This is a genomic window from Paractinoplanes rhizophilus, from assembly GCF_042664765.1.
GTDB classification, from domain to species: domain Bacteria; phylum Actinomycetota; class Actinomycetes; order Mycobacteriales; family Micromonosporaceae; genus Actinoplanes; species Actinoplanes rhizophilus.
Genome location: NZ_JBHTBJ010000003.1, coordinates 57224 through 112614, shown reverse-complemented (window position 1 = coordinate 112614; position 55391 = coordinate 57224). Strand labels below are relative to the sequence as shown.

At 72.4% G+C, this 55391-nt stretch carries 52 protein-coding genes and 1 pseudogene (1 of these 53 cut by a window edge); 12 read left to right on the top strand and 41 right to left on the bottom strand.

Annotated elements, in window-relative coordinates:
- Nucleotides 1–44: 44 nt before the first annotated feature.
- From ACFQS1_RS06310 to htpX, 7 genes are all read right to left on the bottom strand, one after another.
- Complete coding sequence (locus tag ACFQS1_RS06310; protein ID WP_378965163.1) at nt 45–2540, bottom strand: tetratricopeptide repeat protein; 2496 nt, start codon at nt 2538–2540, stop codon at nt 45–47.
- Nucleotides 2541–2552: 12 nt separating this feature from the next.
- The gene (locus ACFQS1_RS06305; RefSeq protein WP_378965421.1) at nt 2553–3149 is read right to left on the bottom strand and encodes an MOSC domain-containing protein; all 597 of its coding nucleotides are present in this window, start codon (nt 3147–3149) and stop codon (nt 2553–2555) included.
- Nucleotides 3150–3214: 65 nt separating this feature from the next.
- On the bottom strand, nt 3215–4045 hold the full coding sequence (locus ACFQS1_RS06300; protein WP_378965161.1) for a GNAT family N-acetyltransferase: 831 nt from the start codon (nt 4043–4045) through the stop codon (nt 3215–3217).
- A 39-nt stretch (nt 4046–4084) separates the two neighbouring features.
- The gene (locus ACFQS1_RS06295) at nt 4085–5092 is read right to left on the bottom strand and encodes an LLM class flavin-dependent oxidoreductase (protein ID WP_378965160.1); all 1008 of its coding nucleotides are present in this window, start codon (nt 5090–5092) and stop codon (nt 4085–4087) included.
- A gap of 9 nt (nt 5093–5101) precedes the next feature.
- Complete coding sequence (locus tag ACFQS1_RS06290; protein ID WP_378965159.1) at nt 5102–5548, bottom strand: DUF1707 SHOCT-like domain-containing protein; 447 nt, start codon at nt 5546–5548, stop codon at nt 5102–5104.
- A gap of 49 nt (nt 5549–5597) precedes the next feature.
- Nucleotides 5598–6824, bottom strand: coding sequence for an MFS transporter (locus ACFQS1_RS06285; protein ID WP_378965419.1), 1227 nt, complete (start codon nt 6822–6824; stop codon nt 5598–5600).
- 92 nt (nt 6825–6916) lie between these two features.
- The gene (gene htpX, locus ACFQS1_RS06280; RefSeq protein WP_378965156.1) at nt 6917–7786 is read right to left on the bottom strand and encodes a zinc metalloprotease HtpX; all 870 of its coding nucleotides are present in this window, start codon (nt 7784–7786) and stop codon (nt 6917–6919) included.
- A gap of 116 nt (nt 7787–7902) precedes the next feature.
- On the opposite strand from htpX, the gene ACFQS1_RS06275 reads away from it, so the two are divergent.
- Together ACFQS1_RS06275 and ACFQS1_RS06270 are read left to right on the top strand one after the other, a co-directional pair.
- Nucleotides 7903–8379, top strand: a complete 477-nt coding sequence (locus ACFQS1_RS06275) for a GNAT family N-acetyltransferase (protein ID WP_378965155.1) — start codon at nt 7903–7905, stop codon at nt 8377–8379.
- Between the two features lie 37 nt (nt 8380–8416).
- Nucleotides 8417–8935 (top strand): GNAT family N-acetyltransferase, encoded by a 519-nt coding sequence (locus tag ACFQS1_RS06270; RefSeq protein ID WP_378965154.1) that lies wholly within the window; start codon nt 8417–8419, stop codon nt 8933–8935.
- A gap of 246 nt (nt 8936–9181) precedes the next feature.
- Here the strand turns inward: ACFQS1_RS06270 and ACFQS1_RS06265 are convergent, their stop codons facing one another.
- The 7 genes and pseudogenes from ACFQS1_RS06265 to ACFQS1_RS06235 all read right to left on the bottom strand — a co-directional run bounded on the left by ACFQS1_RS06265 (nt 9182) and on the right by ACFQS1_RS06235 (nt 16165).
- Complete coding sequence (locus ACFQS1_RS06265) at nt 9182–9352, bottom strand: hypothetical protein (protein ID WP_378965152.1); 171 nt, start codon at nt 9350–9352, stop codon at nt 9182–9184.
- A 56-nt stretch (nt 9353–9408) separates the two neighbouring features.
- A complete protein-coding gene (locus tag ACFQS1_RS06260) occupies nt 9409–10857 on the bottom strand; it encodes an NADH-quinone oxidoreductase subunit N (protein WP_378965151.1) in 1449 nt (482 codons plus the stop codon).
- A complete protein-coding gene (locus ACFQS1_RS06255; protein WP_378965418.1) occupies nt 10854–12314 on the bottom strand; it encodes a complex I subunit 4 family protein in 1461 nt (486 codons plus the stop codon). Before ACFQS1_RS06255 ends, ACFQS1_RS06260 begins: the two co-directional genes overlap by 4 nt.
- A 14-nt stretch (nt 12315–12328) precedes the next feature.
- The gene (locus ACFQS1_RS06250) at nt 12329–14230 is read right to left on the bottom strand and encodes an NADH-quinone oxidoreductase subunit 5 family protein (protein ID WP_378965150.1); all 1902 of its coding nucleotides are present in this window, start codon (nt 14228–14230) and stop codon (nt 12329–12331) included.
- Entirely contained in the window at nt 14227–14598 is a 372-nt protein-coding gene (gene nuoK, locus ACFQS1_RS06245) for an NADH-quinone oxidoreductase subunit NuoK (protein ID WP_378965149.1), read from the bottom strand. Before nuoK ends, ACFQS1_RS06250 begins: the two co-directional genes overlap by 4 nt.
- 329 nt (nt 14599–14927) lie before the next feature.
- Nucleotides 14928–15491: pseudogene (locus ACFQS1_RS06240) on the bottom strand (NADH-quinone oxidoreductase subunit J family protein); the annotation flags it as partial.
- Entirely contained in the window at nt 15488–16165 is a 678-nt protein-coding gene (locus ACFQS1_RS06235) for a NuoI/complex I 23 kDa subunit family protein (RefSeq protein ID WP_378965148.1), read from the bottom strand. The pseudogene ACFQS1_RS06240 and the gene ACFQS1_RS06235, both read right to left, overlap by 4 nt.
- Nucleotides 16166–16284: 119 nt before the next feature.
- Between ACFQS1_RS06235 and ACFQS1_RS06230 the strand changes: the two genes are divergently transcribed.
- Nucleotides 16285–16842, top strand: a complete 558-nt coding sequence (locus tag ACFQS1_RS06230; RefSeq protein ID WP_378965146.1) for a Uma2 family endonuclease — start codon at nt 16285–16287, stop codon at nt 16840–16842.
- Here the strand turns inward: ACFQS1_RS06230 and ACFQS1_RS06225 are convergent, their stop codons facing one another.
- The 6 genes from ACFQS1_RS06225 to ACFQS1_RS06200 form a co-directional block, all read right to left on the bottom strand.
- On the bottom strand, nt 16843–17802 hold the full coding sequence (locus ACFQS1_RS06225) for a complex I subunit 1/NuoH family protein (RefSeq protein ID WP_378965145.1): 960 nt from the start codon (nt 17800–17802) through the stop codon (nt 16843–16845). It abuts the gene before it with no gap.
- Complete coding sequence (locus ACFQS1_RS06220; RefSeq protein WP_378965144.1) at nt 17802–18401, bottom strand: NADH-quinone oxidoreductase subunit C; 600 nt, start codon at nt 18399–18401, stop codon at nt 17802–17804. Before ACFQS1_RS06220 ends, ACFQS1_RS06225 begins: the two co-directional genes overlap by 1 nt.
- A gap of 73 nt (nt 18402–18474) precedes the next feature.
- Nucleotides 18475–19776 carry a DUF2252 domain-containing protein gene (locus ACFQS1_RS06215; RefSeq protein ID WP_378965143.1) on the bottom strand — a complete coding sequence of 434 codons (1302 nt, stop codon included), beginning with the start codon at nt 19774–19776 and terminating at the stop codon, nt 18475–18477.
- Between the two features lie 10 nt (nt 19777–19786).
- A complete protein-coding gene (locus ACFQS1_RS06210) occupies nt 19787–20350 on the bottom strand; it encodes an NADH-quinone oxidoreductase subunit B (protein WP_378965141.1) in 564 nt (187 codons plus the stop codon).
- Between the two features lie 9 nt (nt 20351–20359).
- Nucleotides 20360–21808: a pyridoxal phosphate-dependent decarboxylase family protein gene (locus ACFQS1_RS06205; RefSeq protein WP_378965140.1), complete on the bottom strand. Its 1449-nt coding sequence runs from the start codon at nt 21806–21808 to the stop codon at nt 20360–20362.
- Between the two features lie 9 nt (nt 21809–21817).
- Nucleotides 21818–23146 (bottom strand): MFS transporter, encoded by a 1329-nt coding sequence (locus ACFQS1_RS06200; protein ID WP_378965139.1) that lies wholly within the window; start codon nt 23144–23146, stop codon nt 21818–21820.
- A gap of 49 nt (nt 23147–23195) precedes the next feature.
- Here ACFQS1_RS06200 and ACFQS1_RS06195 point away from each other — a divergent pair, with 49 nt between their 5' ends.
- Nucleotides 23196–24587, top strand: a complete 1392-nt coding sequence (locus ACFQS1_RS06195; RefSeq protein WP_378965137.1) for a gamma-glutamyltransferase — start codon at nt 23196–23198, stop codon at nt 24585–24587.
- A gap of 18 nt (nt 24588–24605) precedes the next feature.
- On the opposite strand, the gene ACFQS1_RS06190 is transcribed toward ACFQS1_RS06195, so the two are convergent.
- Nucleotides 24606–25538 (bottom strand): NAD(P)H-binding protein, encoded by a 933-nt coding sequence (locus tag ACFQS1_RS06190; protein WP_378965136.1) that lies wholly within the window; start codon nt 25536–25538, stop codon nt 24606–24608.
- A 102-nt stretch (nt 25539–25640) separates the two neighbouring features.
- On the opposite strand from ACFQS1_RS06190, the gene ACFQS1_RS06185 reads away from it, so the two are divergent.
- Entirely contained in the window at nt 25641–26327 is a 687-nt protein-coding gene (locus ACFQS1_RS06185; protein ID WP_378965135.1) for a TetR/AcrR family transcriptional regulator, read from the top strand.
- On the opposite strand, the gene ACFQS1_RS06180 is transcribed toward ACFQS1_RS06185, so the two are convergent.
- Both ACFQS1_RS06180 and ACFQS1_RS06175 read right to left on the bottom strand, forming a co-directional pair.
- Nucleotides 26320–27123, bottom strand: a complete 804-nt coding sequence (locus ACFQS1_RS06180) for a class I SAM-dependent methyltransferase (RefSeq protein ID WP_378965134.1) — start codon at nt 27121–27123, stop codon at nt 26320–26322. The two genes, ACFQS1_RS06185 and ACFQS1_RS06180, sit on opposite strands and share 8 nt — an antisense overlap.
- Complete coding sequence (locus ACFQS1_RS06175; protein WP_378965132.1) at nt 27123–27425, bottom strand: MGMT family protein; 303 nt, start codon at nt 27423–27425, stop codon at nt 27123–27125. The genes ACFQS1_RS06180 and ACFQS1_RS06175 overlap by 1 nt, the downstream gene beginning before the upstream one ends.
- Before the next feature lie 52 nt (nt 27426–27477).
- Between ACFQS1_RS06175 and proB the strand changes: the two genes are divergently transcribed.
- Nucleotides 27478–28596, top strand: a complete 1119-nt coding sequence (proB, locus tag ACFQS1_RS06170) for a glutamate 5-kinase (protein ID WP_378965131.1) — start codon at nt 27478–27480, stop codon at nt 28594–28596.
- Between the two features lie 10 nt (nt 28597–28606).
- On the top strand, nt 28607–29896 hold the full coding sequence (locus ACFQS1_RS06165) for a glutamate-5-semialdehyde dehydrogenase (RefSeq protein ID WP_378965130.1): 1290 nt from the start codon (nt 28607–28609) through the stop codon (nt 29894–29896).
- 45 nt (nt 29897–29941) lie between these two features.
- Here ACFQS1_RS06165 and ACFQS1_RS06160 read toward each other — a convergent pair whose 3' ends face one another.
- The 6 genes from ACFQS1_RS06160 to ACFQS1_RS06135 all read right to left on the bottom strand — a co-directional run bounded on the left by ACFQS1_RS06160 (nt 29942) and on the right by ACFQS1_RS06135 (nt 36748).
- Entirely contained in the window at nt 29942–30748 is an 807-nt protein-coding gene (locus tag ACFQS1_RS06160; protein ID WP_378965128.1) for a prenyltransferase/squalene oxidase repeat-containing protein, read from the bottom strand.
- Nucleotides 30749–30857: 109 nt separating this feature from the next.
- A complete protein-coding gene (moeZ, locus tag ACFQS1_RS06155; RefSeq protein WP_378965127.1) occupies nt 30858–32039 on the bottom strand; it encodes an adenylyltransferase/sulfurtransferase MoeZ in 1182 nt (393 codons plus the stop codon).
- 110 nt (nt 32040–32149) lie between these two features.
- Nucleotides 32150–33016 (bottom strand): DUF3152 domain-containing protein, encoded by an 867-nt coding sequence (locus ACFQS1_RS06150; RefSeq protein WP_378965126.1) that lies wholly within the window; start codon nt 33014–33016, stop codon nt 32150–32152.
- 52 nt (nt 33017–33068) lie between these two features.
- Nucleotides 33069–33917 carry a DUF3152 domain-containing protein gene (locus ACFQS1_RS06145; protein ID WP_378965125.1) on the bottom strand — a complete coding sequence of 283 codons (849 nt, stop codon included), beginning with the start codon at nt 33915–33917 and terminating at the stop codon, nt 33069–33071.
- 66 nt (nt 33918–33983) lie between these two features.
- Nucleotides 33984–34931, bottom strand: a complete 948-nt coding sequence (locus ACFQS1_RS06140) for an alpha/beta fold hydrolase (protein ID WP_378965123.1) — start codon at nt 34929–34931, stop codon at nt 33984–33986.
- Nucleotides 34928–36748, bottom strand: coding sequence for a DNA polymerase III subunit gamma/tau domain-containing protein (locus ACFQS1_RS06135; RefSeq protein WP_465263197.1), 1821 nt, complete (start codon nt 36746–36748; stop codon nt 34928–34930). Before ACFQS1_RS06135 ends, ACFQS1_RS06140 begins: the two co-directional genes overlap by 4 nt.
- 812 nt (nt 36749–37560) lie before the next feature.
- Between ACFQS1_RS06135 and ACFQS1_RS06130 the strand changes: the two genes are divergently transcribed.
- The 3 genes from ACFQS1_RS06130 (at nt 37561) to ACFQS1_RS06120 (ending at nt 40725) form a co-directional block, all read left to right on the top strand.
- On the top strand, nt 37561–38220 hold the full coding sequence (locus tag ACFQS1_RS06130) for a TetR/AcrR family transcriptional regulator (RefSeq protein ID WP_378965121.1): 660 nt from the start codon (nt 37561–37563) through the stop codon (nt 38218–38220).
- Nucleotides 38221–38256: 36 nt separating this feature from the next.
- Entirely contained in the window at nt 38257–38481 is a 225-nt protein-coding gene (locus tag ACFQS1_RS06125; protein WP_378965120.1) for a DUF3107 domain-containing protein, read from the top strand.
- A 276-nt stretch (nt 38482–38757) separates the two neighbouring features.
- Nucleotides 38758–40725, top strand: a complete 1968-nt coding sequence (locus ACFQS1_RS06120; RefSeq protein ID WP_378965118.1) for a DEAD/DEAH box helicase — start codon at nt 38758–38760, stop codon at nt 40723–40725.
- A 213-nt stretch (nt 40726–40938) separates the two neighbouring features.
- Here the strand turns inward: ACFQS1_RS06120 and ACFQS1_RS06115 are convergent, their stop codons facing one another.
- Nucleotides 40939–41595: a biliverdin-producing heme oxygenase gene (locus tag ACFQS1_RS06115; protein WP_378965117.1), complete on the bottom strand. Its 657-nt coding sequence runs from the start codon at nt 41593–41595 to the stop codon at nt 40939–40941.
- A gap of 137 nt (nt 41596–41732) precedes the next feature.
- Here ACFQS1_RS06115 and ACFQS1_RS06110 point away from each other — a divergent pair, with 137 nt between their 5' ends.
- On the top strand, nt 41733–42869 hold the full coding sequence (locus ACFQS1_RS06110; protein WP_378965116.1) for a class I SAM-dependent methyltransferase: 1137 nt from the start codon (nt 41733–41735) through the stop codon (nt 42867–42869).
- Here ACFQS1_RS06110 and ACFQS1_RS06105 read toward each other — a convergent pair.
- The 4 genes from ACFQS1_RS06105 to ACFQS1_RS06090 form a co-directional block, all read right to left on the bottom strand.
- Entirely contained in the window at nt 42862–44025 is a 1164-nt protein-coding gene (locus ACFQS1_RS06105) for a hypothetical protein (RefSeq protein WP_378965115.1), read from the bottom strand. The genes ACFQS1_RS06110 and ACFQS1_RS06105 overlap by 8 nt on opposite strands.
- A 121-nt stretch (nt 44026–44146) precedes the next feature.
- Complete coding sequence (locus tag ACFQS1_RS06100; protein WP_378965114.1) at nt 44147–44359, bottom strand: heavy-metal-associated domain-containing protein; 213 nt, start codon at nt 44357–44359, stop codon at nt 44147–44149.
- Between the two features lie 24 nt (nt 44360–44383).
- Entirely contained in the window at nt 44384–44689 is a 306-nt protein-coding gene (locus tag ACFQS1_RS06095) for a metal-sensitive transcriptional regulator (protein WP_378965112.1), read from the bottom strand.
- A gap of 350 nt (nt 44690–45039) precedes the next feature.
- Nucleotides 45040–47187, bottom strand: a complete 2148-nt coding sequence (locus ACFQS1_RS06090; RefSeq protein ID WP_378965417.1) for a RecQ family ATP-dependent DNA helicase — start codon at nt 47185–47187, stop codon at nt 45040–45042.
- A gap of 244 nt (nt 47188–47431) precedes the next feature.
- Between ACFQS1_RS06090 and ACFQS1_RS06085 the strand changes: the two genes are divergently transcribed.
- Nucleotides 47432–47830: a hypothetical protein gene (locus tag ACFQS1_RS06085; RefSeq protein WP_378965111.1), complete on the top strand. Its 399-nt coding sequence runs from the start codon at nt 47432–47434 to the stop codon at nt 47828–47830.
- A 151-nt stretch (nt 47831–47981) separates the two neighbouring features.
- Here ACFQS1_RS06085 and ACFQS1_RS06080 read toward each other — a convergent pair whose 3' ends face one another.
- From ACFQS1_RS06080 to ACFQS1_RS06050, 7 genes are all read right to left on the bottom strand, one after another.
- A complete protein-coding gene (locus ACFQS1_RS06080; RefSeq protein ID WP_378965110.1) occupies nt 47982–48707 on the bottom strand; it encodes an SDR family NAD(P)-dependent oxidoreductase in 726 nt (241 codons plus the stop codon).
- Between the two features lie 114 nt (nt 48708–48821).
- Nucleotides 48822–50942, bottom strand: coding sequence for a serine/threonine-protein kinase (locus ACFQS1_RS06075; RefSeq protein ID WP_378965108.1), 2121 nt, complete (start codon nt 50940–50942; stop codon nt 48822–48824).
- A 59-nt stretch (nt 50943–51001) separates the two neighbouring features.
- Nucleotides 51002–52477: a fused MFS/spermidine synthase gene (locus ACFQS1_RS06070; RefSeq protein WP_378965107.1), complete on the bottom strand. Its 1476-nt coding sequence runs from the start codon at nt 52475–52477 to the stop codon at nt 51002–51004.
- Nucleotides 52474–53427, bottom strand: a complete 954-nt coding sequence (locus ACFQS1_RS06065) for a coiled-coil domain-containing protein (protein ID WP_465263196.1) — start codon at nt 53425–53427, stop codon at nt 52474–52476. The genes ACFQS1_RS06070 and ACFQS1_RS06065 overlap by 4 nt, the downstream gene beginning before the upstream one ends.
- Nucleotides 53428–53537: 110 nt before the next feature.
- Nucleotides 53538–54308: an SDR family NAD(P)-dependent oxidoreductase gene (locus ACFQS1_RS06060; RefSeq protein ID WP_378965104.1), complete on the bottom strand. Its 771-nt coding sequence runs from the start codon at nt 54306–54308 to the stop codon at nt 53538–53540.
- 8 nt (nt 54309–54316) lie between these two features.
- Entirely contained in the window at nt 54317–55126 is an 810-nt protein-coding gene (locus ACFQS1_RS06055) for an inositol monophosphatase family protein (protein WP_378965103.1), read from the bottom strand.
- Nucleotides 55119–55391, bottom strand: the 3' portion of a protein-coding gene (locus ACFQS1_RS06050; protein ID WP_378965415.1) for a response regulator. The gene runs 108 nt beyond the window's last position; 273 of the gene's 381 nt are visible here — the last part of the coding sequence; its start codon lies beyond the right edge, outside the window — the gene reads right to left on this strand; the stop codon is at nt 55119–55121. The genes ACFQS1_RS06055 and ACFQS1_RS06050 overlap by 8 nt, the downstream gene beginning before the upstream one ends.

Genomic DNA, 55391 nt, shown 5'->3' with positions numbered 1-55391 from the left:
CCCTGATCGCGCTTGACGCCGGTCAGGGGCCTTTCTCGTTGGTCTCACTCGTCAGCGTTGAGGCCGCTCCCGCCGGCCTTCGGCGTCCTGAGCCGCCGCACCAATTCCTCGGCCTCCGCCCGGCGGCCCTGCCTGTCGACGATCGCGGCGAGGTGGAGCAGCCGGCGGCTGATCTCGGGGTGCGCCGGGTCGCGGGTCGCCTCCGCGATGGCCAAGGCGCGTCGCTGCAGCGCCTCGGCCTCGGCGAAGCGCTGCATCGTGGCCAGCGTCAGCGCGAGGTTGCTGACCAGACGCCCGACGGCGGGATGGTTGGCGCCGTGCCGCGCCTCCAGGATCGCCAGGGCCCGTTGCTGAAGCGGCACGGCCTCGGCCGGGCGCCCGAGCGCCTCCAGCGCGGCCGCCAGGTTGGCCAGCCCGGTGGCGGTCTCGGGATGATCGGGGCCGAACGCCGCCTCGCCGGTCGCGAGGGCCGTGCGGAGCAGCGGCTCCGCTTCCTCGGGACGGTTGAGCCGGAGCAGGACGATGCCCAGGCTGCCCATCGTGATCGCGACGTGCGGATGTTCCGGGCCGTACGTCGCCTCCATGATGCGGACCGCCCGGCGCAACAGCGGCTCCGAGTCGGCGGGCCGGTCCAGCGCGTCCAGGCAGGAAGCGAGGTTGGTCAGGCGAAGCGCGACGTTCGGGTGATCGGGGCCGAGCGCGTTCTCCGTTGTTGACAGCGCCCGCCGCTGCAGCAGTTCGGCCTCCGCCGGCCGGCCGAGCTCGGTGAGCGTGATGGCCAGGTTGCCGAGGCGGGTGGCAACGGCCGGGTGGCCGGCGCCGAGGGTGCTCTCGGTGACGGCGAGGGCCCGCCGTTGCAGCGGCTCGGCCTCCGCCGGCCGGCCCAGGTCGATCAGCGTGAGGGCCAGGTTGTTGAGCCGGATGGCGACGTCCGGATGGTCGGGGCCGAAGGCTCGCTCGGTGATCGCGAGGGATCGGCGTTGCAGCGGCTCGGCGTCGGCCGGGTACCCGAGGGCGACCACCGTGTTGGCCAGATTGTTGAGCCGCACGGCGACGAAGGGATGGTCCGGGCCGAACTCCGCCTCCTCGATCCGCAGGGCGCGGGCCTCGGCCTCGAACTTCGCCCGGTACCGGCCCTGGGACTGGTCGAACAGGGCGTGCTCGCCGAGGAGCGCGGCGAGATCGGCGCCGCCGACGTCGTCGGGGCAGGCGCGGGCGAGGGCGTTGATGTGCGGGCTCAGCGTGGCCCAGCGCGGCCAGGTCTCCGGTCGCACGCTCGCGTCGCCGCCCGGCCGGGTCTCGGTCAGCGCCCGCATCGCGGCGCGCAGCGTCTCGGGCCGGTCGTCTCGCTGCCCGGCGGCGACGACCGACTGCACCAGGCGGTGGACCGCCACGGTGGTGCCGGTCAAGGTGATCATGTGGTACGACGCCAGCACGCCGAGCGCCCGATCGACGCGCGGGCGGGCCTCGCCGAGGTGGTGCAGCACGTCCCGGGGCAGGTCGTCGGGGGCGAGACAGGACAGCACGGCCAGCAGCCGGATCGCGAGCGGCTCCAGCTCGGTGATCCGGGTCAGCGTCATCGACCACACCCGGGCCACCGCCCGTTCCGCGGCGTCGCCGGCCGCGACAGCCTCGAGCGTGCCCGCAGGGTCGGTCCGCAGATCCGCCAGATAGGTGGCGAGGCCGGTCCGGGTCTCGCGGAGGTAGGCGCCGGCCTGCCGCAGCGCCAGCGGCAGGTAGCCAAGCTCCGCCGCCAGCACCTCGGCGACCACCGCGTCCTCCGGGCGTCCCGGCGTCGGCGACGGGTCGGCCGCGGCCGCCGGAGAGAGGGCTGCGTCCTCCGGGCGGCCCGGCGTCGGCCACGGATCGACTGCGGCCGGCGGAGAGAGGACCGCGTCCTCCGGACGTCCCAGCGTCAACAGCAGGTCGGCCGCGGCCGGCGGGGAGAGGACGTCGAGGCGCAGGGTCTCGTCGGTGATCTCGTCCCAGCCGACGTCGCGGCGGGTCGTGACGATGATGCTTCCCGCGGTGAGCCCGCCCAGAAGCGGCTCGACGTCGGCGCGACGCTCCACATTGTCCAGCACCAGCAGCCAGCCCGGGTGGGTCTGCAGCCAGGTCATCGCCCAGCCGGCCGCCTCCCGGTCGGTGGCGACGATCCGCCCGTCCGGGTGCAGCCGGTAGGTCAGCTCGGCCAGTCCCGATTCGATCGCCGCCGGCTCGTCCGCGGTGACCCACCAGATCAGCGAATACCGGTCCCGCCGCGCGTACGCGAACTGCAGCGCCAGCTCGCTCTTGCCGACGCCACCGAGCCCGTGCACCGTGACCGTCGCTCCGGACAGCGCCGCCAGCTCGCGCTCGCGGCCGACGAACGTCCGAACCGGACGCCTCGGCAACCCCACCAGCGCGGGAACCGGCGCCAGCGCCTCCTGTGGCCGTCCCAGCGGCACCGGCGGCCCGAGAAAGGCACGCGCCCGGTCACCGGTCTGGATGATCCCCAGGTTGACGCCGACGCTGACCGACCGCTCACCCGCCGCGTCCATGCCAGCACCATGTCACAGGCGGGCGACCCGCTCCTCCACCTCTTGGCGCAGATCGTCGGGGAGGCTGTCGGCGTCGAGCAGCCGGGCCAGCGACGCCGGGTCCAGCATGTAGATCCCGAACGCCTCGGCGATGCTCACGCTCCGGGCCGGCCGGTGGATCACCGTGATGGCGTCGCCGGCGCGTACGTGGCCCGGGGTGATCACCCGGAGGTAGGCGCCCGTGCGGTTCACCTTGGTGAACCTCTTGAGCCACTGCCGCTCGCCCATCCGGGCCTGGAACGTGGCGCACGGGATGCGCCCGAAGGTGGGCTGAAGCTCGAGCTCGTCGCCGACCCGCCAGACCTCGCCGATCAGCGACCCGTTCACGTCGATGCCGGCGGTGGTGAGGTTCTCGCCGAAGGCGCCGCCGGCCAGCTGCCGGCCGAGCTCGTCCTCCCACCAGTCGTAGTCCTCCCGGGCGTACGCGTAAACCGCCTGGTCGTCCCCGCCGTGGTGCTTGATGTCGCCGATCGGGTCGCCCACCAGCCCGCTGTGCAGCCCGGTCCGCTTGGGCCCGGGCGCGCGCACGTAGACCGGGTGGTCGACGGGCCGCTTGTCGATGCCGGTCATGGCCAGCTTCTTGGCCGGGTTGGAGCGGGGCACCCCGACGTTCACCTGCAGAACCCTGCCATCGGTCACGACGCGAACTCCATCACCACGCGGTCGAGCACCGGGCGGTAGCCGAGCCGCTGATACAGCCCGTTGCTGGTCGGATTGGACAAGTCGGTGAAGAGCACGACGTCGGACGCGCCCGCGTCGAGCGCGGCGCGGCTGACGGACGAGGTGGCCGCGCCGCCGTACCCGTGTCCACGGTGGACGGCGGGCGTGTAGACCATCTGGATGCGCACCATGCCGGCCTCGGGCCGGGAGCGGGCCGCCATCGAGACCGGCGTGCCGTCGACCTCCCACAGCGTGATGTCGCCGTGCCCGACCCGGTCGTCGACGACCTCGCCGAAATCGTCCTCGTGGACGCCGTCGATCTCGTGGTGGAAGGCGGCGAACCAGCCCAGCAGCAGCTCGCGGTCGCCGCCGTCGGCGATGCGGGCCCGGCCGGCGGGCGGGGGCGGCGGGGTCAGCTCGCCGAGGCGGTAGAGGCGCACCCGCATCCGCTCGGTCGCGGCCGCGGGCCAGCCGGCGACGAACGCGGCGGCGTCGTCGGCCAGCATATTGACCCCCGGGAGGGGCCGGCCGGCCAGCACGTCGAGGGCCTCGGTGACGGCACCGGCCGGCAGGCGGGAGAAGAGCATCGGATGCGGCGGGGTCTGCAGCAGCACGCCGTCGACGGACCCGTCGCCGGCGCGCCACTGGCCGAAAATGGGCGCTCCCGACCCGTACGCGTGCGGGCCTTTCCGGCGCAAGGTGTCGACCAGGGTGAGAAAGACGGTGTGCTCGACCGGCCGTGACCTCAAGAAGTCATCGGACGTCGAGGCGAAAGCCTCGACGTCGCCGGTCAGCTCCCACGACATGCCATCATCCTTGTCGCCGCCGGTCGTGGACGCACCCGATTAACGGCCCCACGCCTTGGCCACACGGACCAGCGTGTCCTGCCGGGTGGCGGGGTCGTGGACCGTCCCGGCCAGGATCAACTCGTCGGCGCCGGTGCGGGTGACCAGGTCGTCGAGCGCCGCCGCCACCTCGTCGCCGGTGCCAGCGAACTGGGTGCCCGGCAGCGAGTCGAGCATCGCCCGATCGAGGTCGGACAACTCCACCGCGGCGGCCCGCTCGGGCGAGACGATCGGGCCGAGCCGGCCGGTGCGCAGGCTCAGCGCCATGATGCGGCTCGGGCCGGCCAGGAACTGCGCCTCCTCGGTGGTTTCCGCGGCGATCACCGACGCGCTGACCATGACGTGCGGCTCGGGGAAGCGCGGCGACGGCTTGAAGCCGGACCGGTAGAGGTGCAGCGCGCCGTCCACATCGGAGCTGGTGGCGAAGTGGTACGCGTAGCAGAACGGCAGCCCGAGCGCGGCGGCCACCTGCGCCCCGTACGTCGACGAGCCCAGCATCCACACCTCGGGGTAGCCGGTGGCGGCCGGCGTGGCGTGCAGCCGGGCCGCGTCGCCCGCGTCGATCCGCTCGTCGCCGAGCAGCGCCAGCAGCGTTTGCAGGTGCTCGGGGAACCTTTCGACCGTCAGGTACGGCGAGACGCCGCGCAATGCCGCCGCGGTCGCCTGATCGGTGCCCGGCGCCCGGCCGATGCCCAGGTCGATGCGGCCGGGGTGCAGCGCCTCGAGGGTCGCGAACTGCTCGGCCACCACGAACGGCATGTGGTTGGGCAGCATCACGCCGCCCGAGCCGACCCGGATGCGCCCGGTCTGCGCCGCCACCGCGGCGATCAGCACCGGCGGGGAGGTCGACGCCACGGCCGGCATGTTGTGGTGCTCGGCCACCCAGAACCGGGCGTAGCCCAGCTCGTCGGCCGTCCTGGCGATCTCGATGGTGCCGCGCAGCGCGTCGGCGCTGCTGTGCCCCTCGCGGACCGTGGCCAGGTCGAGCACGGAGAGCGGGACTGTCACGCTCCGACTTTAGCGCCGGCTCCGGATCGCCTGCACACCGACGGTGACCGCGCCCAGGGCCGCGCCCGGCGCCAGCAACCAGATCGGCCACGGGTAGACGTGGCCCCCGACCGTCGCGCTCACCAGCCCGAAGACCACCAGGTTGACCACCGTGAGCGCGGCCCAGATGGTCCACAGCACCAGCAGCGCGGTCGGCAGCCGGCGGGCCGCCTTGCGCTCCTCGGCGACGCGGCGGGCGGCGACCTCGGACGAGTTCAGCCCCGGGCGGGGCAGGTCGGTGACGAGCAGCAGGAGCTCCTGGTACGTCTTCGACGCGTACGCCAGGCGCACCCGGTCGTCGTACTCCTGCAGGGAGAGCCGGCCCTCGTCGAGGGCCACCTTGAGCTGGTCGGCGACCTTCTGCCGATCGGCATCGGCGGCCCGCATCTGCTCGACATCGGCACGGGTCTCTTTCACGCCGTCAGGCTACCCATTCGCCGCGTGCTCGCGGGAGGGGGAATTACCCTTAGACCGCTTCGAGCGCCGCGCGCAGCCGGTCCTCGGCGCGCCGGTCGGCCCGGGCGATCGACCCCCGCGGCAGCGCCGCCACCAGCGCCGCGATCACCAGCACGCCGCCGGCGAACACGAACGACCAGGGCAGTCCGCCCGGCTGGTCGACGATGGCGCCCGCCACCGCGCCGCCGGCCGCGCTGCCGCCCACCGAGACGGTCACCATCCAGGTGTACGCCTCGTTCAGCTGCGCGGCCGGGGCAAGCCGGCCCACCAGCGTGTTCTCCACGGTCAGCGCCGGCGCGATGGTCGCGCCGCCGAGCACCAGGGCCATGCCCAGCCACAGCGGGCCCGGCATCACGGTCAGGATCAGGAAGCTGACCGCGACCGCGCCGAGCAGCCAGGCGAACTGCTTCGACAGCGGCATCGCCGGCCGCCGGGTGCCGAACCAGATGCCGCCGATCGCGCTGCCCACGCCCCACACGCCGAGCAGCACGCCGCCCAGCCCGTCGCCGCCGCCGTGCTGGTTCGCGTACGCCGGGACGATCACGCCGGCCGCGCCGAACGCCATGCCCAGCGCGACCACGCAGACCAGCAGGGCCGGGAAGCCGCCCGACCGGAGCGGGCCCAGCCCCCGGGCCGCGTGCTCGGCGCGCCGCCGGTGCCGGCGGCGCATCACCGGCAGCCGCGCGATCCACGCGGTGCCGGCAAACGTGGCGCCCGCCGCGGCGATCAGCGCGGTCTCCGGCCGATGAGTGAGCACGACCAGCGCCGAGACCAGCAGCGGGCCGAGCACGAAGACCAGCTCGAACAGCGACGTCTCGGCGGCCAGCGCGGCCCCGCGCAAGTGGTGCCGCCCGCCGCCGACCTCGGTCAGGTCGTTCCAGCCGCGCCGGATCGCCGCGGTCAGCGGCGGATAGGTGGCGCCCGCGGACGCCGAGGCCGCGAAGATCCACGGCAGCGCCGGCTCGCCACCCCGGCTGATCAGCACCAGCGCGATCAGCGCGACCGGGTGCAGCACGGCCGTGGTGAGCAGGATGGGGGCCGGGCCGATCCGGTCGGCCAGGCGGCCGGCGACCGGGCTCACGGCCGCGCCGGCCAGCGCGTAGAGGCCGGCGGCGAGACCGGCCGAGGTGTAGCGGCCGGTGGTCTGCTGGACGAGCAGCAGGAGGGCCAGCGGGGTCATCCCGATGCCGAGGCGGGCGAGGATGCCCACCAGCAGCAGGACTTTTCCGCCCGGCATCCGCCAGACGCCGAGATAGTGACGCACGTTCGGTACTCAACACGCGAGGGGCCGCCCCCGATTTCCGGGGGCGGCCCGTGGTGACGCGGAACTCAGCGGATCCGGATGGCGCCGGCCTGCTGGCGCAGGCGGGCGATCCGCTGCTCCATCGGCGGGTGGGTGGAGAACAGCGCCGAGATGCCGCCGCTCCGGAACGGGTTGGCGATCATCAGATGGGCGGCGCTGGTCAGCTGCCCGTCGGCCGGCAGCGGCAGACGCTGCGTGCCGTACTGGATCTTCTCGAGCGCGCTGGCCAGGGCCAGCGGGTCGCGGGTGAGCTCGGCACCGGAGGCGTCCGCCTGGAACTCGCGGTTCCGGCTGATCGCCAGCTGGATGATCGACGCGGCCAGCGGGCCGAGGATCAGCATCAGCAGCAGCGCCGCCGGGTTCGGGCCGTCGTCGTCGTCCGAGCCGCCGAGCGGCAGGAAGATCGCCAGCTGCGCGAACGCGGTGATGATGCCGGCCAGCGCCGCGGCCACGCTGGAGATCAGGATGTCGCGGTTGTAGACGTGCGAAAGCTCGTGCCCGATCACCGCGCGCAGCTCGCGCCGGTCGAGCAGCTGGGTGATGCCCACGGTCACCGCCACCGCCGCGTGCTGCGGGTTGCGGCCCGTCGCGAACGCGTTCGGCTGCATCGAGGGCGATACGTACAGGCGCGGCATCGGCTGTCCCGCCGTCTGCGACAGCTCACGCACCATCTGGTGCAGCGCCGGGAACTCGGCCTCGCTCACCGGCCGGGCCCGCATCGCCCGCAGCGCGAGCCTGTCGGAGTAGAAGTAGCTGAAGGCGTTCATGCCGAGCGAGATGATCACCGCGAACACCAGGCCGGCGCTGCCACCGAACCAGTAACCGACGGCGAGGATGATCGCGGTCAGCAGGCCCAGCAGCGCGGCCGTCTTGAGGCCGTTGTGATGGCTGTGCACAGGAACTCCTTGGGTCTCTGCGGCCCTCCCGGGCTCGCACTCCCACAAACGCTCCTGGCCTGCGTTTTCATCCACCCGGGGCTGTGAGTTCGCTGAAGGCGCGCTAGCGTGCCCGCATGCCCGTGATCGCTCTGCGCCCCCTGGTCGACGACGACCTGGACGCCCTTTTTGAGATGATGCGCGACCCCGAAGCGGTCCGGATGGCGGCCTTCACCCCGGCCGACCCCGCCGACCGGCAGCGGTTCGACGCCCAGATGGCCCGCATCCGCACCGACCCGACCGGCACCTATCGGGTGATCACCTACGACGGCGCCGTCGCCGGCAGCATCGCCAGCTTCGTCCTGGACGGCGAAACCGAGATCACCTACTGGATCGACCGCTCCCTGTGGGGCAAGGGCATCGCCAGCACGGCCCTGAAGATGTTCCTCCAGGTGGAGACCAGGCGCCCGCTGCACGCCCGCGCGGCCAGCGACAACACCGGCTCCCTGCGCGTCTTGCGCAAGGCGGGTTTCCAACCCCGAGGGACCGAGATCGGGTACGCCAACGCGCGCGGCGCCGAGATCGAGGAGACGGTCCTGCGGCTGGACGCCTGACAGGCTCTCACCGCCGGCTCTTACCGAAGGGGTGTCGATGGACATCAAGCTGCGCCCGGTCCGGGCGGACGAGGTGGCGCTGCTGCACCGGTTCCACCACGACCCGGAGGTCGCCGGGCACAACTGGGTCGGGTTCCGCAACGACAGCCACCTGGCCCGGGAGCACGCCGAGCACGGCTTCCTGACCGAGGACCTGACCCGGCTCGCGGTCGAGGTGGACGGCGAGCCGGCCGGCCTGGTGACGTACCAGAAGGGCCGCTACGGCATACGGGGTGACTACTACGAGATCGGCATCGCGCTGCTGCCGCAGTTCCGCGGCCGGGGGATCGGCTGGCGGACACAGGCGATGCTGGCCGAGTACCTCTTCGAGCACATGCCCATCCAGCGGGTGCAGGCCGCCACCGCGGTCGAGAACGTGGCCGAGCAGAAGGCGCTCGTGAAGGCGGGCTTCCGTTTGGAGGGCGTGGTGCGGTCGGCGGAGTTCCGGGCCGGGCAGTGGCGCGACGGCATGCTTTACAGCCGCCTGCGCGACGACCCGTACCCGGAGGGCCGGTAACGCTGGTTGAGCTGGGCTTCCCTTGGCCTGGTACCGCGGGTGGTCATGCTGCGTGCCGCCCGTTGCGCCTGGCGCTCCCGCCAACGCGAGACCTTGATGATTTCCAGTGCGCGTTTAGCAGATACTCACCATCCTTCGGCCGCCCGCCCCCGAAATAACGTATATTTCCGGTCGGCGCTCCCATGCAATGGACCGCTCGCCCAGTCGCCGGGACGCGCCGCCGGCATGCAGGACGGCATTTTCGTGCTACTTGTTGAGGCGTGCGCGGATTCGCATCGCGTCGCCGATGAGCTGGGTCAGCACCTCGTCGACCTCGGCGTGCTCGTCGTCGGTCAGGTCGGAGACGTCCACCTTGCGGGCGCGGGCGATCAGCCCCGCGGCCGAGCGCAGGTTGCGGAGCATCTGGTGGTCGAGCATCGCCTCGACGCTAACCGGAACGGCCGATCCAAACAGGAGGACGGCGCCGCGTCACCCTAGCTGAGGGCGTCGAAGAGCAGCTGCGGCGCGAAGCCCAGCACGACCGCCGCCGCGGCCGCGACGATCAGGGCGGCAGCGACCGGGCGGGCTACCGGCAGGCGCGGGTGGGTGGCCGCCTCGAGCAGGCCGGGGTCGACTACCTGGATGCCGGGGCGGGGCGGGGTGGCGTACAGGTTCGCGGTGACGCGTACGTAGTAGGCCAGGCCGATCACCGCGTTCAGGGCCACCACGCCGGCCAGCCAGCCCCAGCCGTCGTCGATCAGGGCGTCGACGATGGTGACCTTCGCGAACAGGCCGGCCAGGCCCGGCGGCAGGCCGGCGAGGCCGGCGAAGGCGAGCACCAGGGCCGCGCCGAGCCACGGTGAGCGGCGGCCGGCGCCGCGGTAGGCGCGCAGGTCGCCGCCGTCGGAGGCGACCGGGCGCAGGGCCACGACCGCGGCGAACGCGATGAACTCCAGGATCATGAAGAAGACCGCGTAGACGATCGCCGCCTCCACGCCCTGGCCGCCGATCGCGAGGGCGGCGAGGACGTAGCCGGCCTGGGCGATCGACGACCAGGCGAGCAGGCGCACCATCCGGGTCTGGCGCAGGGCGACCAGGTTGCCGACCGTCATCGTCAGCACGGCCAGGGCCGCGGTGATCGCGCCGGCGTCCAGGTGGGCCACGATCGCGGCCAGGGCCAGCACGCCGCCCAGCTTCGAGGCGGTGGACAGGTAGGCCGCGACCGGGAGCGGCGCGCCCTCGTACGTTGGCGGCGCCCACGCGTGCAGCGGGACCGCCGCGACCTTGAACGCGAAGCCGATCACCAGCAGCGCGACGCCGACCTGCGCGACCGCGGCCGCGGGGCCGGAGCCGTCGACGAGCCGGTCGAGGTGGAGGGCGCCGGTGGCGGCGTAGTTGAGCGCGGCCCCGAGCAGCGCGATCGCCGTGGACACCACGCTGATCAGGAAGAACGTGATCGACGCCGAGGCGCCGGCGGTCGAGACCCGCTCGCGCGGGGCGAAGCGCCGCAGGCCGACCAGGACGTACAGCGGGAGCGTCAGCGTCTCGAGCCCGACGATCAGCGAGATCAGGTCGCCCGAGTAGCCGATCACCAGGCCGCCGGTCATCGACGCGGCCAGCAGGAAGCAGAACTCGCCGGGCGGGGCGGCGCCCTCGCGCAGCGCGGGGACGGACAGCAGCAGGACGCCGACGGTCAGGCCGGCGAAGAGCACGGCGGTGACCACGGCGACCGGGCTGGGCACCCACGAGCACTCGCCGGCGGCGCAGAAGGTCGGCGGGCGGGTGCCGACCACGATCGCGCAGACGGCGGTGGCGAGGCCGCCGAGCGCCAATGCCCCGGAGGTGACCGCGCGCCGGGCGATCAGCAGGTCGGCGAGCAGCACGAGCAGCGCGGTGCCCGAGGCGGCGTACAGCGGCAGCAGCGTCACCTGGTCGATGGTCATCGGATCAGCCCCTCCACCGGCAGCGACGTCGCGGCCAGCACCAGGGCCGGCACCAGCCCCACGGCGAGGGTCAGGGCGACCAGCGGCGACCAGGCGAGCCACTCGGCGCCGGCGATTCCGGCCGGCACCGGCGTGCGGACCGGGCCGTGCGTCACCTTGCGCAGCAGCCTCAGGAAGTACGCCGCCGTGAGCGCCCCGCCGATCGCGGCCAGCACCGCGAGTGTCGTCCACAATCCGCCGCCACGCCCGACGGCCGCGATCACCGCGAACGCCTCGCCCCAGAAGCCGGCCAGGCCGGGCAGCCCGAGCGACGCGATCGCCGCGAAGCCGAGGATGCCGGCCAGCCGGGGCGCGGTCTCCCGCAGCCCGCCGAGGTCGGCGAGCTCGCCGGTGTGCGCCCGGTCCTTGATCGCGCCGGCCAGGAAGAACAGCAGGCCGGTGATCAGGCCGTGCGCGACGTTGCCGATCAGCGCCGCCTGGATGCCGGTCGCGGTGAGCGTGGCGATGCCGAGCAGCACGAAGCCCATGTGGCCGACGCTGGAGTAGGCGATCAGCCGCTTCAGCTCGGTCTGCCGCAGGCAGATGAGCGCGCCGGCCAGGACCGCGGCGACGGCGAGGATGCCGAGCACCGGGGCGGCCCAGCGCGCGCCGAGCGGGGCGACGCCGACGCCGACCCGGATCAGGCCGTAGGTGCCCATCTTCAGCAGCACGCCGGCCAGGATCACCGAGCCGACCGTCGGTGCCTGGGTGTGCGCGTCGGGCAGCCAGGTGTGCAGCGGCCAGAGCGGGGCCTTCACCGCGAACGCGACGGCGAGCAGCGCGAACGCCGCGTACTGCGTGTCGCGGCCGAGGCCGGCGCCGCCGGTGAGGGCGACCAGGTCGCCGGTGCCCGCGGTGACGGTCACGGTGATGACGCCCAGCAGCAGGAGCACCGAGCCGAACAGCGTGTAGAGGACGAACTTGCGGGCCGCCGCGCGGCGCTGGTCGCCGCCCCAACCGGCGATCACCGCGTACATCGGGAGCAGGACGACCTCGAAGAACAGGAAGAACAGGACCAGGTCGAGGGCGAGGAAGGTGCCGAGGATGCCGGCTTCCAGGACCAGGAGCAGGGCCAGCAGCGTACGGTCGGCGCCCTTCCACGCCGTGTAGGCGCAGCAGAGCAGGGTGAGCAGGCCGGTCAGCGCGACCAGGGGGTAGGAGACGCCGTCGACGCCGAGGTGGAAGTCGAGGTGCAGGGCCGGCACCCAGGACACGTCGAGCTCGGCCCACGGCCGGATCAGGGCCGAGCCCGTCGGGGCCGGGGTGCTCGGCGCCACGCCGCGGGCGAACGGCAACACGACGATCGGCACGAGGGTGACCGCCGCGACGGCCGTGCCGAGAACCCCCGCGATCCGGGCGGGCAGCAGGGCAAGCGCGGCGGCGCCGAGCGCCGGCAGGGCGAGGGCCGCGACAAGCATCACCTGGTACGCGGTCACGAGGCGGCTCCGAACCAGAGGGTCAGCACCAGCGCGCCGCCGAGGACCAGCGTCGCGGCCCAGGGCAGCGGGATCCGGTGCGCGGCGGCGAGCAGCTCACCGAGCCGGGAGGTGGTCGTGCCGGCGCCCTCGACGGTGGCGTCGACCACCCGCTCGTCGCCGGTGCGGACCAGGCCGGCCAGCCCGCGGACCGGGCGGACGACCAGCCTGTCCTGCACCGCGTCGAGGCGGAAGCCGGCGGCCAGGAAGGGACGGGCCCGGCCGAGCGCGGCAGCCGGGTCGCCCTCAGCCATCTCGCGCCACAGCCACCAGGCGCCGGCCGCGCCGAGCGCGAGCAACACCAGCGGGAGCACGATCGCCACGCTCAGGTGCGGTTCCTCCAGCTCCAGCGCCGTGCGGAAGCCCGGGGCGTAGGCGGCCAGGCCGAGCAGCGCGGCCGGGACGGCCAGCAGCACGATCGGCCAGCGCATCGCGGCCGGCGGGTCGTGCGGGATCAGCGGGCGGGTGTAGCGGGCGTCGTCGAAGCCGATCTCCCAGTCCGGGCCGTCCACACCGTGCTCGCGGGAGACGCCGAAGAACGCGCAGAGCAGCAGCCGCGTCGAGTACCAGGCGGTGATCGCCACCGCGACCAGGGCGGCCAGCCAGACCAGCCAGCCCACCCAGACCGGCGCCGGGCCGCCGCCGTCGGTGGCGTGGGCGGCCGCGGTCAGGATGTTCTCCTTGGACCAGAAGCCGGCCAGCGGGGGCAGGCCGGCCAGCGCGCCGAGGCCGACCACGAACGACCAGAACGTCACCGGCATGTGCTCGCGCAGCCCGCCCATGCGGGACAGGTAGTTGGTGCCGACCGCGTGGATCACCGCGCCGGCCGCGAGGAACAGCAGCGCTTTGAAGGCGGCGTGGGTGAGCAGGTGGAACAGCGCCGCGGCGGGCGAGCCGACGGCCAGCGCCCCGGTCATGTAGCCGATCTGGCTCACCGTCGACCAGGCGAGGACGCGCTTGAGGTCGTCCTGGGCGGTGGCGGAGAGCGCGCCGAGCAGGATGGTGATCGAGGCGACCACGCCCAGCACCGCGAGCACGGCCGGGGACTTCTCGTAGAGCGGGTACATCCGGAACACCACGTACACGCCGGCGGCGACCATGGTGGCGGCGTGGATCAGCGCGGAGATCGGGGTCGGGCCGGCCATCGCGTCGGGCAGCCAGGTGTGCAGCGGGAACTGCGCGCTCTTGCCGGCCACCCCGGCCAGCAACAACAGCAGGGCGGCGGTGCGCGTCCCGGTCGAGTAGTCGTGGGCGAGCACGTCGGCGATGCGGGAGGTGCCGGCCTCGACGATCAACAGCGCGATGCCGAGCAGGAAGCCGACGTCGCCGACCCGGGTGACCAGGAACGCCTTCACGGCGGCGGCGGGCGCCTCGGGCAGCCGGCGGTCGTGGCCGATCAGCAGGTAGGAGCAGAGGCCCATCACCTCCCAGCCGACCAGCAGGCCGATCAGGTCACCGGACGTGACGACCAGCAGCATCGCGCCGGTGAACAGGCTCACCTGGGCCGCGTACGGCGCGTAGCGGGGATCGTCGTGCAGGTAGGCGGTCGAGTAGATCTGCACGAACAGCGCGACCACGCAGACGGCGAGCGCGATGTAGCACGCCGCGTCGCCCACCGAGACGCCGAGCGTGATGTCGATGCCGCCGAAGCTGACCCACCGTGCGCTCTCCTCCACCGGCTTGCCGGCAAAGATCAACAGCCCGAGGGTCACGGCGAGCGAGATGGCCGCGCCGGCGATGCCGAGCCCGGCGGCGACCCGGCGCGGCGTGTGGTCACCCTGGTCGTCGCCGGCACGCAGGGTGAGACCGACAAGACCCAAGAGCAGGGGTACGCCCGGGATCAGGGCCGCAGCGGTCACCCGGCCACCTTCTCGTGGTCGTGCTCGTGCAGCGCCACCTCGTCCAGGACGACGTTGCGGCGCAGCCGGTAGTACTGCAGGACGATCGCGAGGCCGACGCCCACCTCGGCCGCGGCCAGCACGATCACGAACAGCGCGAAGATCGCCCCGGCCCGGGGCTCGGGGACCGGATGCGCCCACGCCTCGGACTGCACGCCGGTCAGCGTCGACTTCACCGTGGCGTCGGCGGCCACCAGGATCAGGTTGACCGCGTTGAGCATCAGCTCGACGGCCATCAGCACCAGGATCGCGTTGCGGCGGCGCAGCACGCCGTAGACGCCGAGGCCGAAGAGCAGGGCGGCGATGACGTACGGGATGGTCGCGTGCATCAGTCGTCCCCCTCCTTCTTCGGCTCCTCGACTTCCGGGGCCCCGATCGCGCGGCGGTCGTCGACCAGGTAGCTCTCGGCGTCGATGACCTCGGGCTCCGCCGGCCGGGTCGGCGCGGCGTCGTTGTGCTCGCCGACCCGGGGGCGGGCCTCGTGCGCGCCGAAGATGATGTCCCGGGCCCGCTCGCGCAGCGGATCCTCGGGCTCGGCCGCCGGTTCGGCCACGGCGACGCTGCCCTCCTCGGCCTGCTGGGCGGCGGCGTGCGCGGCGCGGACCCGGGCCTGGGCGGCGGCCTGGCGGGCGGCGATGCGTTCGAGCCGGGCGACCACCTCGGCGGACTCGTCGACCGGGCCGGGCGGCGGCTCGGCGGGCACGCCGGCCGCGTCGGGGTCGGGGCGGGCGCCGAGGTCGGGGCGGGACAGCACGATCGCGCCGACCAGGGCGGCCAGCAGCAGGATCGAGAGCACCTCGAACGGCAGCACCCAGGCGCCGAAGACCTGCTCGCCGACCCGCTGGGCGGTGCCCGGCGGCGGCGGCTCGAATCTGGTCCAGCGGAACGCGTCGGCCAGCAGGGCGGCGAGTCCGAAGCCGACACCGGCGCCGATGATCGCGGCCGGCAGGGCGGGACGGTCCAGATCGGGCGACGGGCCGATCGGCGCGCGGGTCAGCATCACGGCGAACAGCAGCAGCACCACGACCGCGCCGACGTAGACCAGCACCTGCACCCAGGCCACCAGCTCGGCGCCCATCACGAGGTAGAGGCCGGCGACCGCGCCCAGGCTCACCACCAGGAAGAAGCCGGCCCGCACGAGGTGGGCGGAGGTCACGACGAGGGCGCCGGCGCCGACCGCGATCACGCCGAGAGCCAGCATGAGCGCGTCCACGACGGTCACCGCGGTTGCTCCGGTGGGACGTCGGGCCCCTGCGGGGGTGGGGGACTGCCCGCGCCGGGTTGCTCTGCCCTTGGCGCACGGGGGGCCGGGCGCTCTGCGGTTGTGGACGCGGATCGCCGTACGTTTGTCTTGGCCGGTGTTGCCGCCCCCGGACCCGCAGCTTTACGCGCGGCCGTCGTTTCTTCTTTCGACGGCTCGCCGAGCACGTCGTGCGCCGGCGGCGGAGGCACGGTGCGCATCCACTCCCCCAGCCGATTCTTGTCGTGCAGCAGGTCGAGCACGTCGGTCTCGGCGTATTCGAACTCGGGAGTCCAATGCAGCGCGTCGAACGGGCAGACCTCGATGCAGATGCCGCAGTACATGCAGAGGGCGAAGTCGATGTCGAAGCGGTCGAGCACGTTGCGCTGGCGGGCCCGCGCCGCCCCCGGGACGACGACCTCTTCCTTGTGCGAATCGATGTAGATGCACCAGTCGGGGCACTCGCGGGCGCACAGCATGCAGACCGTGCAGTTCTCCTCGAGCAGGGCGATCACGCCCCGGCTGCGCGGCGGCAGCTCGGGCTCCACGTCCGGATATTGCCGGGTCGCCGACCGCTTGGTCATCGTCTTGAGCGTGACGGCAAGCCCTTGCACCAGCCCCTTGCCGGGCGCGCCACGCTCCCCGTCGTCACTCACAAACGCATATCCTGCCCCGTCGCCCGTTCCGACGCGAGCACACCCCCGCCGGATCTTCCGGTACGGTGAGTCATGGGTGAGCCACCCTGCTGCCTGGAGGCCCCGAAATGACCGCTGCGATGAGCGACCTGCCGCCCGCAGACGGCTGGACCGTAGATGATCTTGACGCTCTGCCGGAAGACGGCGTGCGCCGCGAGCTGCTCGATGGAGTGCTCCTCGTGTCCCCCACCCCCACTGACGTCCACCAAATAATCGCCATGCGGTTAGGCGTCGCGCTCGAAGAATCGTGCCCAGCCGAATTTCAGGTCACTCAGGCTGTCGAAATCCGGATCAACTCGCGCAAGGCATTCATCCCGGACGTGCTGGTCGCCACCGATGAGGCTGCCCAGCGCCGCACGAGAACCTATCTTCCGCACGAGGTCGTACTTGCCGTCGAGATTGTTTCGCCGACGTCGATAAGCATGGACCGCATCACCAAGCCGGCGCTCTACGCCGCGGCGGGCATCCCCTTCTTCTGGCGGATCGAGACCGGCGACGGCCTCACGGTGCATGCTTACAAGATCGACCCGGAGCACGAGGTCTACCGGCCGGCCGGAACCTTCGCCGACAAGATCGTCACGGCGGAGCCCTGGGAGATCGACCTTCCGATCAAGAGGCTCACGCCGCGCTACCTGTGATCACATCGCGAGCTTGACGGCGGCGGTGAGGACGAGCTGGGCCAGGGCCAGCGGGACGAGGACGAGCCAGCACAGGCGCTGGAGCTGGTCCGCGCGCAGGCGGGGGAACGTCACGCGCAGCCAGATGATCACGAAGGACAGGGCGAAGACCTTGATCAGCGTCCACAGCCAGCCGAGCTGATCGGCGAAGGGGCCGTGCCAGCCGCCCAGGAAAAGCACGGTGGTGAGGGCGGCGATGACGACGATGCCGACGTATTCCGCCAGCAGGAAGAAGGCGAAGCGCAGGCCGGTGTATTCGGTCATGTAGCCGAAGACCAGCTCGGAGTCGGCGATCGGCATGTCGAAGGGCGGGCGGCGGATCTCGGCCAGGCCGGCGACGAAGAAGATGATCGCGGCGGGCGCCTGCCAGAGCAGCCACCAGGGCCGCCACGCCTCGACGATGCCGGGCAGGCTGAGCGTGCCGGCGGCCATGGCGACGCTGGCGGCCGCCAGCACCAGGGGAAGCTCGTAGCCGAGCAGCTGGGCGGCGCCACGCAGGCCGCCGAGGAGGCTGTATTTGTTGGCGCTCGCCCATGCGGACATCAGCACGGCCAGCACGCCCACGCCGAGAACGGCGAGGACGAAGAACAAACCGATGTCCAAGGGCTGAGCGACGAGGCTGCCGGGTCCGAGCGGGATGGCCAGGAGCACCAACAGGTACGGGAAGAGGGCGACGATCGGCGCCAGCCGGAAGACCCCGCGGTCGGCCTCGCGCGGGGTGACGTCCTCCTTCTGCACGAACTTCACGCCGTCGGCGACCAGCTGGGCCCAGCCGTGATAGGCGCCCGCGTACATCGGGCCGAGGCGGCCCTGCATGTGCGCCATGACCTTGTGCTCGGCCTGGCCCACCAGGAGCGGGAGCACGAGGAAGCCGACCACGACCGCGACGACCCGGACGAGCAGGTCGAGCCAGACCGGCATCACTTCTGCGGCCCCCATTCACCCGGTGCGGGGACGCCGGGCGGGCGCATCGGGGCGCGCTTGCCCGTGCCGTGCTCGGACTCGCCGGGCTCCTTGGCGCCGGGCCAGGCCTTGGCCACGCGGGCGGCGAGGATGAACTCCTTGCGCAGGGGGTGGCCCTCGAAGCCGGGCGGCAGCAGCAGCGGCTTGAGATCGGGGTGGCGGGCGAAGGTGATGCCGAACATCTCGTACGTCTCGCGCTCGTGCCATGAGGCGCCGGGGAACAGCTCCACCACCGACTCGACGGTCGGGTCCGCCCGGGGGACGCGGGTGCGGATCAGCAGCGAGTGCTTGCGGCGGGTCGAATAGAGGTGGCACACGACGGCGAAGCCCTCGTCGAGCTCGTCGACGGCGGACAGCCAGTCGAAGAAGTCGCAGCCGAGGGCGCCGTTGTGCTTCGCCGTGCCGATCGCCTCCCACCAGCGGGCGACCGGCACGTCGACGACGGCACGCTCGTGGCCGGCGCCGCCGCCGGAGACGCTCGCCTCGACCTGCGGGGCGTCCTCGGTGTCGGCGGCCAGCAGGGCCACCATGCGCTCACCGACCTCTTCGGGGCTCATGGCAGCCATCCTATGGGTCTTGGCGCGGCTTACCGGCCGGGGAGCCGTGCGAGCTGGCCGGCCCTTTCATGGGTCAGAGGCCGGGGAGCCGTCCGTTGCGGAAGAGGTCGACGAAGTCCTGGTGGTCGTCGCGGGCCTGGTCGCCGTAGCGGTGGGCGAAGTCGACCAGGTGCCGCACGAAGCCGGCCTCGTCCTTGTCGACGGCCGCGGCGATCGCCTCCTCGGTGGAGAAGTCGACCAGGTCGTGGCTGGACTCGTCGTCGGCGACCGAGTGCATGCGGGCGACCGCGCGGCCCAGGTCGGTGATGACGCCGTCGAGCTCGTCGGGCTCGTTGACGTCGGACCAGTCGAGGTCGGCCGCGTACGGCGAGACCTCGGCGACCAGCTGGCCCACGCCGTTGAGCGTGGTGTAGCCCAGCCACGGGTCGGCGTGCGCCTGCAGGGCCCGCTGCGACTCGGCGGTGCGGTGGCCCTGATGCTGGAAGTACGACTTGACCCGCTGATCGTCGATCCAGCGGGCGACGGCCGGCACCTGCGCCTGCTTCATGTAGATGATCACGTCGTTCTCCAGGGCCTGGGTGTGGCCCTCGAGCAGCAGGTTGTAGGACGGCAGGCCGGCCGAGCCGATGCCGACGCCCTTGCGCAGCTTGATGTCCTTGATGCTGGTGGCGATCGGGCGGGTCGCGTCGGGCAAGGTGGCCAGGTATTGCTCGAACGCCGCCTGGACCTGGCCGGCGGTGGTGTCGTCGACCTCGTAGACGCCGTCGAACAGGGCGAAGCGGCGCTCGTAGTCGTCGATCGTGGTCTGCCCGGCCAGCAGGTCGACCCGGGTGTTGAGCCGCGCCTCCTGCAGCACCCGGCGCAGCACGCCGTCGGCGTTCTCGAGGGTGATCGAGCCGATCGCGTCGTCGCCGCCGGCCGCGATGGCCCGCAGCTCGGTCAGGTACGACCGGGCGAACGCGGTCACCAGCGCCGTGATGCTGTCGTCGGAGAGCGCCTTCTGGTACCCGATCAGCGCGACGCTGGCCGCGAACCGCTTGAGATCCCAGGAGAACGGCCCGACGTACGCCTCGTCGAAGTCGTTGACGTTGAAGACCAGGACGCCCGACGAGTTCATGTAGGTGCCGAAGTTCTCGGCATGCAGGTCGCCGTGGATCCACACCCGGCTGGTGCGCTCGTCGAGGAAGCTGTCGTCGCGGTAGGACCCGGTCTGGTCGGCGTAGAACAGCGACGCGCTGCCCCGGTAGAACGCGAACGGCGAGGCCGCCATCTTGCGGAACTTGCGCCGGAACGCGGCCGGGTCGAGCGCCATCAGCTCGCCGAATTCCCTGGTCAGAACGTCGATGATGAAATCCGCGCGAGGCTGCTCACTCATAAGGCGGAGGTTAGCCGCCCGTGGCCACCGGCGGGGTGACCATCGGGGCAGTCAGCGAAGAAGCATCCCGCCCGCCGTTGGAGATCAGCGGGTCGGGACGGCTGACGCCGCCGGGACCGGCCTGCTCGGTGGCGATCTTTTCCTGCAGGCGCAGGATGCCGTGCAGCAGCGCCTCGGGCCGGGGCGGGCAGCCCGGAACGTACACGTCGACCGGGATGAGCTGATCGACGCCCTTGGTGACCGAGTACGAGTCCCAATACGGCCCGCCGCAGTTGGAGCAGGAGCCGAACGAGATCACGTATTTCGGCTCGGGCATCTGGTCGTAGAGCCGCTTGATGGCCGGGGCCATCTTGTCGGTGACCGTGCCGGAGACGACCATCAGGTCGGCCTGGCGCGGGCCGTGCGCGAACGGGATGACCCCGAGCCGCATGAAGTCGTGCCGGCTCATGCTGGACGCGATGAACTCGATCGCGCAGCACGCCAGCCCGAAGTTGAAGACCCAGAGCGAATAGCGCCGCCCCCAGTTCAGCACGAACCGGATGGGCTCCCCGAGGACTCCTGGCAGACCGGCCACGACGCCAACCTACTCCGTCGCCGGCGCGGGCCGCTGCAGCAGGCTGAGGAACCCGGTCAGCAGCGCCTCGCGCAGCGCGGGCGGCGTGACGTCGAGCAGCGAGTTGACCGCGGCCATCCGGGTGAAGTCGCCGCCGCCGAGCCCGAGCCCCTCGGCCAGCCCGGCGACCAGCTCGGGCGTGACCATCTCGGGCGTGAGCGCGCCGGCCGCCGCGAGCAGCGCCTCGGGCAGGACCACCGGGCCGCGAGCGCGGGCCGCCGCCACCGCGGCGGCCAGGTCGGCCGCGAACTCGCCGGCGGTCGCGCGGACCGCCGCGGTCACGGTGAGGTGGATGGTCGCCGGCAGCTCCGCGAACGACATCTGCGGCTGGGTGTGCCATCCGCGGACGGCCAGCTCGTCGGCCAGGACGAAGAGGTCGACCGCGGGATCGTCGGCGGTCAGGCAGACCACGCTGGTCTCGGGCGGGGTGAACAGCCGGACGCCGTCGGTGGCCTCGACCGCGGCGGCCAGGATCGCGACCGCCTCGCGGGTGCGCCCGGCCAACTGGAGGTAACCGTTGTCGCCGATGGACCGCAGGGTGGCGACGGCCGCGGCGATCGGGCCGCCCGAGCGGGTGGAGGAGATGACCGGATTGATCATCGTGTAGCCGGGCCAGCCGGCGTACGCGAAGTACTGCGGCCGGCGCAGCGCCTCGTCGCGGTGCAGCAGGATCGAGACGCCCTTGGGCGCGTACGCGTACTTGTGCAGGTCGACCGAGATGCTGGTGACGCCGGGCACCGCGAAGTCGAACTCCGGCAGATCGGCGCCGAGGCGGCGCAGGTAGGGCAGCACCCAGCCGCCGAAGCACGCGTCGACGTGGAAGCGGACACCCCGCTCGGCCGCGGCGGCGGCAAGCGCGGGAATCGGGTCGACCACGCCGTGCGCGTACGACGGGGCCGAGGCCGCCACGAGCACGGTGTCACCGGTGATGGCGGCGGCCATGGCCGCCGGATCGGCCCGCAGGTCGGCGCCGACCGGCACGACGTCGAGCGCGACGCGCAGGTAGTGGGCCGCCTTGGCGAACGCCGCGTGCCCGGTCGACGGGATCACCAGGCGGGGGGTGGTCAGCTCGGGGCGGCTGTCGCGGGCCGCCTTGACCGCCAGGATCAGCGACTCGGTGCCGCCGCTGGTGACGCTGCCGACCGCCGGGCCGCCGCCGTTCAGCAGCGTGGCCGCCGCGCCGACCAGCGCGTTCTCCATGGCGAGCAGGGACGGGAACGCGGTCGGGTCGAGGCCGTTGACGTGGGCCGAGATCGCGTACGCGGCCCGGGCCAGGTCGTCGAGCCCGTCGAGCGCGGGGTCGTAGACGTAGGCGAACAGGCGCCCGCCATGGGTCGGCAGATCGGCCCGCCGGAGCTCGCGGAGCTCGCCGAGGATCTGCTCGCCGGGTACGCCCTCGCCGGGCAGCGCTTCGATCATGAGCAGACGCTATCGGGCGATGTCGCGGTAGGCACGCAGCAGGAACACCGCGCCGCCGACCAGCGCGGCCGGCACCAGCGTGAAGCCGAGCAGCACGCCGAGGCGGGCGGTGTCGTCCTGCGGCGCCGCCTCGCCGGTCGACGAGGAGACGTAGCCGAAGACCTGCAGGATCAGCGCGTAGATGCCCGGCCCGAGGGCCAGGCCGAGGGTCTCCCCCGCCGTCCACACCCCGGTGAAGACGCCGGCCTGGCGGCGGCCGGTCCGCTCGGTGTCGTAGGCGATGCAGTCCGGCAGCATCGCCATCGCGAAGACCTGCTGGCCGGCGTACCCGCAGCCGATGAGCGCCACGACGACATAGATCGGCACGGCGGGCAGGGCCGGCGCGGCGAGCAGCGCCAGCGCGCCGGTGGCGAACATCAGCGACGCGGCGACCAGCGAGCGCGGCTTGCCGAAGCGGGCGCCGGCCCGGCTCCAGAGCGGCATGACCAGCAGGGCCGGGCCGACGAACGCGGCGAACAGGAACGTCGCCCCGGACCCGGCGCCGACCACGTGATCGGCGAAGTACTGGACGCCGGCCAGCATGGTGCCGATGCCGACGGCCTGGAGCACCCAGCAGAGCAGGAGGGCACGGAACGGGCCGTTGGCGGCGGCGACGCGCAGCTGGGTGCGCAGGTCGGGCTCGGACTCGTCGGCGGTGTGCGTCACCGCCGTGCGGGTGCCGAGGTAGACGCCGAGCGTGCCGACCACGATCAGCGCCGCGACGAAGACACCGGACCACCGGTGACCGGTGATGCCGCCGCCGGTCTGGTCGACCACCAGCGGGGCGAGCGCGCCAGAGATGAGGATCGCCAGCGCGAGCACGGCGACCCGCCAGGTCATCAGCCGGGTGCGCTCGTCGTATCCGTCGGTGAGCTCGGCCGGCATGGCGACGTAGGGCACCTGGAAGAACGCGTACGCGGTGGCGGCCGCGAGGAAGGCGAAGGCCACGTACGCGCCGGCGCCTCCGCCGCTGCGGATCGGGCCCGCGAAGATGGCGGCAAAGAGGACGCCCAGCGTGAGGCCCGCGCCGAGCAGGAACGGACGCCGGTCACCGCGGCGGTCGGAGACCCGGCCGGCGAGGGGGTTCACCAGCACGTCCCAGGCCTTCGGCAGCAACACCAGCAATCCCGCCACCCCCGCCGCAACACCTAACGTATCGGTCAGATAGGGCAGCAAGAGCAAACCGGGCACGGTGCCGAACGCGCCCGTGACCAGCGAACCGAGCGAGTAACCGGCAAGGACCCGGCGCGGCAGCACCTCGGCCGGCCGTACTTCCGGGGAGGGACCGGCGGTCGTCATGGACGCGCATGCTAACCACGATCATGCCCCTGCGCCTACGCTTCGCCGCATGAAAAGCGTTGCGGCCGGGGTCGCGGCCAGCCATCCGGCGACCGCACGGGCCGGCCTGCGGGTGCTGCGCGACGGCGGCACGGCCGCGGACGCGGCGGTGGCCGCTGCGCTGGCCTGCTGCGTCGCCGAGACGATCTTCACCGGGCTGGGCGGCGGCGGGTTCGCCACCTACTTCGAGGCGGCCACCGGCGAGGTGACCTGTCTCGACTTCTTCGTGGCGGTGCCGGGCATCGACGGGGACCGCGAACCGGGCCCGATGATCAAGGTTGACGTGTTCTTCGGCGGGCTGCCGCAGGTCTACTCGATCGGCGGGGCGAGCGTGGCGGTGCCGGGCGTCCCGGCCGGCTGCGGCGAGGTGCACCGGCGCTGGGGGCGGCTGCCCTGGGCCGACGTGGTGGCGCCGGCGAGCGAGCTGGCCAAGGCCGGGGTGCCGATCCCCGGCGCGCACGCCCGCACGCTCGACTCGTGCGCGCCGGCGCTGGCGTGGGGCGAGGGCGCCGCCGTCTACACGCCGGGCGGGCGCAATCTGGTCGACGGCGAGTTGCTCTTCCACCCCGGGCTGGCCTCCGCGCTGGACGCGCTGGCCGTGGTCGGGCCGTCGATCTTCTACACCGGGGACTTCGCCCCGATCCTGGTCGAGACGGTGCGTGCGGCCGGCGGCGCGCTCGGACCGCGCGATCTGGCCGGCTACCGGGTGCTGGAGACCCACGTCGACCGGGCCCAGCTGGCCGGGTACGAGGTGCGGGCCCGGCACGACCTGAACCGGGTGGTCGACACGATCGGCCGGTTGCCCGCCGACCTGTCCCGGCCGGGCCGGGCCCTGGGGCTGGCCGACGCGCTGAGCGACCGCGGCCGGCAGAAGATCGGCGACACCACGAACGTGTCGGTGGTGGACAGCGAGGGCAACGCCTGCGTCATCACCACCACGCTCGGGCTGGGCTCCGGGGTCTGGCTGCCGGGCCTGGGCATCAACCTCAACTCGATGCTCGGCGAGGGCGAGCTGATCACCGACGACCTGGCGCCGGGCCGCCGGATGTCGTCCAACATGTGCCCGCTGGTGGTGATCGACCCCGACGGCCGGCTGGCGGTGGCGGCCGGCTCGGCGGGCGCGTCCCGGATCCGTACCGCCCTGATCGACACCCTGCTCGGCGTCCTGGTCGACGGCGCCGACATGGCCACCGCTATCGGGCGGCCCCGCTTCCACCTGGTCGACGACACGGTGCACGTCGAGCCCGGCTATCCGCGGGACGAGCTCGCCGCGCTGGCCGGGGCCGGGTACCGCATCAAGCAGTGGCCCGATCTCAACCACTACTTCGGCGGCGCGAACGCCGTGGGTCAGGCCGGCGCGGCCGGCGACCCCCGCCGGGCGGGGGTCGGCCTGCTGCTCTGAAGTTCAGCCCCTCCGGGGTCAGCCCATGCGGCGGGCGACCGTGGCGTGCACCGACGCCGCCGTCTCGCGCAGCGGGACCTCCAGCGGCGTCGGCTTGCGGCCGAAGGTCTGCTCGGTCAGCGTGCTGTCGAGGTGGAAGGGCGCGTAGAACTGGTAGTCCATCTCGGCCAGCTCCCGGGCCATGGGCACGACCAGGCCCGCGGTGCGCATCGCGAAGCGGGGCAGACCCCGGATCTTGAGGCGGGGCTGGCCGGTCAGGTCGGTGTACCGGTCGGCCAGCTCGCGGATGCTGATGGCGGGCAGGGTGGGCGCGTGCCAGGCCCGGCCGTGCGCGCGCTCGTCGTGGGCCAGGGCCACCATGGTGCCGGCCATGTCGCCGGTGTAGGTGAAGCTGTGCGGCAGATCCGGGTTGCCGGGGGCCCAGGCGGTGCGGCCGTTCTGGATGGCGGGCAGCAGCACCGACGAGAAGACGCCGACCGCGCCGGCCCCGATGTAGTCGGAGCCGCGGACCTCGACCGTCCGCACGCCGCTGCGCAGGGCGTTCTGCCACATCTTGATGCGGACCTTGCCCTTCCGACCCACGGCGGCCATCGGGGTGTTCTCGTTCATGCGGCCGCCCGGCTGCGGGCCGTACACGTAAAGGTTTCCGGTGATGACGTAGACCGCGTTCGCCGCCTTGGCCGCGGCGATCATCGCGTCGTTCATCGGGAACCAGAGCTTCTCCCACTCCGTGTACTTGGGATTCGCGCAGTTGAACACCGTGGCGGCACCCTCGGCCAGGGCGGTCAGCCGGCGCTGGTCGGACGCGTCGGCGGCGACCAGCTTGATCTGCGGATGCGACGGGCCGCGGCCGCTGCGCGTGACCATCGTGACCGTGTCGCCGCGATCCACCAGGAGGTCGGCGACGGCGCTGCCGATGGGACCCGAGCCGATGATGACGTGGTTCGACATTGCTGTTCTCCTTCGCGAGCACCGCTCTCTGTTGAGAACAACGATTACACGCTCGGTCGCCAAATGCAAGAGCGGTGCTCTCGTTATGGCACACTGGTCCGCATGAGCGCCTCAGGAGTACGCGCCCGGGTGCGGGCGGAGATGACGGAAGAGATCAAGGCGGTGGCCCGCCGGCATCTCGCCACCGATGGGGCCAACCTGTCGCTGCGCGCGGTCGCGCGGGACATGGGGATGGCCTCGTCCGCCGTCTATCGGTACTTCGCGAGCCGGGACGACCTGCTCACGGCGCTGATCATCGAGGCGTACGACGCGGTGGGCGAGGCCGCCGAGCGGGCCGCGGCCGCGGCCCGGGACGCCGGCTTCGCCGATCAGCTGGTCGCGGTCGGGCACGCCGTACGCGAATGGGCCCTGGCCGAACCGCACCAGTGGGCCCTGATCTACGGCAGCCCGGTGCCGGGCTATCAGGCCCCGCAGGACACGATCGGGCCCGCCACCCGGGTGATCTTCCAGATCGCGGCGATCGTGCGCGACGCGTACGCGGCCGGGCGGATCGGCCCGCAGCCGGAGATCAGCGGGCGGTACCGCGAGGAGCTCGCCGCGGTCGCCGGGCAATTCGGCCCGGACATCCCGCCACGGCTGGTGGGCGCCGCCATCGCGGCGTTCATCCAGCTCTGCGGCGCGGTCAGCGCGGAGCTGTTCGGTCAGCTCAACAAGTCGGTCGACGAGGACCGCCGCGGCTTCCTGGAGTTCCAGATGCGCGGCGCGGCGGCCTTCATCGGCCTCATCTGACGGCGCGCAGGAGGTGCCCGCCGGGGGTGCCGGGCGGCACGTCGTGGCGGTCGAAGAAGCGCGCCGCGAGCTGGGCCGGCCCGAGGTCCTCGATCTCCCGGAAGCCCAGTTCGCGCAGCCGGGCCGCGATCTCCTCCGGTTCGAAGTAGGTCAGCCACGGCTCGCCGATCCTCGCGACCCGGGCGGCACGCTCCTCGAGCGCCACGCGGCGGGCCGGTGGCATGGTCGAGGGCGGCTGGGCGTAGTCGAACACGACCTCACTACCGGCCAATTCGGAAATATACGAAATGGTGGCGGTGAAGCCTTCGGGCGTCAGATAGGGCACCACACCGAGCCAAAGGAAGAAGGCGGGGCCGTCGAGCTTCAGCGAACTCGCGAGGGTGGCGGTCTCGAAGTCGACCCCGGCATACGACACCGACGGGGGAATCTCGATGCCGGTCGCCGCGAGGCGCTCCCGCTTCCAGGCCTGGGTGTCGGGGTGGTCCACCTCGATGACCCGCACCCCGTCGAAGGCGTTCCGGTAGGCGAACGTGTCCAGCCCCGCGCCCAGCACCACGACCTGCCGGACCCCGCGGGACACGGCCGCGGCCAGCGCGTCCTCCGCGAACCGGTGCCGGGCCGCGATGAAGACCCGCATGGCGCGGCGCGGGGCGTCCGCGACCAGCTCGTCCGGCGGGACGCCCAAGATCCGTACAGCGAACGGGTCTGGAAAGATCGCGCCGCGCTCGATGAGCTGATGCGCCGCCCGGTAACGCGCCGCACTCCACGCCGTGCGGCTCGGCTGTCCGGTCTCCATCACGGCCTCCACAACGCGCGCGACATGTCCACGTGATCGCCCTTGAGCGGAACTCCCTCGCTCAGCAGGCGTTGCCGCGCTTCCTGCTCATGGCCGGGCGGCATGCGTCCGGAGCTGGTCACCACGCGGTGCCACGGCACGCCGCCACCGTGCCGCGACATGATGTTGCCGACCTGCCGCGCCGAGTTGCGACCCGTGCGGTCGGCGAGCGCGTCGGCGACCGCGCCGTAGGACATGACCTTGCCCGCCGGGATGCGCTCGACGAGCGAGAGCACCTCTTCGACGTACTCCTGGGGTGTCACCCGGGCCACGATATGGGATCTCGGCGCGGTCCGGCGGCCCCACCCGAGCACAATGGGCCAGGTGCGCGAAGAGGTGATCGGCGCCCGCCGCATCGTGGTCAAGGTGGGCTCGTCCTCGCTGACCACCGCGGCCGGCGGCATCGACGAGCAGCGCGTCGACTCCCTCGTCGACGTGCTCGGTGGTCTGGCCACGACCGGGCGCGAGGTGGTGCTGGTCTCGAGCGGCGCGATCGCCGCCGGTCTCGCGCCGCTGCGGCTGCGCCGCCGGCCGCGCGACCTGGCCACCCAGCAGGCGGCGGCGTCGGTGGGGCAAGGGCTGCTCATTCAGAGGTACGCGACGGGGTTCGCGCGCCACGGCCGCACCGTGGGCCAGGTGCTGCTGACGGTCGACGACGTGACCCGGCGCGCGCACTACCGCAACGCGTACCGGACGCTGCGCAAGCTGCTCGACCTCGGCGCGCTGCCGATCGTGAACGAGAACGACACGGTCGCCACCGAGGAGATCCGCTTCGGCGACAACGACCGGCTGGCGGCGCTGGTGGCCGCGCTCGTCGACGCCGATCTGCTGGTGCTGCTGTCGGATGTGGACGCCCTCTACACCGGCAGCCCGTCGGATCCGTCGTCGCGGCAGGTTGCGCACGTGGACCTCGCTTCCGATTTGTCCGGAATTAACATTTCTAAGCCGGGTAAATCTGGCGTGGGCACCGGTGGCATGGTGACCAAGGTGGAAGCGGCCCGGATAGCGACCGGCTTCGGCATCCCGGTGGTGCTCACGTCGGCGTCGCTCGCCACGCCCGCGTTCGGCGGCGAAGAGGTGGGCACGCTGTTCCAGGCGGCGCGGAAAAGGCCGGCCGCCCGGCTCTTCTGGCTCGCCCACGCCACCGCCCCGCGCGGCCGGCTCCACCTCGACCCGGGCGCGGTCGCCGCCGTGGTGGCCCGGCGCAAGTCGCTGCTGCCCGCCGGCATCACCGCGGTGGACGGCTCGTTCGCCGCCGGCGACCCGGTCGACCTGGTCGACGGCGACGGCGCGCCGGTCGCCCGCGGCCTGGTCAACTACGATGCGGTAGAGCTGCCCGCGCTGCTCGGACGCTCCACACCCGAGTTGGCCGCGGCCCTCGGCCCGGGATATGAACGAGAGGTCGTGCACCGCGACGACCTGGTCCTTCTCTAAGGAGTTTCCGATGACCACCGTGCTGCAGCAGGCCGCCGACGCGCGGGGGGCCGCCATCGACCTCGCCGCCGCCACCCGCGCCGAGAAGGACCGGGCCCTGCTGCTGATGGCGGAACGCCTGGTCGAGCGGGCCGAGGACATCGTCGCGGCGAACGCGGTGGACGTGAACAACGCTCGAGACATCAGGCAGCCTTCAGTCGGGTCAGGGGTGGCGGCGGGGCGGTCGGACGGGCAGAGCGAGGCCATGATCGACCGGTTGACGCTGACCCCGTCCCGGATCGAGGGGATGGCCGACGGCCTGCGCCAGCTCGCGGCGCTGCCCGACCCGGTCGGCGACGTGGTGCGCGGCTCCACCCTGGCCAACGGGCTCGAGCTGCGCCAGGTGCGGGTGCCGTTCGGGGTGGTCGGCATCATCTACGAGGGCCGGCCCAACGTGACCGCCGACGCCGCCGGCATCTGCCTCAAGTCGGGCAACGCGGCGGTGCTGCGCGGCTCGGGCTCGGCGTTCAGCTCGAACGCGGCGATCGTCTCGGTGCTGCGCAAGGCGATCGCCGACGCGGGCCTGCCGGCCGACGCGATCCAGTTGCTCGACGCCACCACCCGCGACTCGGTGAAGGAGCTGATGCGCGCCCGCGGCCTGGTCGACGTGCTGATCCCGCGCGGCGGCGCCTCGCTGATCAAGACGGTGGTCGAGGAGTCCACGGTCCCGGTGATCGAGACCGGGGTGGGCAACTGCCACGTGTACGTGGATCAGGCGGCCGACCTGGAAAAGGCGCTGGCCGTCACGATCAACTCGAAGACCCAGCGCCTGTCCACCTGCAACACCGCCGAGTCGCTGCTGGTGCACATCGACATCGCCGACTCGTTCCTGCCGCTGGCGATCGAGGAGCTGGTCTCGGCCGGGGTGACCGTGCACGGCGACCCGCGGGTGGCGCGGTACAGCGACGACGTCGTGCCCGCGGTGCACGAGGACTGGGGCAAGGAATATCTTTCGGCCGACATCGCGGTGGCGATAGTCGACTCGATGGACGACGCGCTCGACCACATCCGCCGCTACGGCACCGGCCACACCGAGGCCATCGTCAGCGAGTCGGTGACCGCGACCCGCCGCTTCGCGGCCCGCGTCGACGCGGCCGCCGTGATGATCAACGCGTCGACCCGCTTCACCGACGGCGGCGAGTTCGGCTTCGGCGCCGAGATCGGCATCAGCACCCAGAAGCTGCACGCCCGCGGCCCGATGGGCCTGCCCGAGCTGACCTCGACGAAATACATCGTCTCGGGCAACGGCCACACCCGCTGATCGGCCGCGTCCGCGCCTCGGCCCGGGCCGCGCCGGGACGGCGGGTCACCGGCAGGCGCGCAGCACCGTCAGCGTGGTGTTGACGTCGAAGATCGGGCCCTCGGCGCTGTCCCAGCCGCCGTCGCTGCGCTGGGTCGCGGCCAGCCGCTTGCGGGCGGCCTGGAGCAGCCAGTCGTCGCCGAGGTTGACCCGGCGCAGCGCGGCCGCCATCGAGGCCACGTCGGCCGGGGACATGTCGTGCAGGCGGTCGCCGAGCACGAGCTGCACCCGGGCCGACTCGTAGAAGTACTGCTGGGCGTGCAGCAGCCCGGCCGCGTGCCAGCCGGCGGCCAGGAACGACGGCCAGGTGCCGTCCGGCCGCAGCTGGGAGTTGACGAAGGCGGCCGCGGCCGCGAGCGTCTGGCCGTACCGGGCCGGGAGGTCGAGGTGCGGGTGGAGCTCGACCTCGGCGACGGTGAACCAGAATCCGGTCAGCGCGGTCAGGTACAGCGTGGCCTCGGGATCGCCGGGCATCGCCCACGCCGGAGCCTCGGCGGCGAGCGACTCCTGCTCCTGCCACGTGCCGTCGGGGCGCTGCACCGAGGCGAGCCAGCCCAGCGCCCGGTCGACGACGTCGCCGTGCAGGCCGCCCAGGTCGTCGAGCTCGTTGAGGCGGAAGCAGGTGGCGTCGACCGACGGGATCACGCCATCGGTGGAGGCGGGCCAGCCGCCGGCCGCGGTCTGCCCGGCCGCGATCCGGTCGATGACCTCGGGCGGCGGGCTCTGTCCGGTACGCAAATACGACAGCCGGGCACGCTCGACCGCGTCGCCGTGCGCGACGACGTACCCGATCGCAGCGTCTATGTCGACCACGACGGTGACGCTACAACCACCGGAGCCAAACCGCTCCCGCGTCCCGACGCTGGGGAGCCCGGACGACTCCCCAGCGTGATCGGCCGGCGTGATCGGCCGGCGTGATGGGTCAGTAGGACGGAAGGGACGGATCGACCGTGTTCACCCAGGACACGATGCCGCCCTGGACGTGCACGGCGTCCTTGAAGCCGGCCGCCTTGAGCGCCGCCAGGGCCTCGGCCGAGCGCACGCCCGACTTGCAGTGCAGCACGATCTGCCGGTCCTGCGGGAAGCGGGACAGCGCCTCACCCGAGAGGATCTCGCCCTTGGGGATCAGCGTCGCGCCCGGGATGCGGTTGATCTCCCACTCGGCGGGCTCGCGCACGTCGACGAGGAAGAGGTCCTTGCCGGCGTCCTGCCAGTCCTTGAGCTCGCGGGCGGTGATCGTCGAGTTGGCGATCGCCTCCTCGGCCTCCGCGGAGATCGCGCCGCAGAAGTCGTCGTAGTCCTCCATGAGCTCGGTGAGCGTCGGGTTCTCCCCGCAGAGCACGCAGTTCGGGTCCTTGCGCACCCGGATCTTGCGGTACTCCATCTCGAGGGCGTCGTAGACCATCAGCTTGCCGACGAGCGGCTCGCCGATGCCGGTGATCAGCTTGATCGCCTCGTTGACCTGGATCGAGCCGATCGACGCGCAGAGCACGCCGAGGACGCCGCCCTCGGCGCAGCTCGGGACCATGCCCGGCGGTGGCGGCTCGGGGTAGAGGCAGCGGTAACAGGGACCGTTCTCCGCCCAGAAGACGGACGCCTGGCCGTCGAAGCGATAGATCGAACCCCACACGTACGGCTTGCCGAGCAGCACCGCGGCGTCGTTGACCATGTACCGCGTCGCGAAATTGTCGGTGCCGTCGACGATCAGGTCGTACTGGCTGAAGATCTCCATGACGTTGTCACGGTCCAGCGTGGTGTTGTGAATGACCACGTTCACCAGCGGGTTGATCTCTCGGATGCTGTCCGCCGCGGACTCGGCCTTGGGCCGGCCGACGTCGGAGACGCCGTGGATGACCTGGCGCTGCAGGTTGGACTCGTCGACCGTGTCGAAGTCGATGATGCCGAGCGTGCCCACCCCGGCAGCAGCCAGGTAGAGCAGGGCCGGCGAGCCCAGGCCGCCCGCGCCCACGGCGAGCACCTTGGCGTTCTTCAGCCGCTTCTGCCCATCCATCCCGACGTCCGGGATGATCAGGTGGCGAGAATAGCGGCGGATCTCGTCGATGGACAGCTCGGCGGCCGGCTCGACGAGCGGGGGCAATGCCACGGTTCACTCCCCGGGTTGGTAGTAAGGATCGCCTGCCATTGTTGCTCGTTCACCGGCGCCGTAACCATGACGTTGCCCACCGGCCCGACATGCGGGACACGGGAATTTTCTCACGGGTACGGCCACGCGTTGGCGATACAGCCCTTCAGGCCCAGCGTCTGCTGCATCATGACCGGCGCGCGGCGCCCCTTGCCCGGGCACCGCTCGTGCCCGTGCCCGAGCTGGTGACCGACCTCATGATTGATCGCGTAGGCGCGGTAGGTGCTCAGCGGGGCGCCGTAGCCGCGCACCGAGCCCTCCCAGCGATCGTCGTTGATGATCACCTTCCCGGGCAGGCGGCAGGACGTGTACGCCGCGGTCTCCAGGCCGCCCTCGCGGCACATCCGCTCGGACGTGCGCGCCGAGGCCAGGTAGATGGTGAACTCGGCGCGGGCGCCCGGCGGGACGCGCTGGAGCCGAAAGCGGCGGGCGGCGATCCAGCTGCGGCGGTCGCCGAGGGTGCGGTCGGCCACGGCGGCGAACGAGGCCGGAACGAGGAACGCGGACGGCTTCTCGACGGCGACGTGGAAGCGGCGGATCGGCCCGGCGGTGCCGAGGACCTGGCCGTAGCCGGTGACGTAGGCGAAGGCGCCGCTGGTGCCCACGGCCGGCCGCACCGTGGTGGCCGGGGCGGCCGTGGCGGAAGCGGGCGCCGCCGAGGCGGACGGCCGGGCCACGATCACCGGAATCACGATGCGGTCGGCGCCGTCCGGGCGCAGATACCGGCCGAGGAAGGCGACGGCGGCAGCCAGCAGCAGGTAGGCCAGCACGGTCAGGGCGCGGCGGCGGCGCCGGGCGGGAGGCGGCTCCTCGTCGAAGTCCGGGAAGAGATCCGGCGGCGGCGGGGGCGCCGGCCGGGCGAGCGGGGCCCGGCTCATCGCCGGCGGGTTCCGGGTGGGATCCCACAGCGGCGTACGGGGTCCGGCCTGCTGCGTCATGACATAGCCGAGACTGCCACGCCGCGACCGGCGGCATGCGATGTTTCCGCGGCTACAGGGAGGGGCCGGTGAGGAAGCCGTGGCCCCGGCGCGGCCAGGGGTAGGGCGTGCAACCGCGGGTCGTCAGCGTCTGCTGCACCATCACCGGCGCCGGTCCGCCCGCCCGCGGGCAGCCCTGGTGCCGATGGCCGAGCTCGTGCCCGACCTCGTGGTTGATCACGTATTGACGGTAGGTGGCCAGCGGGATCTTGGCGTACCGGTACGGCTTTGCCGAGAGCCGCCAGCGGTCCAGGTTGATGATCGCCTTGCCGGTGGTGCGGCAGGACGTGTACGGGACGCCGTTGATCCGGATGTTCGTGCCGCCCTGCCGGCACAGCCGCCCGGCCGTGTCCCGCGTGGCCAGCAGGACGACGAAGTCGGCCGGCTCCCCGCCGGGCACCATCTGCAGGCGCACCTGGCCGCCGCCGACCCAGCTGCGCGCGTCGCCGAGCGTCGACACCACCTGCGCGGCGAAGTCGGTGACGTCCTCGTTGCTGCCCTTCTCGACGGCGACGTGGAAACGGCGCACCTGGCCGCCGCTGCCGAGGACCGGGCCGCGCGTGGTCGCGTACGCGAAAGCACCGGAACCGTGCGCGGGAACGGCACCCGGAAGGCTCAGTTGCCGCAGGTTTTCGGCCGGCTCGGGGCTTTCCATGATCGGCGACGGGGAGGAGGCGGGCTCGGACGGCCCGGCGGATTCGGCCGGCGAGGGGGACCCGGATGACGTTGGGGCGGGCACCTGGGCGGCGTCCGACGTGATCGTGCGGCCCAGCAGAAGTCCCGACACGGCAACGACGATCATCGCGAGCAGCACCAGCCACCAGCGACGCCAGGTATCCCGCGGCGCGACTTCCTCGATCATCGACCGCCAGCGTCCCATACGTGGCGATCGCTGTCTTCCCCGGCGGATCTTGGGTGAGCCGGGTCGCTACCGTTTCTCGTCGAGCATGCCGACGATGGCCCGCGCCACCAGCCGCGGCACCTCCATCTGGGCCACGTGGCCGACACCCGGCAGCATCAGCAGGCGGCTGTCCGGGATCGCCCGCGCGACCTGCGCGTTCACCCGGGGATCGACCAGCCGGTCGTGGAGCCCGCCGATGACCAGCGTCGGCGCGGTGATCTCGGCGGCCAGCCGCCACTGCGAGTTGCGACCGGGCAGATAGGCCCGCAGGAAGCTGGAGACCAGGCCGCGCAGCGTGCCCAGATAGGCCCGCGGGTAGTGCGACACCGTGTAGCGCAGGCGGATCTCCTCGAGCGCCTCGGCCCGGCGCTGCTCGGTCGCCTTGCGGATGTCGCCGAAGCAGGCCTCGAGGACCTGGTCGGCCATCTCCTCGACGGTCAGCCGGGACATCCCCCAGGCGAAGATCCGCTCGGCCCGGGGCAGGGCCAGGATCGGCAGATAGGGACCGTGCGCCGTCCGGCGCGGGTCGAGGAAGGGCATCGCGGGCGAGATCAGCGTGAGGGTGCGGATCAGGTCGGGGCGCAGGGCGGCCACGCGTACGGCGATCGAGCCGCCCAGCGAGTTGCCCACGAGATGGACCGGGCCGCGACCGGCGTGCTCGAGGTAACCGATCACGGTCGCCGCGAACGAGGCGATCGAGTAGCGCGGGCTCGGGTCGCTGTATCCGAAGCCGGGCAGGTCGACCGCCTGTGCGTCGAAACGGTCGGCGAGCAGGCCCGCGACGTCGGTGAAGTTCTGCGAGGAACCGCCGAGGCCGTGCACGTACACCGCCGGCTCGGCGTCCGGCGCGGTGGCCGGGGTGTCGCGGACGTGCAGCATCGCGCCGCCGATCACGACCCGGCGTGCGGGCCAGGGGGCCGGCGATTCGCCGTCCGGCAGCAACACGCCGTCATCGGCCAGGAGAGCACCCTTCATCGGGACAAGAGTGCCTCGAGCCGCCGGTTGACCGCCGCCAAGGTGGCCCGGACCATCGCGTGCCGGTCGTCGCTGGTCACCACGGCCGAGCCGGCCAGCTGTTCCACCCAGCCGTTGCACGACAGCAGCAGCACGACGACCGCGACCTGCGAGTTTCCGAACGGGACGGCGGCGGCGTGCTCGACGAAGCAGCGGGCCGGGCCCTCGGGGTGCTGCGAGGTGGCGAGCAGCTCGTCGACCGCGCCCGCGGTGGCCTGCGCGCACAGGCGCAGCAGGTATCCGTCGACGGCCGGGCCGCTGGCGGTGCCCGAGGCGGACCGGCCGCCGACGCCGAGGCGCACCTCGACCGTGGCGTCCGTGCCGAACGTGTTGACGTGCACGTTCTCGATGACGATGCGGGGGTAGGGGTGATCGCCCGGGTAGAGCGGGCGCGGGGGGCCGGGCTCGTCGGCCGGAACGACCTCGCCGACGTGCTCGGTCTCGTCGTGCGGGCGCTCGGTCCGGCGCTCGTCCCGCCGCTCGGTCGGGGCCGAGTGGGCTGGGCGGGCGGTCTGGGCCGGGTGGGCGGTCTGGGCCGGGCGGGCGGTCTGGGCCGGGCGGGCGGTCTGGGCCGGGCGGATGGGCTCGGCGCGCGGCGGCGGGGCGATCGGCGCCGGCTCGGCGACCCGTTCGGCGGCGCGGTGGCGCTCCTGCTCGGGCTCGGCTCGATGGCGCTGCGCCGACGGTGAGATCGGGGCCGCGGCCGGGCTCTGTGGCCGAGTCGCGGCCGGGCTCAGGGGCCGGGCGGTGGGGCTTTCGGAGCGGGCCGCGGCCGAGCTCAGCGGCCGGGCCGGGCTTTCCGACCGGGCCACGGCCGGGCTCAGGGCCGGGCTTTCCGAGCGGGCGGCGGCCGGGCTCAGGGCCGGGCTTTCGGAGCGGGTCGCGGCCGGGCTCAGCGGCCGGGTGGAGCCTTCCGACCGGGCCGCGGCGGGGCTTTGCGGCCGGGCCGGGGCGGGGCTTTGCGGCCGGGCCGGGGCGGGGCTTTGCGGCCGGGCGGCGGCCGGTGGGGCGCTCTGCGGCCGCGGCGGGGGTGGCGGCAAGGTCTGCGGGCGGGCGGGCGACACCGGCACGGCGGCGGCCGGCGGCGCGTCGCCCTTCATCGCGGCGTCCAGGCCCATCCGCTCCTGCAGCAGCCGGGCCACGCGCCGGCTCACCTCGGCCGGATCGGCGCCCTCGGCGAGATCCAGCCGGAGGCTGTGCGCGCCGGACGGGGTCGAGCGCAGCGACGCGTCGCGCACGCCGTCCACGCCTCGCACCGCCGCCAGGATCGCCTGCACGTCGAAGCCTTCCTGCCGCTCGCGCGGCTGCACGTCCCCGCGGCGCAGATGCGTCGCGATCCGGGCCAGCGCCGGCGTCTCCGCCGTGGGCTCCGTCAACGGAGGCTCCGGAACTATCGGCACGTCCGGCTGGGCCGGCACGCGCTGCGGCAGTACCCGCGGGCCGGGGTCGGCCGGCCCGCTCGTCCCGCCACCGGCCGGTGGCCGGTTGCCGAAGGCCGCGTACGCCGGGGGCGGGGTGTAGCCGGGCGGATCGGCGGGCGGCGGCGCCGGCTGCTCGTACGAGACCCGGCGCGGGAAGCTCGACGGATCGTACGACGGGCGGGCCGGCTTCGGTTCATCCGCCGCGGGGGGCTCGGGCGCGCTCCAATCGGCGCGGGGCGTGGCCGGGCGGACCAGCGGGACCGCGGCGCGCTGCGGCGTGGCCTGCGGCTCCTCGAGGTCGCCCTCGTACGGGTACGGCGGGGCGCTGTTCGGCGTCGGCAGGTCGTAACCGCGCATGCCGGGGCCGACCGGCTCGGCCGGGCGCAGGCCGGCCCGCGAGGTCAGCCCGGCCTCGCGGCCGATCGCGCCGGTGGTCTCGCCCGGGCCCGGCTCGGCGATCCGCGGCGCCGGCGGGCGTGCCTGCTCGGCGCCGGGCGGGGTCAGGTGGGCGAGCAGATCGGAGTAGCGCGGGCGGGCCTCGGCCCAGCGCGGCACCTCGTCCCCGGACGGGGGAATCTCGCCGGAAGTTTTGGTCTCGAGGCCCGGCTGCTTGACGTCGTAGCCGGGCTGCTTGTCACCGACGAAACCGGGCTGCTTGTCACCGACGAAGCCGGGCTGTTTGTCGCCGACGAAGCCGGGCGGGGCGGGCGCCGGCACCGGCGGGCCGGATGCCGGCTGGTTTGCCACGGGCTGGGCCCGTGCGGGCTGGGCCAGTGCGGGCTGGGCCAGTGCGGGCTGGGCCGGTGCGGGCTGGACCGGACCGTACGGGCGCTCGGCGGGGGGATATGCCGGATTACGCGGAAACGGCGTCGGCCGCCGCCAGGCCGGGACGTCGGTTTCGGTGTCGAGCGCCGCGCCGGAGTTGGACCATGGACTGTCCTGCGTCGCCCAACCGTTCACCCGGGTGCGCTCACGCGAATCGGCACTGTTGCCACCCTCGGCAGCCCCAGTGTCACCGGAATGCCCTGATTCATCCACCGCGCGCTCCTCGCTCGCCCGTGCTGAGGCTACCGTGTGGGTGCAGTGGCGATAAGTTGCAGCGTCGCGACAATTGATGGAGCGGCTGCGAGACCGCGGGGACATACCAACCCCCTGGAGGGTAGAGAGACATGACCGCTGCGTCCGGCGGGGCACAGACCACCCGGCCCACCCGCCTGCCCCGCTCCGCGCGCCGCAAGCAGTTGCTCGCGGCGGCCCAGCAGATCTTCGTGGCGCACGGCTATCACGCCGCCGCGATGGACGACATCGCCGAGCGGGCCGGCGTCTCCAAACCGGTGCTGTATCAGCACTTCCCCGGCAAGCTCGAGCTCTATCTGGCGCTGCTGGACACGCACTGCGACGCGATAATCGCCAAGGTTCGCGACGCGATGCTGGCCACGCACGACAACAAGGAGCGGGTCAAGGGCGCCGTCCAGGCCTACTTCGACTTCATGGACCACGAGAGCGAGGCGTTCCGTCTCGTCTTCGAGTCCGACCTGCGCAACGACCCGCAGGTGCGGCAGCGGGTCGAGCGGGTCGAGCAGGGCTGCATCGCCGCCGTCACCGACACCATCATCTCGGACACCGCGCTCAGTTCCGAGGCCGCCGAGTTGCTGGCGTCGGGCCTGGTCGGGGCGGCCGGGCAGTCGGCCCAGTTCTGGCTGGCGAACGGTCGTCGTACGCCTAAAGCTGAAGCCGAAGCGCTCGTAGCTGCGCTTATCTGGCGCGGGATCGCCAGCTTCCCCCTGCAGGACGGCGCAACCAGCGGTTCCACGACCGAAATCGGATAACCTTGCCCGCGTAAGACCGTACAGAGGGAGGGCCCCGTGGAGGTCAAGATCGGCGTGCAGCACACGCCGCGCGAGCTGGTGCTCGAGAGCGCTCAGACCCCGGCGGAGGTCGAGCAGGCCGTGACCGAGGCGATGGCCAAGGACAGCGTGCTGACGCTTCAGGATGAGAAGGGCCGCAAGGTGATCGTCCCGATCGCCAAGGTCGCCTACGTGGAGATCGCCGAGTCGTCCAACCGGCCGTTCGGCTTCACCACGCGCTGAGGTTGCTCACGGGAGGACACCGTCGCATCGATGGTGCCCTCCCGTAACTCTGCTCTGAGGTGCACGATCTCTCAGTCGGGTAGACTGGGTTCTGTCGCCCGTCGACGTCGATTTGGGTCCAGGCAGATCAGCTTGTCGTCGATCTTGTCTCGCATCCGTTTCGCCGCGGGCGACCCGCGCGCGTGCGGCCCGCTCTTCAGCGTGTGGCCCGCGCCCTACCCACAGCGCGCCCCAGCACCACGACGGGCGCACCACGAGAGGCACCCGTAAAACTTCATGACAGACATCGAAAACTCCGAACCCGCACTCGTACCAGTTGTGAACCGCGCCCCGGTCCGCCCGGACAGCCCCACCTTTGCCGAGCTGGGTGTCCGCGCCGAGACCGTGGAGGCGCTGGCGAAGGCCGGGATCACCCGGGCCTTCGCGATCCAGGAGTACGCGCTGCCCATCGCGCTGCGCGGCACCGACCTCATCGGCCAGGCGCCGACCGGCACCGGCAAGACCCTCGGCTTCGGCCTGCCGCTGCTCGAGCGGGTCATCGCCCCGTCCGAGGGCGCCGACGGCAAACCCCAGGCGCTGATCGTCGTACCCACCCGTGAGCTGGGCCTGCAGGTCGCCCGCGACATCGCGGCCGCCGGCAGCACGCGCGGCGTGCGGGTGCTGCCGATCTACGGCGGCGTCGCGTACGAGCCGCAGGTCGACGCGCTCAAGAAGGGCATCGAGATCCTGGTCGGCACCCCCGGCCGCCTGCTCGACCTGGCCAAGCAGAAGCAGCTCAAGCTCAACTCGATCAAGGCGCTCGTGCTCGACGAGGCCGACCGCATGCTCGACCTCGGCTTCCTCGAGGACGTGGAAAAGATCCTGGCGATGCTGCCCGAAGAGCGGCAGACCATGCTGTTCTCGGCGACCATGCCCGACCCGATCGTGGCCCTCTCCCGCCGGTTCCTGAGCCACCCGGTGACGATCCACGCCGGCCACACCTCAGAGAGCGGCCCGTCGCCGCTGACCAAGCAGGTCGTCTACCGCACCCACCCGCTCAACAAGCTGGAGATGGTGGCGCGCATCCTGCAGGCCCGCGGCCGCGGCCTCACGATGATCTTCTGCCGCACCAAGCGAGCCGCCGACCGGGTCGCCGAGGATCTCGACTTCCGTGGCTTCGCCGTCGCGGCCGTGCACGGCGACCTCGGCCAGGGCGCCCGCGAGCGGGCGCTGCGAGCGTTCCGCACCGGCAAGATCGACGTGCTGGTCGCCACCGACGTCGCCGCCCGCGGCCTGGACGTCTCCGGCGTCACCCACGTGATCAACTACGACTGCCCCGAGGACCCCGACACCTACACCCACCGCATCGGCCGCACCGGGCGCGCGGGGGCCACCGGCGTCGCGGTGACCTTCGTCGACTGGGAGGACATGCCCCGCTGGGTGCTCATCGACAAATCGATGGGCCTGAGCATGCCGCAGCCCCCCGAGACGTACCACACGAGCCCCGCTCTCTACTCCGACCTGGACATCCCGACCGACGTCTCGGGCACGCTGCCGACCGCCGAGCGCAACCGGGCCGGCCTGGCCGCCGAGGTCGAGGAAGACCTGGGCGGCGGCCGTCGCCGTCGCGAGACCGGGCCGCGTGGGCGCGGACGTCGCAGTCGCGGTGGTGCCCCGGGCGCCGACTCGCCGTCGGCGCCGGCGTCGGACGCTTCCGAGGACGGAGCTGAGCGGCCCAAGCGCCAGCGTCGCCGGCGTCGGGTCGAGGGTGCGGATTCACCCCCTTCGCGTACGCCTTCGTCAGACGCCCCCGCGTCCGCGCCGTCAGCCGGCCCCGACGCTTCGGACGGCGCGATGCGGGTCGAGGCAGCCTCCGAGTCACCGGTCGAAGCAGCTTCCGCCTCTTCGGTCGAGGCCGCGCCGAAGCGCACGCGCACCCGTCGCCGGGCACCCGCCACGACGGCACTCTCGGACGACGCCGCCGACGCACCCATCGCCGACACCCCCGGCACCGGTGCTCCGGCTGCCGGCTCTGCCTCTTCCGGTGCGGGCCCCTCCAGCGTCGTCTCCGCCGATGCGGAATCCAGCGCCGACTCCGACGACGATGCGGACAAGCCGCGTCGGCGCCGGCGTCGCGGTGGCCGGGGCAGCCGAGGGTCCGGCAGCTCGTCGGATGCGGACGTTTCGTCGGATGCGGGCGTCGAGGCCGCGGCCGACATGTCGGGCGGGTCCGACGCCGGCGTCGGCACGACCGCCGGCGCCTGAGCCTTTCTTTGACAGCGCCTCTTTGGCAGCGCCCGGCCGGCAAGGTCGGGCGCTGTTGCTTTGCGACCACCCGGCGGCCCGGCGGCCGCCGACGGCCTGGGGGCGCACCTGGCGTGGCGCTCCGGCGGTTACTGTTCGCTCCCTCGTACCCGTCAAAGTGCGTGAGAAAATCACGCAGCGTGAACGTCGCGGGGCCGTGGGTTGCGCGGGCCGTCAGATCCAGCGGTGGGCGAGCTCGTCCAGGACCGCGGCGTTCAGGCGATTGGCCTCGATCACCTCGGCGACGAATTCGTCCTGCTCCTCGGCCGACCAGGGAAGCGAGTCGAGCAGGCGGCCGTAATAGTTTTTGAAGGCTTCGATGTCGATGCCCGGGAATTGGTAGAAGCGATTGCCGTCGCCGTTCAGGCCATAGACGCGAGCCAGCGCCCCTGCGAGGTGTTGCCCGCCGGAGAGGTCGCCGAGGTAGCGGGCGCAATGGTGGGCGACGAAACCGACCGGATGCGAGTTCGCGGCGTAACGGACCCGGGTGCAATATGTGGTCGTCGCGGGGAGCGCGGCGATCCGCTCGGGCCAGCGGGGGCCGTGCAGGAATCGCAGATCGGCCTCGATCGAGGGCAGCCGCACCAGCTCGGGAAAGACGAAGGCGCGCGCGACCGGATCGCCGGCCATGGTGTGCCCCGCCAATTCCAGGGCCTCGTAGAGAAACCAATGCTGGGCGGCCAGCTCGGCGTAGGCCACCCAGGAAAGGCGGCCGCCGGCGAGGGCCGCCAGGAATGCGCTCGTCCAGGCGACATCGGGGGCGGCGCCGATGTCCCGCCGCAGCCGGGCGGAGAGCCGGTCGGCCCCGGGTGGGTCGGCCATCAACGACATCGGTGGCGCACCTCGCTTCTCGCGCCGACAGCGTATCTATAGATCCACTTCTCGGCCCAGTAGTGAAGCGGAGCGTGTTGGGCCACCGGTCGGTTCGATGCGCCGATCGGTCCGGCGGCGCGCGGCACAATTGACGGATGCCACAGCCGCTCGCCGACGTCCTCGCCGAGGTACGCACCCTTTTGCTCGACCCCGCCCTCACCCGGGCCGTCGCGGCCGGCCGCCGCCGAGGTCACACACCGACGGTGACCAGGGCGGAGTTACGCCCGGTTGCGCTCAAGGGCGGCACCCACCTACAGATCGTGACCGACGACGGAGCGCGCCCTTTCACCCGCAATGTCGCCCCGGGCGCCGAGGCGGAGGCGGCCGTCGACGCGCTGCTCGCCGAGCCGTTCGGCAACTGGCACGTCGAGACCACGGCGGCGACGGTGCAGGTGCGAATCACCAAGAAGGGTGACGCTCAGGTGCATCGGGGCGCCCCGCCGTCGGCCGCGCCGGCTGCCGGGCACGATCGCGAGAAGCAGTGGCTGCTCGATCCGGGCGATCCGCTGTTCCAGGTCGTCGGGGGCTCGGCGGCCAAGCGGCGGCAGGTCGACGCCTTCCTCCGCGCGCTGGCCGCGACGCTGCCGGCTTCGTTGCCGTCGCCCCTCCGCGTGGTCGATCTTGGCTGCGGCAACGCCTACCTGACGTTCGCCGCATATCGCTATCTGACCTCGCGAGGCGCGAAGGTCCAGGTCGTGGGGGTCGACGTCCGCGAGGATCAACGCGTACGCAACACCGCCGTCGCCGCATCACTCGGCTGCGCCGACGACGTGACGTTCGTGGCCGGCACGATCTCCTCGGCCGAGCTGCCCTTCGAGCCCGATCTGGTGCTCGCGCTGCACGCCTGCGACACGGCCACGGACGAGGCGCTGGCCCGGGCCGTGCAGTGGTCGGCCCGCTGGGTGCTGGCCGCGCCGTGCTGCCACCACGACATCGCCGCCCAGCTCAAGGGCAACGCGGCCCCGGCGCCGTTCGGCGAGCTGACCCGCCACGCCATCATGCGCGAGCGCTTCGCGGACGTCCTGACCGACACCCTGCGGGCATCGCTGCTGCGCCTGCGAGGATACAAAGTGGACGTCGTCGAGTTCATCGACTCGGCGCACACCCCGCGCAACCTACTGCTGCGCGCCCGCCGCACCGACGCCGAGCCCACCCCCGCACAGCGCGCGGAATACGAGTCGTTGACCACCCAGTGGTCGGTCACGCCCGCGTTGGAAAAGCTGCTCAGCTGACTCGCACGGTCCAGGCCGCGGTGTGCACTCGCCCCGCGACCTGGAAGTCGAAGAACATACGGTAGACGCCGCTGCTCGGCACGGACAGCCAGAACTTCACCTTGCCGTCGACCAGCGCGGCCTCGGGATGGACGTGCACGTAGGCGAGGTCGCCGTCGCGGAGCACCACGAGGTGCCCGTACGCGCCGAGGTAGGGCTCGAGCATGGCCGGCCGCCGGTCGGGTCCCGCCACGCTGACCAGGATCGGCTGGGTCGACGTGACGCTGGGTGCGCCCTCGTACCCCACCGCGAACCCGTCCGTCGCCACCGCGCGGACCGGCGCCGGCAGGGGCGTGGGCGCATAGTTCCCCGCGACCGTGAGATCGCTGCCCAGCGTGGTCGCCACCGGCTTGCCGCCGACGAGCGCCGTGAAGTCCGCGATCATCCGATAGATCCCCGGCCGGGCGAGCATGAGGTCGATCCCCCAGGTGCCGTCCGCCGCCATCGACGGGTGCAGGTGCTGGAAGTCGCTCAGATCCCGCCGGATGACCACCAGGTGCAGAAGCTTGTCGTGCACCACGGCGTACGTGGTGATCGGAGCCCCGCCCGCCCCCGTGATCCGGAAGGAGAGCCGCTGCCTCTTGCCGGCCACGAAGCTCGTCTGCGCCGGCGCGAGGGTGAGGCCCGCTGAGCTCAGCGAGAGCCCGCCGACGGTGGAGCCTACCGGGGTCGTTCCCTCTTGCGCGACCGTGCCGTCGTTGTTGTGGGAGTGCGGCTGGTTCTCGTCCATGACCATGCCCGCCATGGCGCCGCCGTTCGCCATACCGTCGTTCCCGGTGCCGCCGCTCTCATTGCCGCCGTTCCCATTGCCGCCATTCGCAGCGCCGCCGTTGCCGTTACTGCCGTTCGCAGCCCCGCCGTTCTCATTGCCGCCGTTCGCGGCCGCCGCGGTTGGCGCCGAGGCCGAGGTCGTCTCGCTGTTGAGGCGGCCGAGGCCATAGCCCGCGAAGAGCACGACGACGAGGAGAGCCCCGAAGGCAGCCAGCCGGAACCCGGCTCGATCTCCTGCCGTGCCGGTCTCCCCCGCCCTGAGGCCATACTCCCGCCCAGTGGCGCTCCCGCCGTCCACGCCGTCCGCACTCGCGTCGGTGCTTTCCTTGGTGGGCGGCGCGTCCATTTCGCCTTTGCCGGACGGCTCGCGCATTCCTTGGTCGACACTCCCCTGATCAGCTCGGTCGTCTACACCGCCCCCCGCAGGCGGGGAGCCGTTGGCCGGGGCGCCGTCGGCCGGGGCGCCGTCAGGCATGCGCGAGCTCGTAGCCGGCCTCGTCGATCGCCGCGCGCACGTCCTCGTCGGCGAGCGGCGCCTCGCTGGTCACCGTAACCGCGCCGGAGGCGAGGTCGACCTGCACGTCCGCCACACCCGGCAGCGCGGTGAGCTCTCCGGTGACCGCCTGGACGCAGTGCGAGCAGGTCATGCCGGTCACGGTGTAGGTGCTGGTCACAGCCATGAAACAGCCTTTCTGAAGCATTCGTCAGGACTTGACGAGCCGGGCGATCGCGTCCGAGGCCTCTTTGACCTTGGCAGTCGGATCCCCCGCACGGGCCGCGTCGACGACACAGTGGGCCAGGTGGTCCTCGAGCAGGCCGACTGCCACCGCCTGCAACGCACTCTTGGCCGCAGAGATCTGCGTCAGCACGTCGATGCAGTAGGTGTCCTCGTCCACCATCCGCTGAAGCCCACGAATCTGCCCCTCGATGCGACGCAGTCGCCCCAGCAGGGCAGCCTTGTCACCGGAATACCCATGCGGACCATGCTGCGGCGTCGGCTCTTCGGACATGACGCCAGCATACCCCCTCCCCGTATCGGTTCCTCGGCCGGGCAAGTCGTCTACCTCACTCATCCTGTCCGTTACCTGCCGTTTTGTCACTACCTGCCCTCGTCTGCGCGACCGCACCAACCTATGCCCACCCGATTCGGCGATCGCGAAGCCCCGGCCCAGCAAAGCCCGGCCCTGCCAACGCGGAATCCGTTAGCGCGGCGGGCCGCGTGCGGCTCGTCAAGTAGCGCCGACGCGGACGCACCTGTCGCGAAGCGCGCTGGCCGCGCGGTCGGCCCGGTCGGCGCGGGGCGCGCGGGCCCGGTCGGCGCGGGGCGCGCACCGGAGGCGCCGCGCGGAGCCGACGGCCCTTACCCGGATACGGCCAACGCCAGCGGCAGCACCCCCTCGGCGCCAGCGCGGCGGAGGGCGCGGCCGGCGAGGGACATCGTCCAGCCGGAGTCGACCACATCGTCGACCAGCAGGACGGGGCCGTTCAGGGTGGCTAGCGCCTCGGCCAGCTCGGGCGGCACCTCGAACGCGTCGTGCAGCGCCCGGACGCGTTGGGCGCTGTTGCCCCGCGACGCGGTGGCGGCAACGCCGGGCGACGTCACGGTGCCGAGCAGGGGCAGCCGGCCGACGCGGGCGATGTGCTCGGCGAGGCTGTGGATGAGCTGCGGATGACGGTGCGAACCGACCTCCACGACCGCCGACGGGCGCTGCGGCCAGGCGTCGTCGCCGTGTGCCCAAGCCTTGAGGATCTCGACGACCGCGCCGGCCAGATCGTCGGAGATCGGGCCGTCGGGCGACTCCGGGGAGACGACGGCTCGCAGCCGGCCGCCCCAGCCGAGGTCGGAGAGGCGGCCGACCGCGCGACCGGAGGCGATCTGCTCGGTCGGGGCGATTTTGCCCTTCAGCGCGATGCCGACGGCGGCCATGCCGGTGGGCCACATCTTCTTCGGCGCGATCTCGACGCCGGGCCGGCCGAGGAACGCGTCGGCCGCGGCGAGGGCGGCGGGCGAGACTTCGGCGTCGAACAGCGGCTCGGCGCAGTTGTCGCAGCGGCCGCACGGGGCGGCCTCCGGATCGTCCAGGCAACGGCGAAGGAACTCCATGCGGCAAGCGGTGCTTTCCGCGTACTCAATCATGGTCTTTTGCTCTGTCGAACGCGCCTCGGCGACTCGGCGAAGGCGGGCGGTGTCATATGTCCACGGCTCGCCGGTGGCCAGCCAGCCGCCGCGGGCACGCCGGACCGCGCCGTCGACGTCGAGGACCTTGAGCATCATCTCCAGCCGGGTGCGACGCAGGTCGACCAGCGGCTCGAGCGCCTGCGTCGACATCGGACGGTCGGGCGACAGGTTGGCCAGCACCGATCGCACCTGCACCTCGGGCGGGAACGCCAGGGACGCGAAATATCGCCAGATCGCCGCGTCCTCGCGGCCGGGAAGCAGGACCACCTCGGCGTGCTCGACGGCCCGACCGGCCCGGCCCACCTGCTGGTAATAGGCGATCGGCGACGGTGGGGCGCCCAGGTGGACGACGAAGCCGAGGTCGGGCTTGTCGAAGCCCATCCCGAGGGCGGAGGTCGCGACCAAAGCCTTGATCTTGTTGTCCAGGAGCGCCTGCTCGGCGGCGCGGCGGTCGGCGTCCTCGACCTGGCCGGTGTAGGAGGCGACCGAGTAACCCCGGGACCTCAGGAAATCGGCGGTCTCGGTGGCCGCGGCGACGGTGAGCGTGTAGATGATCCCCGAGCCCGGGAGCCGGTCGAGATGGTCGGCGAGCCATGCCAGGCGGTGCGCGGGATGGGGCAGGTCGAGCACGGCCAGGCGCAGCGAGTCACGGTCGAGCGGGCCGCGCAGGACCAGCGCGTCGCCGAGCTGCTCGGCGACGTCGGCGGTCACCCTGGCGTTGGCGGTCGCGGTGGTGGCCAACACCGGAGTACGCCCCGGGAGGCCGGCCAGGAAGGTGCGGAGCCGGCGGTAATCGGGACGGAAATCGTGCCCCCAGTCGGAGACGCAATGCGCCTCGTCGACCACGAGCAGGCCGGTGCTCGCGGCCAGGCCGGGCAGCACGTTGTCGCGGAAGTCGGGGTTGTTGAGCCGCTCGGGGCTGATCAGCAGCACGTCGACGGCGCCGGCCCGGATCTCGGCCTCGATCTCGGACCACTCGTCGAGATTGGCCGAATTGATCGTGCGAGCGGTGATGCCGGCCCGGGCGGCCGCCTCCACCTGGTTGCGCATGAGCGCCAGCAGCGGTGACACGATGACGGTCGGGCCGGCCGGCGGCTCGCCCGGCTGGGCGGCGACCCCGCCGCGAAGCAGGGCGGTGGCGACAAAATAGACCGCCGACTTGCCCCACCCGGTGCGCTGCACGCAGAGGACCCGCCGCCGGTCGACGGTGAGCGCCTCGATCGCCCGCCACTGGTCGTCACGCAGGGTCGCGTGGTCGCCGGCGAGCCGGCGCAGTACCCCCTCGGCGCGCTCGCGCACGGTCGCCCGCTCGGCCTCGTCGGCCCTCATCCGCGTCGTCTCGGTCACCCGGCATGTCTATCAGCCCGCACCGACAAAACCCGGAGTTATCCACAGGGCGGTGGTTGTCCACAGGCGCTAAAAAAGTTGGGCGCGGCCCGGCCGCCCGGGTTCAGAATCGGAGTCTCTCGAGGTCGGAAGGAGTCGGTGAGGCCGCTTCAGTCCAGCTCAACGCTTCGCCCGTAGCGCCGGCTGGTTCCTTGACAATTTTATTTGTCGGTGAGAGGCTCGAGCCATGTCGAAGACCATTGCCGAGAAGCTCCTGATCAAGCCCCATTCGACGGTGTGGCTGTCCGACCCGGCCCGGCTGCCACTGCTGACGCCCATGCCCGACGGGGTGCGCGAGGCGGAAACACTCGCCACCGCCAGCACCGCCGTGATGTTCGCGGAGGATGCCGCCGGCGCCCGCAAGCTGCTCGAGGAGCACAGTGCCGATCTGGCAAAGCCCGGAGTGTTCTGGGTGGCCTATCCGAAGGGCAACAAGGCCGACATCAACCGGGACACCCTGTGGCCGATCGTCGCCGACTTCGACATGCGGCCCTGCGGCCAGGTCGCGATCGATGACCGATGGTCGGGGTTGCGCTTCCGCGCCAACCGCGAGGGCGAGGGACGCTTCACCGGCGGCGCGAAGTAGCCTGCGGCGCGAGCGAGCCTCGGGTCGCGTTCGGGCCGGGCGAGGCGCAGGGCGGCCGGGGGCGGGCCCGGCGTGTGGGCGGGCCGGGTGCGGCGCCGGCCACGGACGGGCGGATCAGGCGCGACGCGCGCGGGTAGGGCGGCCGTTGGCGTCAGCGGCCGAGGACTGAGCCGCCGTTGACGTTGATTATTTGGGCGGTTACGTAGGCGCCGCCGGGGCCGGTCAGCCAGCGGACCGCTTCGGCGATGTCCTGCGGCTCGCCGGGGCGTTTGAGGAGCGTGGCGTCCACGCGCTTCTGGTGGCCCTCGGGGGTCATGCGGCCGTCGAAGAACTCGCTGTCGATCACGTAGCCGGGTGAGATGACGTTCGCGGTGATGCCCTCGCCGCCCAGGGCCACGGCCAGATCCAGGGCGTAGCCGTGCAGGGCGGCCTTGGCCGCGGAATAGGGGCCGCCGCCACCCCGCTGTGCGGCTATCGAGCTGGTCAGGATGATCCGGCCGCCGGGGCGGCGCAGGGATGGGAGCAGGGCCGTCGTCAGGAGCACGGCAGTCAGGACGTTGGAGTCGAAGCTGGCGCGCCAGTGGTCGGCCACGCTGTCGAGTGTGGAATCCGTGCCGGAAACGAAGGCGCCGGCGTTGTTGACCAGCACGTCAACCGGGCGGCCGCCGACCGCCTCGACCACGGCGGGGATCTGGGCCGGATCGGAGACGTCCGCCGTCACCCCGGAGGCCTGGGGGCCGATCCACTTCACGGCGTCCGCCAGGACCTCGGCTCGCCTGCCCACGATGATGACGTCGTAGCCCTCGCCCGCCAGCATGCCCGCCGTCGACCGGCCGATGCCGGTTCCGCCACCGCTTACCACCGCGAGCCTCGACATGCCACGACCATAACCACGGCGACGGACGCCCGCAGCCCGCTTCGGAGGTCGAATGAGAGGCCGCCGCCTCACGGGACCCAGCCTGGGCGGCAAGAAGTGCTCTACGGGGCGTTCTCAGAGGTCGAATGAGAGGCCGACGGCCTTACGGGACATCGGCGGAGGCGGCAGCGAGGACTCTCCGGGCGCTGTCGTGGGTGGCGTTACGCGATGGAGGCGCTTCCGGGGGGAGTTGGTCGTGCGAGATGAGCGGTTTTGCTTCGTGCCCTGGCCGCCGGTGTTTCGGTCGGGAGGAGCCTTCTGGGCGGCGTCGCTGATGGGCTCGCTGCCGAACTCGGGGACGGTGCTGCCGCGGACGGTAGTGCCGGGGACAGTGCTGCCGGGGACGGTGCTGCCGAGGACCTCGGCCCGGCATTTGCGGCCGTCCAGCGTGAAGGAGAGCGGCAACGGGTTGTAGCCGCGGTAGGCGCCGCGCAACGTGAAGGTCTTGCGGGTGCCGTGGCCCTTGGCGATCACCTTCCGGCCGCGCTGGGAGACCGCCTTGGGGGCGCCGATGAGGCGCTGGGAACCGGGATAGGCGAACATCACCCGCCAGGAGGAGTGGCCGACCTCGCCGGTGGTCGCCACCGTGAGCAGGGCCTCGTATTCGCGGCCGGAGTCGCGCCGCAGCTGGTAGCGGACGGCGCAGACGGTGCTGGCGGGGCCTACGGCGCCGGGGCCCGTTCCGGCGGCCTGTGCCTGCTCCACCTCCGGGGACTCGCGGGTCGTGGCCCAGCCGATGCCGGCCATCACCAGCAGGGCCGCGGTGACAAGGCCGGCTTGCACCCGGTGCCGTCCGATCAGGGCGACCCGGACCAAGGCGCCTCGAACCAGGCCGCCCCGAACCAGGCCGCCCCGAACCAGGCCGCCCCGAACCAGGCCGCCCCGGCCCAGGCCGCCGCTGGTGAACAGGCCTCCGCTGGTGAACAGGCCACCGCCCAACGCGCGCACACTGCCCAGCCGCAGCCAGGCGGCCAGCTTGAGGCCTGCCCGCAACCGAAGGACAGCCAGGCTTCCCCGGCCGGAGTCTCGAAGCTGTCGAAGCGAAGCCGGGGCAGCATCACTATGGGCAGCCGAGGCGACGTCGCGGCGCGGAAATGAGACAGCATCGCGGCGCGGCGCTGAGGCAATGTCGCGGTCCGGAGTGGAGGCAACCTCGGGGTCCGAAGCCGAGGCGTCGCAAGGGGGATGCGACGGGTCGTACACCGAAGAGGGCACTCCCTCGGGTGCGCAAGCGGCCGCGGGCGCGGCCGGGGTGATCAAGCAGCGGCGGCCGGGGGCGGGCACCGCCGCGCGCACCGGTGGGGGCGCGTCGTCCGGCAGTTCTCGCAGTGGCGGCAGGATCGGCTGGATGCCTACCGCCTCGGCCAGGGCGCGGGCCACCGACGCGGCGTCGGGGCGGTCCTCGGGAGCCTTGGCCAGGCAACGCCGGCACAGGGCGGCCACCTCGGGCGGCATCGACGGCTGGGGCGGCAGGGGGTCGGGGTCCGCGTACAGGTGGGCCCGCAACGCCTCGGCGGTGGTCTCGGCCGGCCAGGGCAGCCGGCCGGTGAGCAGGCGAAAGAACAGCAGGCCGAGGGCGTACACATCAGTGGCGGCCGAGACCTGGGCGCCGGCCAGGCGTTCGGGGGCCAGGTAGGCCGGTGTCCCGAGCAGGCTGCCGTCCGGCGCGGCGTCGCGCTCGCCGACGATCGCCGAGATGCCGAAGTCGACCACCTTCGCGCCGGCGGCGGTCAGCATCACGTTGGCGGGGGTGACGTCGCGGTGCACGACCCCCCGCGCGTGCGCGGTGGCCAGGGCCGATGCCACCTCGGTCGCGACCGTCACCGCCTCGCGCCACGCCAGCGGGCCGCGCCGGGTCAGGCGGGCGGCGACCGATTCGCCGTCGTTGAGCTCCATCACCACGTACGGCACGGTCAGGTGCTCGTTCAGCGGTGACTCGCCGAAGTCGAAGATGCCGGTGATGTGCGGGTGGCTGAGCCGGGCCGCGGCCAGCGCCTCCTGCCGCAGCCGGTCGCGGAAGCTCTGGTCGTCGGCCAAGCGGGGCGACAGCACCTTGACGGCCACCGAGCGGCCCAGAGTCTCGTCGTAGCCGCGCCAGACGACCGACATGCCGCCCGTGCCGAGCTTCTCGACGAGGCGATACCGTCCCGCGATCCGAGGCGACGCATGCTGACCGGTTTGCTCCGTCCGCCCCATGTGCCGATTGTGACCCGAGGTGCGGCTCGCCCGACGGCGCACCGGGAAACCCGGAAGAATCAACGGGACAAAAGCTGATCCACCGGGGCAAAGTCGTCAGTGAGGACGCGGGCGCCCGCGGCGAAGGACGCGTCGGGCTGCAGGGTCACCGGCTCGGGCAGGCCGGCCAGACGCGAGCGGATCGCGTCCAACGGAAGGGGCGCGTGCGAGGCGACGATGACGAAGTTGGCGCCCACCTCGCCGGCCAGGGCGCGGGGCGGGGCGATCAGCGCCACGTGCGGAAACACCGCCGCCACCGTGGCCAGCTCGGCCCGGATGAAGCGGTCCGGCGGGTAGTCGATCACGTTCTGGGCGTAGACGCCGCCGGGGCGCAGGACGCGCGAGATGTCCGCGATCATCTCCTTCGTGGCCAGGTGCCACGGCACCACGAGGTATCCGAACGCGTCGCCCACCACGAGGTCGTAGGACGCGGCGGGCTGCGCCGCGAGGCCCACCCGGGCATCGCCCACCCGCACCCGCAGGTCGGGCCCGGTCACCAGGCCCAGCGAGCGCTTGTCCAGCTCGACCAAACCGCCGTCGAGCTCCACGACCTGCTGCCGGCTCCCGGGCCGGGTGGACCGCAGGTAGCCGGGCAGCGTGAACCCTCCCCCGCCCAGGTGCAGCGCGTCGATCGCGCCGGCCGGGAGGGAGTCGGCCACCGCCGCGATCCATTGCACGTAGGCGAACTCCAGGAACCGCGGGTCGTGCAGGTTGACATACGAATGCCGGGCGGAATTCAGGATGAGCGTCCGGCCACCCGGCACGGCCGGATCCGATGCGACCCGCGCACAGTGGTAGGCCGTCTCGACGTCGCACGGGTTGGGGCCGACCGCGCCGAGCCCGGCGCCGACCATGCCCAGCGCCACCAGGGCCGCCCGGGAGCGAGGCGGCCCGGGCAGCGCCGGCCGCCGCAGCCAGAGGTGCAGCGCTATCCCGCCCGCCGCCAGCAGCCCCGCGAGCGTGAGCACGATCCAGCTGGTGGGCATCGCGGCCACGAAGACGAAGCCGGTCGCCAGCGTCGCCGTGATCGCCCCGAGCGTGCCGATGCTGGACAGCCGCCCCACCACCGACCCGGTGCGGTCCAGGTCGCTGAGCTGGAGCTTCACCACCATCGGGGTGATCGTGGAAAGGAGAAACGCCGGCGGGAACACGGCCATGGCGGCGAGCAGGAGTACGGCCGGAGCGGCGCCGCCGCGCAGCAGCGAACCGCCGTAGCGGACCAGCGGCAGGGTCACCGCCGTGCCGATCGCCCCCAGCAGCAGCGCCGGCGCCAGCAGCAGGCGCGGGTCGAACCGGTCGGCGAGGCGGCCGCCCAGCCAGGTGCCGTACGCGATGGCGGCCAGCGAGATCCCGATGACCGAGCTGCTCACCTGCAGGGTCACGCCGACGTACGGCCCGACCAGGCGCAGCGCCACGATCTCCAGAACCAGGACCGCGCCGCTCGCGGAGAAGACCAGCGCCGTGGCGAGGCCCGAGGGCAGGGCGCGTGGGGTCACAGCATCGACAGATGGACGTGGTTCGTGTGCACCACCGACGGTCCTCCACTGGCGCTGTACGCCTTCCACCCGTTGCCGGGCATCCAGATCTGGCGATACCAGATTACGTACATCACCCCGAGGCGATCGGCGTTCTTGACGAAGAACGCCGCCAGGTTGTTGCCGTACGTCTTGTCGCTGCCGCTCGCCGCCACGTTCTGGAAGCCCGACTTGTTGGCCGAGAAGTCACAGGCCCGGCCCTTGGGGTGCTCACCGGAGGAGCGCTCGCTGAAGCAGGACGTGTAGTGCTTGAAACCGGCCGCCCGCGCCTCTTGATAGGCGTGCAGGAGTCGCGGCGTGATGCACCCGGACGTGGTCGGGTCGTCGACTGTGCATGACTCCTTGGGCCACGAGCCGTCCGAGTTGCGCGGCGCGGGCTTGGCGAGCGGGGAGTTCACGTTGATGAAGCCGCCGGCCGCGCCTCCGCCGCCGACGCTGCCGAGGGCGAGCTCGGCCTCCTTCTTCTTCTTGGTGAGCGCCGCGACCTGCTTCTGCTGCTCGACGATCTCGCGGTCGACGGCGATCTTGGCGGCCTTGGCCCGCGCCAGATCCTGCTGGTACTGCGCCAGGATCTGACCATCCAACTGGGCGAGCATGTCGATCTGCCGGATGCGCTCGAGGAACGAGTCGGGCGAGGTCGAGTTGAGCAGCAGCGTCGCCGTGCTGGTGCGGCCGAGCCGGTAGGAGCGGTTGGCGATCTCGCCGACCGAGCTCGCGAGGGCCTTGGCGTCGGCTTCGGATTGTTTGACGGTGGCCTGCAACTGGGCCTGGCGCTTCTTGGACGCCTTGAGCTTCTGGATCGCGTCGGCCTGGCCCTTGGCCGCGGACTCGAGCGCGTCGCGCAGCGTCTTGGAGCCGCCCTCGTCGGGGTCGGCCATCGCGGGCGTCACCCAGAGCACGGACACGGCCATGAGCAGCGCCAAGCCGGCGCTGAGCCGCCGCAGGAAAACCGCCGCCACGGATACCTCCCAAGAGTCAGCGCGGAGACTTTACCGCGCCGCTCAAGGGATCGGCAGATCGATCAAGTCGCCGAGTACCCGCCGTCGACGAAGAGTGTCTGGCCGGTCACCGCCACGGCAGCGTCGCTGGCCAGAAAGACCGCACAAGCACCGAAATCATCCGGTACGCCATTTCTGCCGATCATCGTGCGCGCGGCGTGCGCGGCCACTTTCGTGGGATCGGCGAACGTGGCCTCGGTCAGCGGGGTGTGCACGACGCCCGGGGCGATCGCGTTGCAGCAGACGCCGCGCGACGACCACGCCTCGGCCTGCGACCGGGTGAGCCCGACCAGCCCCGCCTTCGCCGCGCCGTATGCCCCACTGTTCCCATATGCCCGGAAGGCCTGCTGGGAGACCACGTTGATGATCCGGCCCCAGCCGCGTGCCGCCATCCGCGGGCCGAACGCCTGCCCGAGCAGGAAGGGCGCGGTGAGGTTGGCCGCGAGCGTCACGTCCCAGTCGTCCTCGGTGAGCTCGTCCATCGGCGGGCGGCGGTTGATCCCGGCCGAGTTCACGAGCACGTCGGGTTCGCCGTACGTGTCAAGGATCTTTTCGATGGCCCGCGCGACGGCCGCACGGTCGGCGAGATCAGCGGCGATCGCGTGCCCCTGCGCGCCGTGTTTCCCCAGCTCGGCGACCACCTCGGCGATCGGCGCCTCGCGCCGGGACACCAGCAGGATCCGAGCGCCCGCGCGGCCCAGCGCGATCGCCATCGCGCGGCCGATGCCCGAGCTTCCCCCGGTCACCACCGCAGTGCGGCCGGCCAGGCCGAAGACGTCATCGAGGTACGACACGCGCGCCCCTAAAGAATCGAGGGATCCGGGAACAGCGTGTCGCGGACCGTGTGCCACACGTCGTCGTTGGCGGCGACGAGCAGGCCGCGCTCGCTGTCGGTCGGGCGGTAGGGCGAGCCGTCGAGGTGCAGCACGGTGCCGCCCGCCTCGCGGATGATCAGCGCGCCGGGCGCGTGGTCCCACGGCAGGATCCGCCAGAACATCGCGAACTGCTGCTCGTCGGTGGCGACGGCGGGGTACTCGTACCCGGCGCAGTGATGCCCGTTGGTGACCTCGCCGAGCTTGCCGGCGTTGGCGTTGGCGACCTCCCGCAGGTGCTGCGGCAGATAGTGGCGCGCGACGACGCCGCGCAGTTGGGTCGCACCCGGATCATCGGTGCGGGTCTTGACGCGTACGCCGTCGCGATAGGTCCCCGCGCCCGCCTCCGCCACCGTCAGGTGGTCCCCCGGCACGTCGAGGATCCACGACGCGGCCGGCTCCCCGCTGCGCACCAGCGCGACCATCACGGCGAACGGCGTCTTTCCGGCGGCGAAGTTGTTGGTGCCGTCGACCGGATCCACGATCCACACCGCGCCCTCGTCGCCGACCCGATCGAGCACCCGCGGATCGGCCGCGACCGCCTCCTCGCCGACCACGGTCGAGCCGGGCAGCAGCGCGGTGAGCCCGCGGGTCAGCGCCCGCTCGGCCTCCTGGTCGGCGATCGTGACGACGTCCCCCGGCGACTTCTCCTTGATCTCGCCCGAGGACAGGTGCCGGAAGCGCGGCAGCACGATGGTCGCCGCGACCTCCCGGACGAGATCCGCGACCTGATCAAGCACGCGGCGGCAACTTCACGACGCTGACGAAGAACTCGTCGATCTGCCGGATCACCGCGATGAACCGCTCGAAGTCGACCGGCTTGGTCACGTAGGCGTTCGCGTGCAGCTGATAGCTGCGCAGGATGTCCTCGTCGGCGGCCGAGGTGGTAAGCACCACGACCGGGATGCGGCCCAGGTCGGGGTCCTTCTTGACCTCCTCGAGCACCTCGCGGCCGTCCCGCTTCGGGAGATTCAGATCCAACAAGATCAGATCCGGGCGTACGGC

Excerpts from the sequence above, each read along its gene's own strand:
- ACFQS1_RS06265 (WP_378965152.1), bottom strand. The coding sequence starts at position 9,352 with ATGCTCGACCACCAGATGCTCCGCAACCTGCGCTCGGCCGCGGGGCTG.
- ACFQS1_RS06305 (WP_378965421.1), bottom strand. The coding sequence starts at position 3,149 with ATGACCGGCATCGACAAGCGGCCCGTCGACCACCCGGTCTACGTGCGC.
- ACFQS1_RS06140 (WP_378965123.1), bottom strand. The coding sequence starts at position 34,931 with ATGAAGGGTGCTCTCCTGGCCGATGACGGCGTGTTGCTGCCGGACGGC.
- ACFQS1_RS06275 (WP_378965155.1), top strand. The coding sequence starts at position 7,903 with ATGCCCGTGATCGCTCTGCGCCCCCTGGTCGACGACGACCTGGACGCC.
- ACFQS1_RS06145 (WP_378965125.1), bottom strand. The coding sequence starts at position 33,917 with ATGATCGAGGAAGTCGCGCCGCGGGATACCTGGCGTCGCTGGTGGCTG.
- ACFQS1_RS06130 (WP_378965121.1), top strand. The coding sequence starts at position 37,561 with ATGACCGCTGCGTCCGGCGGGGCACAGACCACCCGGCCCACCCGCCTG.
- ACFQS1_RS06225 (WP_378965145.1), bottom strand. The coding sequence starts at position 17,802 with ATGCCGGTCTGGCTCGACCTGCTCGTCCGGGTCGTCGCGGTCGTGGTC.
- ACFQS1_RS06105 (WP_378965115.1), bottom strand. The coding sequence starts at position 44,025 with ATGGACGCGCCGCCCACCAAGGAAAGCACCGACGCGAGTGCGGACGGC.
- ACFQS1_RS06090 (WP_378965417.1), bottom strand. The coding sequence starts at position 47,187 with ATGAGGGCCGACGAGGCCGAGCGGGCGACCGTGCGCGAGCGCGCCGAG.
- ACFQS1_RS06065 (WP_465263196.1), bottom strand. The coding sequence starts at position 53,427 with ATGGCCGTGTCCGTGCTCTGGGTGACGCCCGCGATGGCCGACCCCGAC.
- ACFQS1_RS06220 (WP_378965144.1), bottom strand. The coding sequence starts at position 18,401 with ATGAGCCCCGAAGAGGTCGGTGAGCGCATGGTGGCCCTGCTGGCCGCC.
- ACFQS1_RS06285 (WP_378965419.1), bottom strand. The coding sequence starts at position 6,824 with ATGCCGGGCGGAAAAGTCCTGCTGCTGGTGGGCATCCTCGCCCGCCTC.
- ACFQS1_RS06190 (WP_378965136.1), bottom strand. The coding sequence starts at position 25,538 with ATGTCGAACCACGTCATCATCGGCTCGGGTCCCATCGGCAGCGCCGTC.
- ACFQS1_RS06135 (WP_465263197.1), bottom strand. The coding sequence starts at position 36,748 with ATGCGCGGTTACGACCTGCCGACGCCGAACAGCGCCCCGCCGTACCCG.
- ACFQS1_RS06255 (WP_378965418.1), bottom strand. The coding sequence starts at position 12,314 with ATGCTTGTCGCGGCCCTCGCCCTGCCGGCGCTCGGCGCCGCCGCGCTT.
- ACFQS1_RS06200 (WP_378965139.1), bottom strand. The coding sequence starts at position 23,146 with ATGACGACCGCCGGTCCCTCCCCGGAAGTACGGCCGGCCGAGGTGCTG.
- ACFQS1_RS06115 (WP_378965117.1), bottom strand. The coding sequence starts at position 41,595 with ATGTCGTTGATGGCCGACCCACCCGGGGCCGACCGGCTCTCCGCCCGG.
- nuoK (WP_378965149.1), bottom strand. The coding sequence starts at position 14,598 with ATGCACGCGACCATCCCGTACGTCATCGCCGCCCTGCTCTTCGGCCTC.
- ACFQS1_RS06205 (WP_378965140.1), bottom strand. The coding sequence starts at position 21,808 with ATGATCGAAGCGCTGCCCGGCGAGGGCGTACCCGGCGAGCAGATCCTC.
- ACFQS1_RS06215 (WP_378965143.1), bottom strand. The coding sequence starts at position 19,776 with ATGAGTGAGCAGCCTCGCGCGGATTTCATCATCGACGTTCTGACCAGG.
- ACFQS1_RS06310 (WP_378965163.1), bottom strand. The coding sequence starts at position 2,540 with ATGGACGCGGCGGGTGAGCGGTCGGTCAGCGTCGGCGTCAACCTGGGG.
- ACFQS1_RS06195 (WP_378965137.1), top strand. The coding sequence starts at position 23,196 with ATGAAAAGCGTTGCGGCCGGGGTCGCGGCCAGCCATCCGGCGACCGCA.
- proB (WP_378965131.1), top strand. The coding sequence starts at position 27,478 with ATGGGCCAGGTGCGCGAAGAGGTGATCGGCGCCCGCCGCATCGTGGTC.
- ACFQS1_RS06100 (WP_378965114.1), bottom strand. The coding sequence starts at position 44,359 with ATGGCTGTGACCAGCACCTACACCGTGACCGGCATGACCTGCTCGCAC.
- ACFQS1_RS06260 (WP_378965151.1), bottom strand. The coding sequence starts at position 10,857 with ATGACCATCGACCAGGTGACGCTGCTGCCGCTGTACGCCGCCTCGGGC.
- ACFQS1_RS06230 (WP_378965146.1), top strand. The coding sequence starts at position 16,285 with ATGAGCGACCTGCCGCCCGCAGACGGCTGGACCGTAGATGATCTTGAC.
- ACFQS1_RS06185 (WP_378965135.1), top strand. The coding sequence starts at position 25,641 with ATGAGCGCCTCAGGAGTACGCGCCCGGGTGCGGGCGGAGATGACGGAA.
- ACFQS1_RS06080 (WP_378965110.1), bottom strand. The coding sequence starts at position 48,707 with ATGTCGAGGCTCGCGGTGGTAAGCGGTGGCGGAACCGGCATCGGCCGG.
- ACFQS1_RS06075 (WP_378965108.1), bottom strand. The coding sequence starts at position 50,942 with ATGGGGCGGACGGAGCAAACCGGTCAGCATGCGTCGCCTCGGATCGCG.
- ACFQS1_RS06300 (WP_378965161.1), bottom strand. The coding sequence starts at position 4,045 with ATGTCGTGGGAGCTGACCGGCGACGTCGAGGCTTTCGCCTCGACGTCC.
- ACFQS1_RS06165 (WP_378965130.1), top strand. The coding sequence starts at position 28,607 with ATGACCACCGTGCTGCAGCAGGCCGCCGACGCGCGGGGGGCCGCCATC.
- ACFQS1_RS06085 (WP_378965111.1), top strand. The coding sequence starts at position 47,432 with ATGTCGAAGACCATTGCCGAGAAGCTCCTGATCAAGCCCCATTCGACG.
- ACFQS1_RS06095 (WP_378965112.1), bottom strand. The coding sequence starts at position 44,689 with ATGTCCGAAGAGCCGACGCCGCAGCATGGTCCGCATGGGTATTCCGGT.
- ACFQS1_RS06120 (WP_378965118.1), top strand. The coding sequence starts at position 38,758 with ATGACAGACATCGAAAACTCCGAACCCGCACTCGTACCAGTTGTGAAC.
- ACFQS1_RS06150 (WP_378965126.1), bottom strand. The coding sequence starts at position 33,016 with ATGACGCAGCAGGCCGGACCCCGTACGCCGCTGTGGGATCCCACCCGG.
- ACFQS1_RS06110 (WP_378965116.1), top strand. The coding sequence starts at position 41,733 with ATGCCACAGCCGCTCGCCGACGTCCTCGCCGAGGTACGCACCCTTTTG.
- ACFQS1_RS06180 (WP_378965134.1), bottom strand. The coding sequence starts at position 27,123 with ATGGAGACCGGACAGCCGAGCCGCACGGCGTGGAGTGCGGCGCGTTAC.
- ACFQS1_RS06270 (WP_378965154.1), top strand. The coding sequence starts at position 8,417 with ATGGACATCAAGCTGCGCCCGGTCCGGGCGGACGAGGTGGCGCTGCTG.